This window comes from Plantactinospora mayteni, assembly GCF_016862935.1.
Classification (GTDB): domain Bacteria; phylum Actinomycetota; class Actinomycetes; order Mycobacteriales; family Micromonosporaceae; genus Plantactinospora; species Plantactinospora mayteni.
In genome coordinates this window covers 1-42,156 of sequence record NZ_BONX01000075.1, presented here as the reverse complement: position 1 = coordinate 42,156, position 42,156 = coordinate 1, and the positions used below count along the sequence as shown (strand labels likewise).

The following is a 42,156-nucleotide window of genomic DNA, read 5'->3' as shown; positions in this document are numbered from 1 at the left end:
GACGGCGACCGTGGTGGCTTCCGCAGGCCGGACCGGGACGGCCGGAGCGGCTCCCGCGAGGGCTTCCGGTCGGGCGGCGACCGCGCCGACCGTGGCCGCGCCGACGAGGGCCGGCGGGAATGGAAGCCCCGGCAGGGAACCGGCCAGTCGGGCCGGGACGGTGCCGGGGCGGGAGCGGGCGGCTACACCCGCTCTGAGGGTACGGACCGACGTGACCGGGGTGACCGTTCCGGCAGGCCGAGCGACAACACCCGGGAACCCGCTGGTCCCGCCCTGCCGGAGGAGATCGTCGCCACGGACCTCGACAGTGCGGTCCGGGCCGAACTGCTCTCCCTGGCCAAGCCGGTCGCGGAGACGGTCGCGCGGCATCTCGTCGCGACCGGTGCGCTGATCGACGACGATCCGAACCTGGCTCTGGAGCACGCGCTCGCCGCCCGGCGCCTGGCGGCCCGGATCGCGGCCGTGCGTGAGGCGGTCGGGCTGGCGGCGTACCGGGCGGGTGAGTGGCAGACGGCGATCGCCGAGCTGCGGACGTACCACCGGATGAGCGGGCGGCAGACCCACCTGGCGGTACTCGCCGACTGTGAGCGGGCGCTCGGGCGTCCGGAGCGGGCGATCGACCTCTACCGGGGCGCCGACCGCGAGTCGTTGGACCAGTCCGGGGCGGTGGAGTTGTTGATCGTGGCGGCCGGGGCCCGTGCCGACATGGGTCAGGGCGACGCGGCGGTGGCGATGCTCCAGGTACGCGAACTGACCGCCACCCCGGCCGAGCCGTGGACGGCCCGGCTGCGTTACGCGTACGCGGACGCGCTGCTCGGGGTGGAGCGGCGGGAAGAGGCACGGGAGTGGTTCGCCCGGGCGGCCGAGGTGGACGAGTTCGGTGAGACCGACGCCGCCGAGCGGCTGTTGGAACTCGACGGTGTCGTCCTCGAAGGCGACGAGGACGAAGACGAGGACGACGACGTCACCGACGACGGCGAATCCGACCGGGTGGCCGACGCCGACGCCGACGCCGACGCCGAGGCCGAGGACTCGGACGACGCATCTGCTCGGCGGGATCGCGATCCGGAGGACGACGACGAGGACCGGGACGACGAGGACGAGGACGACGACGAGGACCGGGACGACGAGGACGACGACACGTACGACGGCGACGACGAGGACGACGAGGATGCTCGGCCGGACGACGTGAAGGTTGAGGCGGACGTGGACGCCAAGGCCGGGGCCGTTGAGGTGGCCGGTCCCGAGGACGAGCGGGCTGCGGTGGAGACTGCTGCGGCGGAGTCTCGTACGGCGGAGGCTGCTGTGGGCGAGGCGGACCTGGGTACCCGTCCGGTGCATAGCGCGGAATCGTGAGCGACTCCTCGGCGGGCGGCCGGTTGGTCGACGCGTACGACCTGGTGATCTTCGATCTGGACGGCGTGGTCTATCTCGTCGACCGGCCGATCGAGACGGCGGTCGCGGCGGTCGGCCGGCTGCACGCCGAGGGCAAGCCGTTGGCGTACGCGACGAACAACGCCTCCCGGCGCGCGGACGAGGTTGCCGCGCTGCTCACCGGGATGGGACTCGCCGTGCGGCCGGAGGAGGTACTCACCTCGGCGGCTGCCGCGGCGGAGCTGCTGGCCCACCGGTTTCCGCCGGACTCCCCGGTGCTGGTGGTGGGTGCGGAGGCGCTCCGGACCGAGATTCGTGACGTCGGGCTGCTCCCCGTCTCCCGGCTGGAGGACGCGCCGGTGGCGGTGGTGCAGGGCTACGGACCGGAGGTCGGCTGGGCGGATCTCGCCGAGGCGGCCCTCGCGGTACGGGCCGGTGCCGACTGGTTCGTCACCAACACCGACCGGACGCTGCCGACCGCCCGTGGTCCGGTACCCGGGAACGGCTCGCTCGTCGCGGCGGTGCGTACCGCGCTGGCCCGCGACCCCGACGTGGTGGTCGGCAAGCCGGAGCCGGCCCTGTTCACCGCCGCCGCCCGGCGGTTCGGCGCGGCCCGCCCGCTCGCGGTCGGCGACCGGCTGGACACCGACATCGAGGGCGCGGTCCGGGCGGGAATGGGAAGTCTGCTGGTACTCACCGGGGTCTCGGCGCCGGTCGACCTGCTGCACGCGCCGCCGTCGGCCCGACCGGACTTCGTGGCGAGCGACCTGGGCGGACTCTTCGACCCGGCCCGGGTCGCCCGGTTGACCACCGACCCCGCCGACGCCATCGGCGCCGGCTGGCAGGTGGTCGACGGCGGCCCGACGGTGCTCACCGGGGAGGGGTCGAGCCTGGCCGCGCTGGCCACGCTCTGTGCGGCCAGTTGGTCCGGAGTGCCGGTCGACGGCGTCGAGCCGGGCTCCGAGGCGGCCCGGAAGGCCCTCGGGGAACTCGACCTGCTGCGCTGACCCGCCACCGCCGGCAGGCCACACTGCCGGGCCGGCCGCAGACACCGGGCCGGCGGCACCCACCGGGTCGGTACGGACCGGAGCGGCCGGTACGCCTCGTGGGTGAGGGTGACCGCCCGGCGCGGTCAGAGCGGGTGAGGGTGACCGCCCGGCGCGGTCAGAGCATCTTGCGGAGCTTGAGCAGGTCGAACGGGTTGGCGTTGATCGACATCTGCCGGGAGGCGAGCGCCTTCGGCACGTCCAGTTCGCCCCGGACGAGACTGATCAGGTCGTCACTGGTGGTGCTCAGCGCGATCTTCGCCTTGGGATCGTCCCCGTCGGCCAGCTCGACCAGGCGCCCGCCGGTCAGCCGGCCGTGGAACGCCGTGCCCAGGTCGGTGATCCGGCACGCCAGGGTCCGCTCGAGATCGACCTGCTTGCGTACCTTGTCGGCGTTGGCATCCATCCGGGCCGCCAAATCGTGCAACGCCTGCCGACACTCGTCCACGGTCGCCATCGTCGTGCCCCCTCGCATCACGCCACGCCCGTCCCCCGGGCACCGTACCGCACTGGGCGGGCCGGGACGCCCGGTAGCGTGACAACCTGAACTGTCGGCACCCGCGAAAGGACCGGGGTATGCAGGATGCGTGGCGGGCCTACCTTGAGCTGGCCCTCGGGCTGACGGAGGCGTCGAAGAAGCGCGCCCAGACCGCCGCCAGGAAGCTGGTCGGCTCCAGCGGTGCCACGGCCGCCCAACTGCAAACCATGGCCGAGGAGCTGGTCTCCACCGGGATGGCCAACCGGGAGGCGCTGATCCGGATCATCCGGGTCGAGATCGACCGCACCCTCGCCGCGCTCGGGCTGGCCAGCGCGGACGAGGTCACGGCGCTGGCCGACCGGGTGGCCCGGTTGGAACGGGAGCTGTCCGCGGCCCGGGCGGGTGCGCCGGCTGGCCCCGCCGGTATGGCGACCGCGGCGGCGGCGGGCGGCGGCGTACGACCGCCGGACGCGGGTGTGCCGGCCGGAACCGGCGACCTGGCCAAGAAGGCACTGGCCAAGAAGACGGTCGGGAAGAAGGCGGTGGCGAAGAAGGCTGTGGCCGAGAAGGCGGTCGGGAAGAAGGCGGTGGCGAAGAAGGCCGCCGCGCCCGAGGCGGTCGCCAAGCAGGTGGTGGCGAAGAAGACAGTGGCGAAGAAGGTTGTCGCAAAGAAGGCCGGCGCCGGCAAGGCGGTGGCCAGCAAGAAGTCGGCCCCGGGCAAGGCCGTGGCCAAGCGTGCGGCGGCATCGGGCGGCGGTGCGGCATGATCTCCGCCGGAGACCGGACCCGGCGGGGGACCGGACGGAGCGGAGGGGCGGCATGAGTCAGGTACCCGTACCGGGGCCGTTCCGGCCGGCTCCACCCGGCTCAGCGGCGGCACGGCCGGTTCCCGGTCCGGGGTCGGCCGCTGGGCGGAGCGATCCGGTCGGCAACCCGACCGGCCCGGACGGGGGCGGTTCCGGCCACCCCGCCGTGGACGCGGTGCTACAGGCGATGGCGAACGCCGCGAACCTGCCGCCGGCCGACCAGATCGCCCAGTACGAGGCCGCGCACCAGACCCTGCGGGAAACCCTCGCCACGATCGACCAGGCGTGAGCCCAGTCCCCTCGGAGAACTCTCGATGGCACGTCGTACCCGGCTCGACGCCGAACTCGTCCGCCGTGGGCTGGCCCGGTCCCGGGAACAGGCAGCGGCCCTGGTCGAGGCCGGGCGGGTGCAGGTCCGCGGGGTACGGGCCCACAAGGTGGCCGCGATGGTGGACCCGGCGGACCCGGTCCGGGTACTCGGCGAGGACCCGAGCACCGAGTACGTCTCCCGGGGCGGCCACAAACTGGCCGGCGCGCTGGCGGCGTTCGCCCCCGAGGGGCTGGACGTCACCGGCCGGCGCTGCCTGGACGCGGGGGCCTCGACCGGCGGTTTCACCGACGTGCTGCTCCGGGCCGGTGCCGCCGAGGTGGTGGCGGTGGACGTCGGCTACGGCCAGTTGGCCTGGGCGATCCGGTCCGACGAGCGGGTCCGGGTATTCGAGCGCACGAATGTGCGTACCCTGACGCCCGACACCATCGGCGGCACCGTGACCCTCACCGTCGCGGACCTGTCGTTCATCTCGCTCCGCCTGGTGCTGCCGGCGCTGGCCGGCTGCACCGTCCCGGACGGCGACCTGCTGCTGATGGTCAAGCCGCAGTTCGAGGTCGGGAAGGAACGGGTGGGCAGCGGTGGGGTGGTACGTGATCCGCAATTGCGGGCCGAGGCGGTGCTCGCGGTGACCGACGCGGCTGCCGGGCTCGGGCTCGGCCTAGCCGGTGTGGTGGCGAGTCCGCTGCCGGGGCCGAGCGGCAATGTGGAGTTCTTCGTCTGGCTGCGTGCCGACGCGCCGCCGCCGGACGAGGCGCAGGTCGCAGCGGTGGTGACGGCCGGGCTGGCCGGCCCGGCGGTGGCGCGGGAGGGAGCCCGATGACCCGGACGGCCCTGCTGGTCACGCACACCGGACGGCGGCGGAGCACCGAGCACGCCCGTACGGTCGCGGCGGACCTGATCCAGGCCGGCTTCGAGGTCCGGGTGGTGGCCGAGGAGGCCGACGACCTGGACCTGCCCGGGGTGACCCCGGTGAGTCTGCTCGGCGCGGCCGAGGGCGCCGAGATCGTCTTCGCGCTCGGCGGCGACGGCACCTTCCTGCGCGCCGCCGACCTGGCCCGGCCGGCGAAGGCACCGCTGCTCGGCATCAACCTCGGCAAGGTCGGCTTCCTCGCCGAGGCCGAGATCGACGACCTGGACCAGGCGGTCCGGGACATCGTGGACCGGAACTACACAGTGGACGAGCGGCTCACCCTCGACGTCCGGGCCGAGTTCGAGGGCGGCCCGGTGATCGAGTCGTGGGCGCTGAACGAGGCGAGCGTGGAGAAGGGCGAGCGGGCCCAGATGCTCGAGCTGCTCGTCGACGTCGACGGCCGACCACTGTCCCGGTACGGCTGCGACGGTGTGGTCTGCGCGACGCCGACCGGCTCCACCGCGTACGCCTTCTCGGCCGGTGGACCGGTGGTCTGGCCGGAGGTGGAGGCGCTGCTGCTGGTGCCGATCAGCGCGCACGCGCTGTTCAGCCGGACGATCGTCACCGCGCCGACGGCGACCTTCACCATCACGGTGGACCCGTTCACCACCCTGGCGGTGCTCTGCTGCGACGGCCGCCGGGTCTACGACCTGCCGCCGGGGGCCAGGGTCACCGTGCAGCGGGGTGCGCTGCCGGTGCGGATCGTCCGGCTGCGGGCCCGGCACTTCACCGACCGGCTGGTGGCCAAGTTCGGCCTGCCGGTGCATGGCTGGCGCGGCAACCGCCGCTGACCGCGTCGGGTGGCGGCGCCGCCACACATCGCTCGGGGACGCGTGCCGGATACCGATCGGGACGCGTGCCGGGTGGTCAAGTGTCGGGGACCGCTACTACTGTCGGTGGCTGTGCTGGAAGAGCTGCGCATCACCGGACTGGGCGTCATCGAGGACACCACACTGCCGCTGACCCGCGGTATGAACGTCATCACGGGCGAGACCGGCGCCGGAAAGACAATGGTGGTGACCGGTCTCGGCCTGCTCTTCGGCGGGCGGGCCGACGCCGGCCGGGTGCGCGCCGATCCGGGGCGGGCCGTGGTGGAGGGGCGGCTGCGGCTGGCCGGCAATGCCGCGACGGCGGTGCACGCCCGGGTGGTGGACGCGGGCGGTGAGCCGGACGACGACGGGTCGGTGCTGCTCAGCCGTACGGTCACCGTGGAGGGGCGGTCGCGGGCGCACGTGGCGGGCCGCAGCATGCCGGTGTCGATGCTGTCCGAGGTGGGCGAGCAGGTGTTGGCCGTACACGGCCAGTCGGACCAGCTCCGGCTGCTCCGGCCGGCCGAGCAGCGGGCCTCGCTGGACCGGTTCGGTGGGCCGGAGCACGAGAAGCTGCTGGAGAGCCTGCGCGAGTCGTATGCGCGGTGGCGGCGGGTCTCCGACAACCTGGCCGACCGGCGGCGCAACGCGCGGGAGCGCAACCAGGAGGCGGACCTGCTGCGGTTGGGCCTGGACGAGATCACCCGGGTCGACCCGCAACCGGGCGAGGACGAGGAACTCAAGGCCGAGGCGCAGCGGCTGGAGCACGCCGAGGGGCTGCGTACGGCCGCGCAGACGGCCCAGCACTGCGTGGCGGGTGCCGCCGAGCCGACCGACGAGATGGCCGACGTGACCACCCTGCTCGGGCACGCCCGTCGGACGCTGGAGGCACAGGCCGGGGTGGACCGGACCCTCGGCGACCTCTCGGTACGGATGGAGGAGGTCGCCACGCTGGTCGGGGACATCGCCGCCGAGCTGTCCGGCTACCTCGCCGCGCTGGACGCCGATCCGGCCCGGTTGCAGGTCATCTACGAGCGCCGGGCGGCGCTGCGCGGCCTGACCCGCAAGTACGCCGACGACGTCGACGGGGTGATCGCCTGGGCGGACCGGGCCCGGGCCCGGCTGTCCGAGCTGGACACCTCCGACGAACTCCTCGACGAGCTGGACAAGGAGCGGCAGCGGCTGGCCGGCGAGGTGGCCGAGTTGGCGGGCCGGCTCTCGGCGGCCCGTCGCGAGGCGGCGATCCGGTTCGCCGAGCAGGTGACGGTGGAGCTGGCCGGGCTGGCGATGCCGCACGCCCGGATCGAGGTGGCGGTGCTGCCCCGGCCGGCGGGCAAGGCCGAGCCGACGCTCACCGTGGACGGGGCCGAGGTCGGGGTCGGTCCGGACGGGGCGGACGAGATCGAGCTGCGGCTGATGGCCCATCCGGGCGCCCCGTCGCTGCCGTTGCAGCGGGGTGCCTCCGGCGGTGAGTTGTCCCGGGTGATGCTCGCCATCGAGGTGGTGTTCGCCGGCTCCGGTGGTCCGCCCACGCTGGTCTTCGACGAGGTCGACGCCGGGGTCGGCGGGCAGGCGGCGGTGGAGATCGGCCGCCGGTTGGCCCGGTTGGCCCGCAGCCACCAGGTACTGGTGGTGACGCACCTGCCGCAGGTGGCCGCGTTCGCCGACCGGCATCTGGTGGTGGCCAAGGACACCGGCGGCGCGGTGACGACCAGTGGGGTACGGGTGGTGGAGGACACCGACCGGGCCCGGGAACTGGCCCGGATGCTCGCCGGTTTGCCGGACTCCGATCTGGGTATCGCCCATGCAGAGGAACTTCTGGCCGTGGCCGCCCGGGAACGACACTTCTGAGGCTGCGGCACCGCGCGTGCAGCGGAGTGTGACCCTGGGGAGCACGATCCGTGGTACCGAAATGAATGGTGTGACGCCGACCACACCCGGCCGGGCATGAATGTGGTTCCCTTGGGGTGGCGGCCCTGCTCAGGCATGTCGCGACAGAAAGCTCTGCCTCACATGCCAGGATGGTTGGGATGCGTTTACCCACGTTGCGCCGGGCCCGGAGCGCGGAACCGGGCAAAGTCGTCGGCACCGCGCGCCTTGACCGCCGGACGAAGCGCCTGGTCAGCCGGCTGCGGCCGGGTGACATCGCGGTGATCGACCATGTCGACCTGGACCGGGTGGCGGCCGATTCCCTGGTGGCGGTCGGCGTCGCCGCGGTGCTCAACGCCAAGCCGTCGGTCTCCGGCCGCTATCCGAACCTCGGCCCGGAGGTGCTGATCAAGGCGGGCATCCCCCTCCTCGACGACCTCGGCGAGAGCGTCTTCCAGCACATCCGGGAGGGCGACACCGTCCGGATCGACGGCAACACCGTGCTGGTCGGCGAGGAGCCGGTCGGGCACGGCAGCCGGCAGGACGCCGAGTCGGTGGCCAAGGCGATGTCCGACGCCCGGGAAGGGCTGTCGGTGCAGTTGGAGGCGTTCGCCGCCAACACCATGGAATACCTCAAGCAGGAGCGGGAGCTGCTGCTCGACGGTGTCGGTGTGCCGGACGTCGAGACCCCGATCCGGGGCCGGCACTGCCTGATCGTGGTCCGGGGCTACGACTACAAGGCCGACCTCGACGTGCTGCGCCCGTACATCCGGGAGTTCAAGCCGGTGTTGATCGGCGTGGACGGCGGCGCGGACGCGCTGGTGGAGGCGGGTTACACGCCCGATCTGATCATCGGTGACATGGACTCGGTCACCGACGACGTGTTGCGGTGCGGCGCCGAGGTGATCGTGCACGCCTATCCGGACGGGCGGGCGCCGGGACTGGCCCGGGTGAACGGGCTCGGCGTGACCGCGCAGACCTTCCCGGCCGCGGCCACCAGCGAGGACCTGGCGATGCTGCTCGCCGACGGCAAGGGCGCCTCGCTGATCGTCGCGGTGGGCACCCACGCCACCCTGGTCGAGTTCCTGGACAAGGGTCGCGGTGGGATGGCCTCCACCTTCCTGACCCGGCTCAAGGTCGGCGGCAAGCTGGTCGACGCCAAGGGCGTGAGCCGGCTCTACCGGCAGAGCATCTCCGGGTCGTCGCTGTTGCTGCTGGTGCTCTCGGCGCTGGCCGCGATGGCGTCCGCGGTCGCCGTCTCCACCGTTGGAAAGGCTTACCTCGGGGTCGCCTCCGAGTGGTGGGACAATGTCGTATTCCAGCTTGGACAGCTCTTCTAGCCAGTGCTGGTGTCCTCCCGGCCCCGAATGATGATCAAGAGGCGCTTGTCGTGATCAATTTCCGGTACCACGTGGTCTCGTTGACCGCGGTGTTCCTCGCCCTGGCAATCGGTCTGGTCGTGGGTACCGCGGCGCTGAACGGTCCGGTCGCCGACTCGCTCAAGGACCAGGTCAGCGCGCTGGGCAAGAAGAACGAGCAGCTCCGCGAGTCGGTGAACAACCTGGAGACCGAGGTCCAGCGCGAGGAGGACTTCGTCAGGGAGGCGGCGCCGCACATGCTCAAGGGCACCCTCGCCGGGCGGCGCGTGCTGCTCGTCGTGCTGCCGAGCGGGCAGGACCAGGTCGACGGGGTCGTCGACATGCTTCGGCTGGGCGGCGCCTCGGTCACCGGGCGGATCGACGTACAGGAGAAGTTCCTCGATCCGGACAGCAGCGTCCTGCTGCTGGGTGTCGCGGCCAAGGCGGTCAGACCCACCGTCCCGGACGTCGGGCTGCCCAGCGGCGAGGGTGTGGAGAAGTCCAGCGCCCTGCTGGCCAGCGCGCTGCTGGACCGCCCGGAGGGCGGCTCGCCGGTGACCGACGCCGACCGGCGCTCGGTGCTGGACGACTACAGCGAAGAGGGCTACCTCAACGTGCCCAACAAGATCACCGGTTCCGCCGAGGCGGTGGTGGTGATCAGCGGCCAGCCGTACGTCGACCGGGACGCGACCCGCAAGGACCGGTCCGTGGTCCAGCTCGCCGAGCAGTTCGACAAGGCCGGGGCGATCGTGGTCGCCGGCAACGGCAGCAGCGGCGGCAACCTGGTCGCCGAGGTACGCCGGGATCCGGCGCTGTCCAAGACGATCTCCACCGTCGACAACACCAACACCGTGCAGGGGCAGCTCGTCACCGCGCTGGCGCTGGTCCGGCAGATCACCGAGAAGCGGGCCGGCGCGTACGGCGTCGGCGCGGGTGCCGGATCGCTGCTGCCGGAAATGCCCGAGTGACCGCCCGGCGAAGGGGCGCCCGGGCCCGGGCGCTCGGCGTCGGCATGCTCTTCGCCGGTGCCGCCCTGCGGGGTGTGCTCGCCGGCCCGTGGGCCGGCGGGCTGCGCCGGACCAACTTCCGGGGCCGCACCGTCACCCTGGCCGCCGGCCCCGCGCTCGCCGTCGGCGCGGCCGTCGGTGCCGCCGCGGGCGCGCCGAGCCGGCCGGCCGGCGCCGCCGCCCTGGTCGCCGGCCTCTCCTGCGGAGCCGTCGGGCTCTACGACGACGTGGTCGGGGCCCGGCCGGAGCAGAAGACCGCAAAGGGCTTCGCCGGGCACCTCGCCGCGCTCCGCCAGGGGCGGGTGACCAGCGGCGTCGTCAAGATCGCCGGGGTGGGTGCGGCCGGGCTGGCCGCCGCCGCCCTGCTCGCCGCCGACCCGACGGTCCGGTCCCATCCGGGCCGCCGCCGCGCCGGACGCCCCGCCGGGATGGTCGACCTGCTGCTCGGCGCGGGCGTCGTCGCCGGTACCGCGAACCTGGTCAACCTGCTCGACCTGCGGCCGGGGCGGGCGCTCAAGTCCGGCGTGCTGCTCGGCGCGCCGCTGCTGCCCGGCCCGACCGGTGGGCTCGCCGCCGGCCCGGTCGGCGCCGCCGCCGCGCTGCTCCCGGCCGACCTCGACGAACGCGTCATGCTCGGCGACAGCGGGGCGAACGCCCTCGGCGCACTGCTCGGCGTCGCGCTGGCCGCCCGTACCGGGCCGGTGGGGCGGGCCGGGGCGCTCGCCGTGATCGCCGCGCTCACCGCCGCCAGCGAGAAGGTCAGCTTCACCCAGGTGATCCAGAACACTCCGGGGTTGCGCGAACTGGACGCCCTGGGCCGGCGACACTCCTGAGGTGGGCAGACCGGCACCCCTGGTCGGCGCCGGGCGGCTGGCCGGCGCCGCCGCGCTGATCGCCGTACTCACCGTGGCCAGTCGACTGGCCGGGTTCGGGCGTACCGGGGTCTTCACCTGGCTGATGGGCGACCGCAGCGACCTCGGCGGCATGTACGTGGTGGCGAACAGCGTCCCGAACATCGTCTTCGAGATCGTCGCCGGTGGGGCGCTGGCGAGTCTGGTCGTACCGCTGCTGGCCGGCGCGGTGGCGGCCGGTGACCGGGCGGCGGTGGCGGCCACCACCGGAGCGCTGCTGACCTGGACGGTGAGCCTGCTCGTGCCGCTCGCGGTCGCGGTGGCGCTGCTCGCCGAACCGATCGTCGGACTGATCTCGGAGCACCGGAGCACCGCCGAGATCGAGGCCGGCGCGCGGATGCTCCGGGTCTTCGCCCCGCAACTGCCGCTGTACGGGATCGGCATCGTGCTGACCGGGGTGCTCCAGTCGTACCGGCGGTTCGCCTGGCCGGTGATCGCACCGCTGCTGTCCAGCGTGACCGTGATCGGGGTCTACCTGGCGTTCGCGGCCGTCGAGGGGGTGCACCCGACCATTGCCGAGGTCGGGCGGGGCGGCGAGCTGATCCTTTCCGCCGGTACCACCCTCGGGGTGGTGGTGCTCTCGCTGTCGCTGCTCGCCCCGGTCCGCCGGCTGCACCTGCGACCCCGACTCGGGTACGGCTTCGCCGCCGACGCCCGGGGCAAGATCGGCGGGCTCGCGCTGGCCGGCGCGGTGACGGTACTCGGCCAGCAGGTCGCCCTGGTGGTCAGCCTGCGCCAGCTCAGCGGTGGACCGACCGGTGCGGAGATCGTGTTCAACCTCGCCCAGACGGTGTACCTGCTGCCCTGGGCGGTACTCGCCGTCCCGCTCGCGGTCGCGGCGTATCCGCAGCTCGCCGCCGCGCACGCCACCGGGGACGAGCCGGGATACCGCAGCACGCTGGCTCCGACCGCCCGCCGGGTACTGCTGTTCAGTTGCCTCGGCACGGCGGCGCTGATCGGCACCGCCGAACCGGTGGCCCGGTTCTTCTGGCCGGACAGCGGGCCGACCCAGGTGGCCGCCGTCGCCGGGTTCGCACCGGGGCTGCTCGGCTACGGGCTCTTCGCGGTACTCACCCGGGCCCTGTACGCGCGCGGCGCCACCCGGCCGGCAGCCGGCGCCACCCTGGCCGGCTGGCTCGTCGTACCGGTCGCCGCGGTGGGGCTCTCCGCCGCCTTCCCGGCTGACTATCGGGTGTTCGCGGTCGGAGCGGCGAACTCGGTCGGCATGCTGGTGTTGGGAGTACTACTGGTCGTCGCCGTCCGGCGCAGCGCCGGGCCGGCCGCGTTGACCGGATTTACCAGGTCAGCGCTGATCGGGCTGCTCGCCGGAGCGGTCGCGGCGGTAGTCGGTGCGGCGTGCGCGCACTGGTTGCCCGGCTTCGGGGGTGGTACCCCGGCGCGAGTCGACGCACTCGTGCAGGGCATGCTGTCCGGAGTCGCCGTAGGCGCGGCTTTCGTCGCGGTCGCCTATCCGCTGGACCGGCACGACGTCCGGCCACTGCTGGCGATGCTGCGCGGACGGCTGCGCGGCGTGCTGGCGCTGGCCCACCGGGGCGGGCCCGCGGCGCGGCGGCGGGACGGGGCGGAGACGGATCGCGGGGACCGGCCGGACGCGGCCGACCCGGGCGAGGACGACGGGAAGGAGCGGGTGTCGCGGTGAGCGAGCTTGAGCCGGCTCGACCGGAGGACCGCGCCGAACCGGACGTGCCGGCACCGACGGCCACCGTCGGGCAGGCCGGCTCGGTCGTCCTGGTGCTCGCCTCCAGTACCGGCGGCGTCGGTCAACACGTCACCTCACTCGCCCGGGGGCTGGTCGGCACCGGAATGACGGTCACCGTCTGCGGTCCGGCCGCGACCCAGGAGCAGTTCGACTTCACCGCCGCCGGGGCCCGGTTCGTACCGGTGGAGATCCCGGCCAGCCCCACCCCGGCCGACGCGCGGGCGGTCACGGCGCTGCGCCGGGCCCTGGCCGAACCGGTCGGCGTGGTGCACGCGCACGGCCTGCGGGCCGGCCTGGTGGCGGTGCTCGCCCGGCCGGCCGCCCCGGTCGTGGTGACCTGGCACAACGCGGTGCTCGCCAGCGGGCTGCGCGGGCGGCTCTCCCGGCTGGCCGAGCGGATCGTCGCCCGGCGGGCCCGGGTCAGTCTCGGCGCCTCCGCCGACCTCGTCGAGCGGGCCGCCGCGCTCGGTGCCCGGGACGCCCGGCTCGCCCCGGTCGCCGCACCCACCCTGCCGGCGCCCCGGCGCAGCCGCTCGGCGGTCCGGGCCGAGTTCGGCGTCGCCCCGGCCCAGCCGCTGATCCTCTCCGTCGGCCGGCTGCACCCGCAGAAGCGGTACGACCTGCTGGTCGACGCCGCCGCCCGGTGGCGCGAACTGGATCCGCCGCCGGTGGTGGTGATCGCCGGCAGCGGCCCGAGCTATCTGCCGCTGGCCGCCCGGATCTCGGCAGCCCGGGCCCCGGTGACGCTGCTCGGGCACCGTACCGACGTGGCCGACCTGCTGGCCGGAGCCGACCTGGCCGTGGTGACCAGCGACTGGGAGGCGCGGCAGCTCTTCGCGCAGGAGGCGTTGCGGGCCGGCGTACCGCTGGTGGCTACCGCCGTCGGCGGGGTGCCGGAGCTGGTGGGCGAGGCGGCGGTACTGATCCCGCCCGACGACGTGGACGCGGTGGACGAGGCGGTCCGGGTACTGCTCGACGATCCCGCCCGCCGGGACGCCCTGGCCGAGCTGGCGACCGTACGGGCCGCGCAGTGGCCGACCGAGGCGGAGACCGTCGCCGCCGCCGCCGCGCTCTACGCCGAACTCGGCGCGGTCCGGCCCACCCCGCCGGCACGACCGGAGGATTCGACCGCGGATCCCGCCGATCCGGCGCCGGCCGGTTTCGGTGCGGCACCGCCGGAGGAGTCCGAGCGGACCGGTGGCGGCCGGCCGCCCTCCGCCGGGTGGGAGACCGGTTCGTCGGCGGGGCGCGGCTGATGCTGCGCCGGCTGGTCCCCGTGCTGTTGACCGCGGCGGTGGTGGCGCTCGGCGTCGCCGCGCTCGTCGTCCGGCCGGCCACCCGGTCGCCGGAGCAGACCGCCGACTACGTGCTGCTGGTCGGGGTACCGGGGCTGCGCTGGGACGACGTCGATCCGCAGAACACCCCGACGCTGTGGCAGATGGCCGAACGCGGTGCGATCGGCTCGCTGTCGGTGCGGTCGGCCCGGCAGCCGACCTGCCCGGTCGACGGCTGGCAGACCCTCGGCGCGGGCAACTTCGCCGCCTGGGACGGGACGGTCGTCACCGAGCAGTGCCCGGAACTGGACCTCACCGTCGAGCAGCCGGACGGGATCAGCGCCAACCTGCCCGACCAGCGGGCGACGGTCACCCACAACCAGGACAAGCTGCGCTGGGGCACCATGCCCGGTGCGCTGGCCGAATCGGTGCGGTGCACCGTCGCGGTCGGCCCGGGCGCCGCGGTCGCCGCCGCGAGGCCGTTCGGCCGGGTCGACCGGTACGCGGCGGAACTGCCGCCCGATCCGGCCGGGCTGCTCGACGACTGCGTACTCAGCATCATCGACCTCGGCACCGTCAGCGGCGACGACCCCGCCGTCCGGGCCGCCGCCGCCCGTCGGGCCGACGCCGTGCTGGCCCGGGTACTGGCGGCCCGGCCCGAACGGTCCCTGGTGATGGTGGCCGGCGTCGCCGACACCGACCAGTCGTCCCGGCTGCACGTCGCGGTGGCCGACGGCCCGGGCTGGGGACGCGGCTGGCTGACCTCGCGCAGCACCGGCCGGGACGGCTACCTGCAACTCGTCGACCTGGCACCCACGGCGCTGGCCGCGCTGGGCCGGCCGGCGCCCGAGCGACTCTTCATCGGCCGGCCGGCGGCGGTGGTCGAGGGCCGGCCGGCCGACCTGCCCACGGCGATCGCGGCACCGGCCGACGCCGACCGCGAGGCCCGGGCCCAGCAGCAGGTGGCCGAGTGGTTCTTCCTGCTGCTGGCCGGGCTCCAGTGCCTGCTCGCGGTGGCCGTACTGCCACTGCTGCGCCGGGCGCGGCGCGACGCCGGCCCCTTCGGACCCGCCCCGGTGCCCCGGCGGGTGGTCGCGACGGTCGAGGTACTGCTGATCGCCGCCGCCCTGGCGATCCCGGCCGCGCTCGTCGCGGACGTCGTCCCGTGGTGGCGGGGCGAGCACGCCGGGTTCTACTTCGGGCTGGTCACGGCGGTGGTGCTCGGCCTGGCCACCGCAGCGGTACGACTCGCCCGGGCGTACCAGCGCACCCTCTGGCCGCTGGGCAGCGTGGCCGCGCTGGCCGCGCTGGTCGTCGGCGCGGACGTGGTCACCGGGGCGCGTCTGCAACTCAACGGCGTCACCGGATACTCGGCCCTGGAGGGCGGCCGGTACGCCGGCGTCGGCATCGTCGGCCTCGGGGTCTTCATCGCCGGCAGCCTGCTCTCGGCGGCCTGGCTGGCCCAGCGGGTACGCCGCAGCTGGCGGCCGGCCGTGGTGGTGCTGGTCGGGGTGCTCGGGGTGATCGTGGTGGGCAGCCCCTACCTGGGCGCCGACGCGGTGGGCGCGGTCGCGCTGACCGCCGGGGTGAGCATCGCCGCCGCGATCAGCACCGGCGGCTGGCTCAGCCTCGGCCGGCTCGCCTGGGCCGCCATCGCCGGTCTGGCGGTGACCATCGGGTTCGTGGTGATGGACCTGCGGCAGCCGTTGGACCAGCGGGGCAGCCTCGGCCGGTTCCTCACCGCCGTCGGCGACGGCACCAGCGGGCTGACCGTGCACCGCTCCGGCGCGGCGAACCTGGCCGCCCTGGCCGGGAGCCCGCTGACCGTCCTCGCGCTGGTCGGTGCGGTGCTGGTGTGGTTCGCCCTGCTCCGTCCCTGGGGTGGGCTCAAGCGGCTGTTCGGGATCTATCCCGCCATGCGGGGCGGAATGGCCGGTATTCCGGTGGCCGCGGTGATCGCCGGCCTGCTCGGCGGGTCGGCCCTGAACGTCGCGGGTGCGGCGGCGGCGCTGACCGTGCCGATGGCCGCCCTGGCCGCGTTGCGGGTGCTCGACCACGCCACCGACCGGACCATGCCGGCCACCGGACCCTGCCTGGACGAGACGCCCGGCTCGGCCGCGCCGACCGCCGGCCCGGATCCGGTACCCGACCGCCCGGTCAGTCCGGATCCGGTACCCGACCGCCCGGTAAGTGAGGTGGAATCCGGGCCGGCGCAGCCGTCGGCCGAGGTACCGGCAGGCTGACCAGCAGCGCGTCGGTGGCGGAAACGGGTGCCCCCGGCAGGCCGGGTGGGGTTGGTGTTACCGTGGAATCCCGTGGATCACGTGGATCACCTGGCTGATCCGACACCGGTTCGCACGACCGCGACAGACGACCACGGGAGCAGGCCTTGGCCCCTTCAGTACGGACGACCAGGCACATATTCGTCACCGGTGGGGTTGCCTCCTCACTCGGCAAGGGCCTGACCGCCTCCAGCCTCGGAAACCTCCTCACGGCGCGGGGCCTTCGGGTCGTGATGCAGAAGCTCGACCCCTACCTGAACGTCGACCCCGGCACCATGAACCCGTTCCAGCACGGTGAGGTCTTCGTCACCGACGACGGCGCCGAGACCGACCTCGACGTCGGGCACTACGAGCGGTTCCTCGACCGCGCGCTCTCCGGCAAGGCGAACGTCACCACCGGCCAGATCTACTCGGAGGTGATCGCGAAGGAGCGCCGGGGCGAGTACCTCGGGGACACCGTGCAGGTGATCCCGCACATCACCAACGAGATCAAGGCCCGGATCCTGGCCATGGCCGACCCGGACGAGGACGGCCGTACCCCGGACGTGGTGATCACCGAGGTCGGTGGCACGGTCGGCGACATCGAGTCGCTGCCGTTCCTGGAGGCGATCCGGCAGGTCCGGCACGACCTCGGCCGGGACAACTGCTTCTACCTGCACGTGTCGCTGGTGCCGTACCTGGCGCCGTCGGGGGAGCTGAAGACGAAGCCGACCCAGCACTCGGTGGCCCAACTGCGCAACATCGGTATCCAGCCGGACGCCATCGTCTGCCGCTCCGACCGGGAGATCCCGGACAAGCTCAAGCACAAGCTGTCGCTCTACTGCGACGTCGACCGGGAGGCCGTGATCGCCGCCCCGGACGCGCCGAGCATCTACGACATCCCGAAGGTGCTGCACCGGGAGGGCCTGGACGCGTACGTGGTGCGCCGGCTCGGGCTGTCGTTCCGGGACGTCGCCTGGCAGAGCTGGGACGACCTGCTGGAGCGGGTGCACCACCCGCACCACACCGTCCGGGTCGCGCTGGTCGGCAAGTACGTCGACCTGCCCGACGCGTACCTGTCGGTGAGCGAGGCGATCCGGGCCGCCGGGTTCGGCCACCGGGCCCGGGTGGAGCTGCACTGGGTACCGAGCGACGAGTGTGTCACCGCCTCCGGTGCGGCAGCCGCGCTGGCCGGGGTCGACGGCATCGTCATCCCCGGCGGTTTCGGGGTACGCGGCATCGAGGGCAAGATCGGCGCCGCCCGGTACGCCCGGGAGAACGGCATCCCGATCCTCGGCCTCTGCCTCGGCCTCCAGTGCATGACCATCGAGGTGGCCCGGCACCTGGCCGGGCTGGACGGCGCCAACTCGCTGGAGTTCGACGAGAAGGCCGGGCACCCGGTGATCGCCACCATGGCCGACCAGGAGGACATCGTCGCCGGCCGGGGTGACCTGGGCGGCACCATGCGGCTGGGCGCCTACCCGGCGCGGCTGACCGAGGGCTCGCTGGTCGCGCAGGCGTACGGGAACACCGAGGTCAGCGAGCGGCACCGGCACCGGTACGAGGTGAACAACGCCTACCGGGACGCGCTGACCAAGGCGGGTCTGCACATCTCCGGTACCTCCCCGGACGGCCGGCTGGTCGAGTTCGTCGAACTGGACCGGTCGTTGCACCCGTTCTTCGTGGCGACCCAGGCACATCCGGAGTTGAAGAGCCGGCCGACCCGGCCGCACCCGCTCTTCGCCGCGTTCGTCGGCGCCGTGGTCAGGTACTCGGCCGCGGACCAGCTCCCGGTGGAGTTGGCGCCGGCGGCTCCGGCCGCGTCGGCCGTCACCGGTGTCTCCGGGCCGGGGGCCGCCGCTGCCACCCTGGCCGCCGAGCGGTCCGAGCTTGCGGACCTCGCCGAGGCGGAGGACGCCGCCGGACGCAACGGGCAGGCCCGGTCCCGCTCGGCGAAGGCACGCTCGTCGTCGTGACCGGCGGCCCGGTCGGGTCGGGTCCGGTCGGGTCGGGTCGCGTCCCGGTCGGGTCGGGTCCAGAGCGGTGCAGAGGGTGGCGGTGCGGGGGAGTGAGCGGTGGAGAGGGTGGCGGTGCGTGAAGCGTGGCGGTGGCGGGTGTGAACGGTGCAGAGGGTGGCGTGTGAGGGGTCGAGGGGCGGCGGTGCGGGCGTGAACGGTCGGGCCGACGGGCACGGCTACGAGGTACGCGAGCGGCGGGAACGGTTCCGGGGCAAGGTCTTCTCGGTGGTCACCGACCAGGTCGCGATGCCGGGCGGCCGGGTGGTGCCCCGGGACTACGTACGACACGTCGGGGCGGTCGGGGTGCTCGCCCTGGACGAGCGGGGGCGGGCGGTGCTGATCCGGCAGTACCGCCACCCGCTGGGCCGGGTGATCTGGGAGCTGCCCGCCGGGTTGACCGACGTCGCGGGGGAGGCGCTGCCGGCGGGCGCGCTGCGGGAACTGGCCGAGGAGGCGGATCTCGTCGCCGGCCGGCTCGACCTGCTGGTGGACGTGCACACCTCCCCGGGGTACTCGGACGAACTGGTCCGGATCTTCCTGGCCCGGGACCTCTCCGAGGTACCGCCGGAGCAGCGGCACGAGCGGCGTGACGAGGAGGCCGGGCTGGAGGTGATCCGGGTCGACCTGGACGAGGCGGTGTCGATGGTGCTGGCCGGCGAGATCACCAACGTGGCCTGTGTCGCCGGGGTGCTCGCGGCGGCCCGCTCCCGGGACCGGGGCTGGGCGGAACTCCGCCCCGCCGACTCGCCCCTGCCCTGACCACCGCCACCACCACCACCACCACCACCCGCAGGCCGATCCCGACGGGGTTCGCCGGTTCGCCGGAAACGCCGTGCCTGACATACCGTCAAGGTTGCCGGTTACCCGCTGTCACAATGCTGGCTGCCGGCGCCCCGCCCCGGTCCTAGACTTCCGCGGGCGGGACGGTGGACCGCGGTGGCAACGGAGCCGCCGCGCGTCGCGCGGCCGGGGCCGGTAGCCCCCGGAGAGAGGTGTCGGAATCGTGAAGGTCGGAATTCCGCGCGAGGTCAAGAACCGCGAGTACCGGGTGGCCATCACCCCGGCCGGGGTGCACGAGTTCACCCGTGCCGGCCACGAGGTGTACGTGGAGACCGGCGCCGGAGCCGGGTCGTCCATCACCGACGCCGAGTTCGAGGCCGCCGGGGCCACCATCCTGGGCGACGCCGACGAGGTGTGGGGCGTCGCCGAGCTGGTCCTGAAGGTCAAGGAGCCGGTCGTCGAGGAGTACCACCGGATGCGCGAGGGGCAGGTGCTCTTCACCTACCTGCACCTGGCCGCCTCGAAGGCGTGCACCGACGCGCTGCTCGACCGGAAGGTGACCGGGATCGCGTACGAGACCGTCGAGCTGCCCGACCGGTCGCTGCCGCTGCTCGCCCCGATGTCCGAGGTCGCCGGCCGGCTCGCCCCGCAGGTGGGCGCGTACCACCTGATGCGCTCCGGCGGTGGGCGCGGCGTGCTGATGGGCGGCGTCTCCGGGGTGTACGCCGCCAAGACCGTGGTGATCGGGGCCGGGGTCTCCGGCCGGAACGCCGCCGCGATCGCGCTCGGGCTCCAGGCCGAGGTGCTGCTGCTGGACCGGGCGGTCGGCCAGTTGCGCCAGGCCGACGCGATCTACCGGGGCCACCTCCAGACGGTGGCGTCGAACACCTACGAGATCGAGCGGGCCGTCCTCGACGCCGACTTGGTGATCGGTGCCGTGCTGGTGCCGGGTGCCAAGGCGCCGACGCTGATCAGCAACGAACTGGTCTCCCGGATGAAGGCCGGCAGCGTACTGGTGGACATCTCGATCGACCAGGGCGGCTGCTTCGAGGACTCCCGGCCGACCACACACGACGACCCGGTCTACCCGGTGCACAACTCGCTGTTCTACTGCGTGGCGAACATGCCCGGTGCGGTGCCGCACACCAGCACGTACGCGCTGACCAACGTCACCCTGCCGTACGCCCTCGAACTGGCCAACCACGGCTGGCGGGAGGCGCTGCGCCGCGACCCGGCCCTCGCGCTCGGGCTGAACACCCACGCCGGGCAGGTCACCTACGGCCCGGTCGCCGAGGCGCACGGGATGGGCACCCTGCCGCTGGCGGACATCCTCGGATGAGCCGCCCCGAACCGGCGCCGAGCGTCGCTGCGACCGCGACCGCGACCGCAACCGCGCCCGGCGACCGGGGGCCGGGGCCGAGGGTCGGTGGAGCCGTGCGGGATTGCCGAGGGCCGGCCTGACCGCGCCGCCGCAGCCGGCCGGTGACGGGCCCGAACCGTCGCCGGCGCTGCGACGTGCCGTGCGCGGCTACCTCGACCACCTCACCGTCGAGCGCGGGCTGTCGACGAACACGCTCACGTCGTACCGCCGGGATCTGGAACGGTATCTGGCGACGCTGGCCGCCGGCGGCGTCGAGGACCTGGCCGCGGTCGGGCCGGCCGAGATCGCCGCGCACGTCGCCCGGCTGCGGGCCGGCGCGGACGGTCACCCGCCGCTCGCGGCGGCGTCGGCGGCCCGGGCCGCCAGCGCGGTCCGCGGCCTGCACCGTTTCGCGGTCCGGGAGGGCCTGGTCGGCCAGGACGCGAGCCGGGACGTACGCCCGCCGGTCCCGCCCCGGCGGCTGCCCCGGGCGCTGGACGTCACCGAGGTGGTCCGGCTGCTGGAGACCGCCGGAGCGGTCGACGCGACCGGGCCCCGGGCCGCGCTGTCGCTGCGGGACCGAGCCCTGCTGGAATTCCTGTACGGCACCGGCGCGCGGATCTCCGAGGCGGTCGGCGCGGCCGTCGACGACCTCGACCTGACCGACGGCTCCGTGCTGCTGCACGGCAAGGGTGGCCGGAGCCGGCTGGTGCCGGTCGGCGGGTACGCGGCCGAGGCGGTCCGGGCCTACCTGGTCCGGGCCCGGCCGGCGCTGGCCGCCGCCGGCCGGGGTGGGCCGACGGTCTTCCTCAACGCCCGGGGCGGACCGCTGTCGAGGCAGAGCGCCTGGACCATCCTGCGCCGCGCCGCCGCCCGGGCCGGACTACCGGTCGACGGGGCACGCGCGGTCTCCCCGCACACGCTGCGGCACTCGTACGCCACCCATCTGCTCGACGGCGGCGCCGACGTACGGGTGGTGCAGGAACTGCTCGGGCACGCCTCGGTGACCACCACCCAGGTGTACACGTTGGTCACCGTGGACCGGCTCCGCGAGGTGTACGCCACCGCGCACCCCCGGGCACGCGGCTGACCCGGGCGATCCCGGTCGCGCCACCGGCGGGGTACTGTCGGGCGGCGGGCCGATCCCGGTCGGCTCGTGGGGGTCGGCTCGTGGCGGTCGGCGGCAGGTTCGACACGCCGAGACGGTGCCCACTACGGTGCTGCGACGTGGCGTAGAGTCGAGATCTGGCGCGGCCTCGTGAGGCGGTAATCGAGGTTCGCGGCGGCGCCGCAGAGGACACCGTTCGGCTCCGACGCCGGGCAGTCGTCGGGAGGGGGCGTACGAGGACATGGCTGGAAACGGCGACCGTGCCGAGGCGTGGACCTCGACTTTGCGCGAGCAGCAGTCCGCCCTGGACCTCGGCGCCGAGCTGGGTCCGGCCGACCCGGCCGCGTACACGATGCGCAAGCCGATCCCGGAACCGATGCCCACCGACCGGCACGGGCCGGCCAGGATCATCGCGATGGCCAACCAGAAGGGCGGGGTGGGTAAGACCACCACGACCATCAACCTTGGCGCCGCACTGGCGGAATACGGCCGCCGGGTGCTGCTGGTCGACTTCGACCCGCAGGGGGCGCTCTCGGTCGGCCTGGGCGTCAACCCGCACAACCTCGATCTGTCGGTCTACAACCTGCTGATGCAGGACGACGTCAGCGCCGAGGACGTGCTGATCAAGACGGACGTGGCCGGGTTGCACCTGCTGCCGGCCAACATCGACCTCTCGGCCGCCGAGATCCAGCTCGTCAACGAGGTCGCCCGGGAGATGGCACTGGCCCGGGTGCTGAAGTCGATCCGCAAGGAATACGACTACGTACTGATCGACTGCCAGCCGTCGCTGGGCCTGCTCGCCATCAACGCCCTCACCGTGGCGGACGGCGTGCTCATCCCGCTGGAGTGCGAGTTCTTCAGCCTCCGTGGTGTTGCCCTGCTGCTGGACACGATCGACAAGGTCCGCGAGCGGCTCAACTTCGACCTGGAGTTGGAAGGCATCCTCGCCACCATGTACGACAGCCGCACCACGCACTGCCGGCAGGTGCTCCAGCGGGTGGTGGAGGCGTTCGGCGACAAGGTCTACCAGACGGTGATCACCAAGACGGTCAAGTTCCCCGAGTCCACGGTCGCGGGCGCGCCGATCACCACGCTGGATCCGGCCTCCTCCGGAGCCCGCAACTACCGCCAGCTCGCCCGAGAGGTGATCGCCGCGCAGGCCGAGCGGTAACCAGGTGGGCGGTTCCGGCCGAGGTCGGCCGGCGGTCTCGCGTTTCGTCCGTCCGGGCCCGGATCGGTGCCCGCCATGTCGAGGATCATCGGGTGAGTGACGGTACCGGGGCGACGCTGACGGCTGACGGTCCGGAACCGGTGGACTACGGTCGTCGGGTGAGTTCCCCGCCCACCTCCCCGGCCACGCCGGACCCCCGGTCGCCCGCGTCGGACCCGCCGCCGGCCGTGGCAGCCGACGTCGACGAGCCGCCGGTCGCCGCCGACCCGGACGCGGTGTCGCCCGCCGCCAGCCTGGACGCGGTTCCGGCCGAGCCGGTACTCGGCGACGCCGAGGCGGCGGGCGGCTTCACCGTACGGCTGGCGAACTTCACCGGCCCGTTCGACCTGCTGCTACAGCTCATCGGCAAGCACAAGCTCGACGTGACCGAGGTCGCCCTGCACCGGGTCACCGACGAGTTCATCGCGTACATCCGGGCGATGGGGGACGACTGGGACCTGGACGAGGCGAGCGAGTTCCTCGTCGTCGCCGCGACCCTGCTCGACCTCAAGGCCGCCCGGCTGCTGCCGGCCGCCCAGGTCGAGGACGAGGAGGACCTGGCCCTGCTGGAGGCCCGGGACCTGCTCTTCGCCCGACTGTTGCAGTACAAGGCGTTCAAGGAGGCCGCCGGGCACATCGCCGAGATGGAGGCGATCGGCTCCCGCCGCTACCCCCGGGCCGTCACCCTGGAGCCACGGTACGCCGAGGCGCTGCCGGACTTGGTGCTCGGCATCGGGGTGGACCGGCTCGCCGCGCTGGCGGTCAAGGCGATGACTCCGAAGAAGACGCCGGTGGTCTCCATCGACCACGTGCACATGGTCCGGGTGAGTGTCCGGGAACACGCCGCCCTGCTGCGTGACCGGCTCCGTCGGGCCGGTATCGCCACCTTCCGGATCCTCTGCGCCGATTGCGAATCCACCCTCGAGGTGGTCGCCCGGTTCCTGGCCCTGCTCGAGCTGTACCGGGAGGGTCTGGTCGGGTTCGCCCAGGTGGAGGCGCTCGGCGAGCTGACCGTACGGTGGACCGGTCCCGAGGACGGCGGCGCCGAACTCGACATCGACGAGTACGCGGGCGCGCCGGTACCAGCGGAGCGTCCCGCCAGGGAGGACGAACCGGCGGTACCGGCGGAGGGTGACGGGACCGGACCGGACGGGGTGTCGACGGGACTGGACGGGGTGTCGACGGGACTGGACGGGGTGTCGACGGGACTGGACGGGGTGTCGACGGCACCGGACGGGGTGTCGACGGGACTGGGCGGAACGGAGCCGAACGCGACGGCACCCGGGGACGAGACGCAGGAGGAAACGCGGTGACCAGCGAAAAGCGGCCCGACTCGCTGGCCGAGCAGGCGGCGGCCTGGGTGCCACCGTGGGAGCGGCCGGCCGAGTCCCGATCGGCGCAGACCTCCGCCGAGACCTCCGACTCTCCGACCGAGGCCCAGGACTCCTCCGACGAGGCCCAGCATCCTGCCGTGCCGCACCCGGCCGGCGAGTCGACCGTCGTGGCGGGAGGTGGTTCCGGGACGCCATCGGCGGCACCGGTGGGCGAGTCGACCATCGTGGTGGCACCGGTCGGGGAGTCGACCGCTGGGACGGCACCGGCGAGTGCGGCGGCTGTGGAGGTGTTGCCGGTCGAGGGGCGCGATGCGGTTGCGCGCCTGGCCGACGAGTTGGAGGTCGTGGAGTCGTCGGTCGGGGCGCCAGACATTCCGACACAGCCGGCTGCGCCGGTTGTCCCGACGCAGCCGGACGGGGAGCGGCCTGCCGCTGAGCTGTCGGCCAAGGACATGCCGGTCGTGGAGGCGTCGGGCACGGATGTGTCGGTCGGGGACGTGCCGGTCGAGGGCGCGTCGGTGGACGACGTGCCGGTCGAGGATGCGTCGGTCGGGGACGTGAATGTCGGGGACGTGCCGGTGGAGGACGTGCCGGTCGAGGGTGCGTCGGTCGGGGACGTGAATGTCGGGGACGTGCCGGCCACGGATGTGCCGGGCGTGCGGCAGGTGGAGCGGGAGCCCGGTGCCGAGGAACGTGGTGCGGAGCCGGTCGAGGCGGTGGGCGTACCCGAGGATGCCGGTCCGGACGTGGCCGGTGAGTCGGCGGCGGCGTCGGCGCCCGGCGGGGGCGGCCGACGGGCCACGGCGCTGGCACTGATCGACGACGACGAGCTGCGCGGGGCCCTGGAGGCCATCCTGCTGGTGGTGGACGAGCCGGTCACCGAGATCGTGCTGGCGCAGGTACTGGAGCAGCCGACCGAGCGGATCGCGGCCATGCTGGACCGATTGTCCGCCGGTTACACGACGGCCGGGCACGGCTTCGAACTGCGCCGGGCGGCGGGTGGCTGGCGGCTCTACACCCGGCCGGAATACGCGGCCTACGTCGAGCGGTTCGTGTTGGACGGGCAGTCCGTCCGGTTGACGCAGGCGGCGCTGGAAACACTGGCAGTGGTCGCCTACAAGCAACCGGTGACCCGGTCGCGGATCTCGGCCATCCGGGGTGTCAACTGCGACGGGGTGATCCGTACCCTGGTCACTCGCGGTCTGGTGCAGGAGTGCGGCACCGAGCCGGAGAGCGGCGCGTTCCTGTACCGGACGACGACGCTGTTCCTGGAGAAACTCGGGCTGGACACCGTCGGCCAGTTGCCGCCGCTGGCCCCGTTCCTGCCCGACGACGTGGAAGAGATAGCCGATGCCCCGCGATGACATTTCCGATGCCCCTGGTGTGGAGCGCCTACAGAAGGTGCTCGCCGCGGCCGGCGTCGGCTCCCGGCGTGCCTGTGAGGACCTGATCTTCCGGCGCCGGGTCACCGTCGACGGGCGGGTCGCGCAGCTCGGCGACAAGGTCGACCCGGCTACCGCCGTCATCTTCGTCGACGGTGAGCGGCTCGTCACCGACACCCGGCTGGTCTACCTGGCCATGAACAAGCCGCGTGGCGTGGTGTCGACGATGGCGGACGAGAAGGGTCGCACCGCGCTGGCGGACTTCCTCGGCCGGGTGGAGGAACGGGTCTACCACGTCGGTCGACTCGACGCCGACAGTGAGGGTCTGCTGCTGCTGACCAACGACGGCACGCTGGCGCACCGGCTGATGCACCCGTCGTACGGGGTGCCGAAGACCTATCTGTGCGAGGTGGCGGGGCCACTGGCGCGGAGCGCCGGCCGGCGGTTGAAGGCCGGTGTCGAGCTGTCGGACGGTGTGGCCCGGGTGGACGAGTTCCGCCTGGTGGACACGCTGGGACGTACGGCCCAGGTGGAGCTGACCCTGCACGAAGGGCGCAACCACATCGTCCGGCGGCTGCTGGAGGAGGTGGGGCACCCGGTGTCCCGGCTCATCCGTACCGCCATCGGTCCGATCCGGCTCGGCGATCTGCGGCCCGGGCGTACCCGCCGGTTGACCAACGCCGAGATCGCCGCGCTCTTCAAGGCGGTCGGTGACTGACCTCGGCCGAGCCTGACCTCGGCCGGCCCTGACCTCGGTCGGGCATGATCCTGGTCGGGCTTGACGTCGGTTGGGCATGATCCTGGTCGGGCTTTTGGCGTCGGTCGGGCTTGACGTCGGCCGGGGCCTGACCTCGGGCGGTCGGGGGCGCCCGGCCGCCGGCGACGGCGGCGGTCCGTCGGCTGCCGACCGGGCCCGCCGGAGGGGACCGTGTGCTGCGTCGCCGCCTCCGGTGTCGGGCGCGGGCCGATCCGGCGGACGGGGCATGATGGACAGCGACACGCGGCGGCGCCGCCACGGCCGGCTGCCCGCGAAACTCGGCAGTGCCGGGCGTATCGCCCAGGGGATCGGTGGAGGAGGAACGGTGGCGGAAAAGGTACGGACCGGGCGATGTGTGGTTGCCGTGGACGGCCCGTCCGGTTCGGGGAAGTCCACCGTCTCCCGCCGACTGGCGAGCGCGCTCGGCGCCCGCTACCTCGACACCGGGGCGATGTACCGGGCCGTCACCTGGGCGGTGTTGCGCTCCGGCGTCGACCCGCAGGACGCCGAGGGGGTGGCCAAGGTGGCGGGGGAGACCGACCTGAAGATCGGGGTGGATCCGGAGGCGCCGAGCGTGACCGCGGACGGCATCGCCGTCGACCGGGAGATCCGGGGCCCGGAGGTGACGGCCGCGGTCTCCGCGGTGTCGGCTGTGCCCGCCGTACGGGAACTGCTCGTCGCGCAGCAGCGCGAGATGATCGACGCGGCCGGCCGGATCGTGGTCGAGGGCCGGGACATCGGCTTCGTGGTGGCGCCCGACGCCGATCTCAAGGTCTACCTGACCGCCTCGGCCGAGGCGCGGGCACAGCGGCGCAGCGTGGAGAACGCCGCCGATCTCACCGCCACCGCAGCCGACCTGGCCCGGCGGGACCGGCTCGACTCCACCCGGGCCGCGGACCCGTTGCGGCGGGCTCCGGACGCGGTGGTGCTGGACACCACCGCGCTCGGCATCGACGAGGTCGTCGTGCGGCTGCGAGACCTGCTCACCGAGCGGCGGCCGGGCCGGTGACCCGGTGGATCGGCGGAATCGGTGCGCTAGTGGAGGACCGGGGTAGCACCCGGCGGGACGATGCCGTCAGGGTTTCCCTCGGCGGTGCGGTTGAGGAGGCGGCGTGAACGCGGGGGACGGTTGGGTCGAGCTGCGGGAGCCGGACGTCGACGAGGTCGAGTCGACCGGACCGGTGCCGGTGGTGGCCGTGGTGGGGCGGCCCAACGTCGGCAAGTCGACGCTGGTGAACCGGATCATCGGCCGCCGGCAGGCGGTGGTGGAGGACACGCCCGGGGTGACCCGGGACCGGGTCCCGTACGACGCGCAGTGGTCGGGGCGGCAGTTCACGGTGGTCGACACCGGCGGCTGGGAGCCGGACGCGAAGGACCGGGCCGCCGCCATCGCCGCCCAGGCGGAGAACGCCGTCGCCACGGCCGACGTGGTGCTGTTCGTGGTGGACGCCACGGTCGGGGCCACCGACGTGGACGAGGCCGCCGTACGCATGCTCCGGCGCAGCGCCAAGCCGGTGCTGCTGGTCGCCAACAAGGCCGACAACACGGCCGTGGAGATCGAGGCGACCTCGCTGTGGTCGCTCGGGCTGGGCGAGCCGCGGCCGGTCTCCGCACTACACGGCCGGGGCTCCGGCGACCTGCTCGACGCGATCCTCGAGGCGCTGCCGGACGCGCCGCCGATCACCGAAGCCGGCCCGCGCGGGCCGCGCCGGGTGGCCCTGGTCGGCCGCCCCAACGTCGGCAAGTCCAGCCTGCTCAACCGGCTCGCCAAGGAGGAGCGGGCGGTCGTCGACTCGGTCGCCGGCACCACCGTCGACCCGGTCGACAGCCTGGTCGAGATCGGCGGCGAGGTCTGGCAGTTGGTGGACACCGCCGGGCTGCGCAAGCGGGTCGGCAAGGCCAGCGGCACGGAGTACTACGCGAGCCTGCGTACCGCCGCCGCGATCGAGGCGGCCGAGGTGGCGGTGGTGCTGCTCGACGCCAGCGAGCCGATCAGCGAGCAGGACCAGCGGATCCTCACCACGGTCACCGAGACCGGCCGGGCCCTGGTGATCGCCTTCAACAAGTGGGACCTGGTTGACGCGGACCGCCGCTACTACCTGGACAAGGAGATCGAGCGGGAGCTGCGGCGGATTCCGTGGGCGATCCGGATCAACGTATCGGCCAAGACAGGCCGGGCGGTGGACAAGCTCGCCCCGGCGTTGCGTACCGCGCTGGCCAGCTGGGAGACCCGGATCCCGACCGGGCAGCTCAACCAGTGGCTCACCGCGCTGGTACAGGCGACGCCGCACCCGGTGCGGGGCGGACGGGCGCCCCGGGTGCTCTTCGCCACCCAGGCGGGTACCTGCCCACCTCGGTTCGTGCTCTTCACCACCGGTCCACTGGACGCCGGCTACCAGCGCTTCGTCGAACGCAAGCTCCGCGAGGAGTTCGGCTTCGCGGGCAGCCCGGTGGAGGTTTCGGTACGCCCCCGCAAGAAGGTCGGTGCCGGCGGCCGGGGCAAGCCGCACGGCTGAGCCCGTAGTCGGGCTGTGATCGTCGTGCCCGGTTCACCAGAACTGGGCACGACGCCCCCACGGCCCGACCCAATGACCTATCTTCCTAGGACGGGGTGGGGGTTGTGTTGGGGGTCGTAACGGGACGGGTTCGGGCGACGGTAGGCAGTAGGCCGCTGCGCGTACGAAACCGTCCTGCGCTACGCTGTACCGGCTGTCGCGCGGTACGCCGGGCGGGAGCGGGACGTGGCGCAGTTTGGTAGCGCACTTGACTGGGGGTCAAGGGGTCGTCGGTTCGAATCCGGCCGTCCCGACAGCGAGAGGGTTTCCGCAGGTCAGAGACTTGCGGGAGCCCTCTTTTCATAGCTCGGCATGAATGTCCGGTCTAGCACGCCGCTGTTGGACTCCTTGACTCGGGCAGGTTGCCATGCCACACCTCGATCTCTCCAAACTCACCACCGGCCTCTCGAACGGCTGGGCCGGGTTCCTGCGAGACTGGGACCGGTCACTGCGCGCCGGGAACTACCCGCAGACCACCCGCTACAACTACCTCCTTGCCGCCGCCCAGCTTGGCCGCTACCTAGGGGAGCACTCCCCAGATCCGGACGCCGAGGAGGCCGCCGCCGATCCGTGCGGGGTGACCCGGGCGCACGTGGAGGCGTTCCAGGGCTGGATGATCGAAACCAGGTCCGCCTCGACCGCGTTGAACAAGCACAAGGGACTGCAGCAGTTCTTCAAGTGGCTGCTGGTCGACGAGCAGGTCATCGACCGCTCACCGATGGAACGGGTCCGGCAGCCGAAGACACCACGCAAGCTGATCCCGGTCATGCGCGACGAGGACACCGGCAAGCTCCTCGACGCGTGCAAGGGCAAGGGGTTCGCCAACCTGCGCGACGAGGCGCTGATCCGGCTGTACTGCAACACCGGAGCCCGCCTCTCCGAGGTCGGCAACCTCCTTGTGGCCGACCTGGACCTGAACACCGAATCGGTGCACTTCCACGGCAAGGGCGCCAAGGACCGGCGGGTCCGCTTCGGTCCCAAGACCGCCCGGGCGCTGAGCCGCTACCTGCGGGCCCGGGACAAGCACAAGGGCGCCGCACTGCCGAACCTGTGGCTGGCCGCCCGCGGCGTGGCCCCCTTGACTCCCAACGGCATCAAGATCCTTCTCAAGCGGCTCGGAAAGGCGGCCGGAGTACCCAACGTGCACGCCCACCGGTGGCGGCACAGCTTCGCCCACGAGTGGAAGCGGGCCGGTGGCGACACGGGCGACCTGATGTTGCTGCTCGGCTGGTCCTCCGACGACATGCCCCGCCACTACGGCGCCAGCGCCGCCGCCGAACGGGCACAGGAAACCCAAGCCCGACTGGGTATCGGCGAACGGGTGTAGTCACCGGACCGCCACTACCCCGACCCCGACGGTCCGACCACAGGAGTCACGGGTGTAGCGGTTCCCGCATCGTCTCGTTACAGAGAACGCCGACGGGATCGCGGGCCGTCATCAGGTGACTGGGGGCCAGCCAGCCGTGGCGCTATAGGCGCCGGCCAAGCCCCACAGTGCGAGAACGGCGGCAACCCAGGCCGACTGCCCGGAGGCACGGTTCGATCGCGAACGTGAGCCCGCCACGCACTCTGTGTGGCCGAGTACCTTGGCAGTTCGCCAGTCAACTATCTGCCGATAGCCGGGTGGCCAGGTGGCGGCCGCCTGCCATACGCGCTCAGGCGGTGGCGAGGCGGGCCTGGTGGGAGCCGTTCGACGATGATCATGGCGGGCGCTCGTTAAGGGTGCGGTTCGGGCCGCGTAGGGACGCCGGTCCTCGGCGCTGGGCGGATTCCCGGAGATCCCGGGACGCCGGATCGGTCAGGGGGAGGGCTCGTCCTCTCGGCTTGTCCGATGGTCTCGGCGGTCGTGCTCCGCCGCGTTGCGGTTCGGGTTGCAGACGATCGGAACTATCACGATGACGCAGAGCCACAGGATGGCGATGACTGTCAGCAGCAGGTAGAACCACCTGGGACCGCGGGAGGTCCATTCCCGGGGGACCTTGTCGATGTCGCGGGCTGGCGTGTCGCCCGGGCAGGTGGGAATACCGGGAGTGTTGTCCTGCGGTACCGCGAAGTCCGCCGTCGGCAGCCCGCCGCCGCGCAGCCGTGCCGCGATCTCGCCGAACTGCTCCGCCAGCATCCGGTCTTCGGGTCCGCCGTCCGTCAGCGGGCGTCCTGGTCGGTCTTGGACGGGATGGTCGCGGCGATGCCGCGTCGGCGTAGGTAGGAACGGTTGGCCTTGGACGTGTACGCCTTGTCGGCCAGGACCCGGTCCGGACGGGTCCTCGGGCGGCCGGTGGCCAGGCGGGGAACGCGGATAGCGGCCAGGACCGGGACGAACTGGGGGCTGTCGCCGCGCTGTCCGGCGGTCAACACGATGGCGAGGGGTTTCTGTCCCTGCTCACAAGCCAGGTGCAGCTTCGTGGTCAACCCACCGCGAGAACGACCCAGGGCATGATCGTCCGGCTCGACGCTGACCCCGCCGGGTGGTTCGGCCTGCAGAGCCCCCTTTTCCTCGCACCGGCGGCGTGCTGGTGAGCTCGGACGCTGGTCGAGTCCACCGACACGTCCCAAGTAATCCTGCCGGCGGCGTCAGCACGGGCCTGCAACGCGGTGAGGACCTGCTGCCAGGTCCCGTTGCGCTGCCAGCGCCGGAACAGGGCGTACACCGCCGACCACGACCCGTACTGGGGTGGCACGTCCCGCCACGGGGCACCGACCCGGATCCGCCACCGGATCCCGTCGATCAACTGCCGTCTGCTCCACAACGACGGTCGACCTGGCCGCTTCGGCGCTGGCAGCAGCGGCTCCAGCACCGCCCACTGGGCGTCGGTCAGGTCGAACCGCCGCGTCACCGCTAGGGTGTCCACGAGGTCTCCGGTTTCAGGTTCTGCTTGGTCGCTGAACCATCTACCGGAGACCTCGCTACATCACGACCACCGACACGCGGAGAGCCTCAACCCAGTTCAAGACTTGGCACCGACTTCGACACACGGCCTAGTAGTGCTTTGTTAGGTCGGCGTGTCGGTGGCTCGTCGGAGTGGCTTGGGGTAGTTCGATGTTGCGGTGACTCCTGACCAGCTTTCGGTTGTGCGGCAACGACTTGACGTGTTCGCTGCGGACTTGTTCACCCCGATGGTGCGGTCGGATCAGCGGGTCAAGGGTGAGACGTATCTGCGGGGGCTGCTGCTGGACGGGAGGCGCAAGTCGATGCAGCCGATGGCGGATCGGCTTGGGGTGGATCATCAGGGGTTGCAGCAGTTCGTGACGACCTCGACGTGGGATACCACGGCGGTGCGGATGCGGCTGGCCCGGCGGGCGGTTGAGGTGGTCGAGCCGGTGGCGTGGGTGGTCGACGACACCGGCTTTCCGAAGGACGGCAAGAGTTCGCCGGGTGTGGCCAGGCAGTACTCCGGTACGTTGGGCAAGGTGGCGAACTGCCAGATCGGGGTGAGTGTCCACGCCGTCACCGACACCGCATCGTGCCCTCTGGACTGGCGGCTGTTTCTCCCGACGTCGTGGGATGACCAAGCCGTTGACGAGGCCGACCATCCCGAGGTGGCCGCTCGCCGGGGCCGCTGCGGGATCCCTGCCGACGAGCGTCATCGGCCGAAGTGGTCGCTGGCCATAGAGATGCTCGACGAACTGGCCGACCGCGGCCTGCGCCCACCGCTGCTGGCCGCGGACGCCGGCTACGGCGACAACAGCCAGTTCCGCACTGCCCTGGACCAGCGCGGAATTGGCTACATCATGCAAGTCAAAGGCGACGCCCTCGCCTACAAACCAGACGAGCGCCCCGTGCCGCGGGTGTGGTCCGGGCGTGGTCGCCCACCAACCAGGACCGAGCCGCGCTACCCCAAAACCGCGATCAACCTGATCGAACACGTCCGCGCCGCTGGACGCGAGGCCGCGGAAACGGTCACCTGGCGAGCAGGCTCGAAGGGCACGATGAGTTCCCAGTTCATCTTCCTGCGGGTACGCCCGGCAGGCCACCGCGTCGCCCGCGACGCCGACGGCACCCTGCCCGAACGGTGGCTGATCGCCCAGTGGCCCGACGACCAGACCGAGCCGGTCAAGTACTGGCTGTCCAGCCTGCCCGCCACCACCGACCACACCGACCTGGTCCGCTACGGCAAGATCCGCTGGCGCATCGAACACGACTACCGCGAACTCAAGACCGGCCTCGGCCTGGACCACTTCGAAGGCCGATCCTGGACCGGCTGGCACCGCCACGTCACCCTCGTCACCGCCGCACACCTGTTCATCACCGAACTGCGCCTGGACCCAAAAGCGGCTGCGCCGGCCTGACCCTCTACACCGTCATCCGCGAGCTACAACGACTCCTCGCGACCTGGACCGGCGCCTGCACCACCTGCCACCAACCCCTGAAACCACTACACCGCAACAAACGCTACCGAACCTAACAAAGCACTACTAGACGGCGGTGCCGGGCCAGCAGCGTGGTCGGGGCGACGATCCGGTGCGCACACAGTGCGCGGGGCAGCAACCGCGTCAGCACGGACAGCACGGCGCGATCCGGCCAGGACGGCCTCGCCCACCGACCTGGCGCCGTCAACACGGTGACCTCATGCCATAGCACCAGCAACTCCGCCGAGTTGACGGCGTCGCTCCGCGCGAGGGAGCGCGAGCCAGCCGAACATCCGAACCATGATCAGATACGGCAATGGGCCATCACGAACCGATCGTGCCGCAGCCAGGCGAAACCCCAGCTCATAGCCCATGCGTCTAATTTCGGCAGTGACACGACCTCCGCGCGATCAAGGGTCCTGCGCTCGGGCTCGGCGGCGGCGTGCCGCCGCCGAGCGTTCAGCCAGTTGCAGCATGTACGCCGTGCGTGCGTGTTTGGCCATGGCGGCGCGGACTTCGTCGGGCAGCGCACCGTCGGGGTCGACCTGGCGCTCGAACCGCTCGAGGAACGCCTTGGTGCCGGAGGAGGTGCGGGCCGTACGGTCGCTGGTGTTGGCCCAGGAGGCATGTGCGGCGATGCGGGCGCGGCGGCGGCGCTGCTGCGGGGTGATGCCCGTCCCTCCTCCACGCCCGCCTGTCTGCGGCTCCTTCTCGCGGTCAGACACGTTCACCGATTCCCATCCGGGCTTGCACCTCCTGGGCCCGCTCGGCGGCAGCGCTGGCGCCGTAGTGACGCGGCATGTCCTCGGACGTCCAGCCGAGCACCAGCATCAAATCGCCGGTGTCTCCTCCGGCCAGCTTCCATTCGTGTGCGTAGGTGTGCCGCCAGCGGTGGGCGTGCACGCCATCGACCCCGGCGCGCAGACCCCGCCGTTTGAGCATGAGCTTGATGCCGTTGGCGGTCAGCGGCCGCGCGCCACGTACCGCCAGCCACAGGTCGGGCAGCCCGAAGCCCTTGTGACCGCGGCGGGCGCGCAGGTAGCGGCTGACCGCCCGGGCGGTCTTTGGCCCGAGCCGAACCCGTCGGTCCTTGGCGCCCTTGCCGTGGTAGCGCACTGTATCGAGCGACAGGTCGACATCGTCGGTGTCCACCTTCGCCACCTCGGACAGCCGCGCTCCGGTGTTGGACAGCAGCCGGATGATCGCCTCGTCGCGGACGTGTACGAAGTCCTTGCCTTTGCACGTGTCGAGCAGCTTCTTGGTGTCCTCATCCCGGATGATCGGGATGAGGCGCTTCGGTGTCTTGGGTTGCCGCACCCGCAGCATGGGTGACTGGTCCATTTCCTCCTCGTCGACCGTGAGCCACTTGAAGAACTGCTGCAAGGCCTTGTGCTTGTTCAGCGCGGTGGCCGGCGACCGGGTCGTGATCATCCACGCTTGGAAGTCCTCGACGTGCCGCCGAGTCACGGCCGTCGGCGTGCCTGCTGCCTCCCCCGCGTCCCGTTGGCTGTCGTCGGCGAGGTACCGGCCCAACTGCGCAACGGCGAGGAGGTAGTTGTAGCGCGTCGTCGACGGGTAGTTCCCCGACCGCAGCGTCCGATCCCAGTCGGTGAGGAACGTCGCCCACGCTAGCGGCAGACCCGTCGCCAGCGTGGTGGGATCCCGGTTCATGGCCACGTACCCTGTGGCGTCGGCACCGGGCGCCGATCCTGGTACGTGGAGCGGGGCGGAGCTATCGGAGCAAACTGCCCACTACGCGAGTTGATCGGGGGATCATGACGGCCTTGGTCGTCGCCGATATCACCGGCGATGCTCACCGACCGTCTGGCCAGTGTGATCAATGCCGCCGCGCTTTGCAGCGCGATCAGCTTGCGGTACGGCGTGGTGCGTGTGCGCCGGTCTGGCACTACCGAGTTCGTCTTCACGCCCACAAAAAGGCTCGCGGACCAGCGTCGATGCCACGGTCAGAAGGAGTTGGGTACCCAACAACCGCCCAACAGCCAGGCGGATTACACAGTCGGTTGCCCAACAACTTCGCAGGGTCTACCCAACTCATCCCGCAGGGCTACCCAACGCGGCCACGACTGTGACCGCCACGGCAGAGGTTTGCTGCCCGAACGAAAGGTCTCCGCGCCTGCATACCTTGTCGCCCCGCAGGCGCCACCCTGGTCACCATTGACGGCAACCTGCCCACCGGCCAGGCCACGACACTACCCGTCGGACACCACGGATGGCCTCAGGGAAAACCCGACAGGGCGGTGCCGGCTAATGACTCCGGGCCCTCCCCATTCTGTGGGAGAGGCCCGGATTGCGCTGTTGGGTACTCGGGATTGCGCCACGTCAGCCCGTGATCAGCGTCGGATCGCCGGAAGGTTCCTCCACCAGGCCGAGGTAGCCGGCCGGTAGCAGGCGTCGTCGCGCCGGGGGCAGACCGCAGTCCTGAGGAGGTAGCGCGGACAGACCCGCCTTTAAGTAGTAGGCAGCAGCGGTTGCGGTGAGCTGGTCCGGTCCAGCCAGGAGGAGCTGACGTAGGTTTGTGCCGGTCAGCCCGTCGGGAGGATCTCCTATTCTGCGGCGATTGTTAATCTCCCAGGGATTTCGCCACAGCGTCGGGTCATCGATCCGACGGACGAAGGTCTCGACCAACTGCGGCCACCCAGTCGACAGCCACCAGCGCCAGTTCAAGGCCGCGCCACGGCAGGCGAGAAGCAGGAGGATCTTACCTAAACCTCTGACGGCTGCGCTGTCGGCCCACGCCGAACAGCACAGCTCGACGTGCGTCCGGAGTCTGGTGAGTTCCACTGCGTCCGGTGCAAGATCGATCAGCCGTCGCCCGTCCGGAAGCATTCGGTCCGGATCCGCCAGCGTCTGGAAGACCCTCCTGAACGGATCGCTGCCTGCGTACAGGTACGACTGCTGATCGCGGAGGACGCTGCGGACCAGCCGAGTGGCAGCCGCGTTGGCGCGCATCATCTCCCATCGCTGATGCGTCGAAACCGGACCGAATGCCAATCCTCGACCGGGCCATCTCGCCATGCCATCCGAGCCACCGCCACCGCCGCAAGATCGCTGACCCGTTCGCCGTCATCCGGGTGGAAGCCGAGCTGCGTGCAGACGCTTCGCAGCACACCAGGATCTACATCCAGGGAGTTGCGCGGCCGGGCCGCGGCCGGCTTGACCGAGTTAAACCGGACCGTTTCGGTGATGACCAGCGAATCGCCCGCCTTGTCGCAGGTTCGAATCCTGCCGGGGCACCAGCATGAGGCCCTGACCAGCAGAAAGCCAGTCAGGGCCTCGACGTTTATCTATGCGATTTTGATTCGCCCCCCCGAAAACCCCCCAACAATACCCTGGGGCGATCGGATTATGACCTTCCCGCCGGCGTTGCCGGCTGCCGTCCCCGCGCGCCTATCCGGTCTGGCGTGGGTCGTGGTCGCGGCGGGTGGGCTCAGTTGTCGGCAGGCCACCGCCGAGCTGTTCGAGGATGCCGGAGCTGTCCGGGGCGAGTGCGGGCTTAACGATGTAGTGCTTGTTTGTGACCTGCTCGGTAGCGTGCCCGAGCTGGGCTGCGGCGCTCTTGGCGTCAGCCTCCTTGTCGATGAGGGTGGCGACGGTCTTGCGGAAGGTGTGCGGGGTGACCCATTCGAGGCCGGCGTCGGCGCGTGCTTGCCGCCACTGGCGGCGCACGTTCTGCGGTGACAGCCAGGTGCCACGCGGTCGCGGACTTTGACCTTGAGCGCCCGAACGGCAGCGGGAGCGGTGGTGTCGGTGGCCTCGACGTCGCGGGTTCTGCCGTCGTGGTCGCGATATCGGGCTCGGGCGCAATGCCGATTGGGGCCGAGCTTCTCGGTGCGGATAGTGCCCAATGTGCCGATGGGCAGTGGAGGTCGGGCCATGGTTCATCGCTCCGGGTCGGTGTGGTTGTCGAGCCAGAGTTCGACCTCGCTGCGCCGGTAGCGCAGGGTGTTCCCGACCCGGATGGCGCGTGGTCCTTTACCTCGGCTGTGCCAGGCGTAGAGGGTGTTCTTCGGCTTGCCCAGCCAGGTGGCGACATCGTCGATGGTGAGCAGGGGGTCGGGCCGCCATTCGGGGGCGGTCGGCGCGTTCATCGCCGGCCTGCGGTGTCGGAGGGACCAGGCTGTGGGAGCGACTCGCTGTGGAGCGTGGGTAGGGCGGGCATGGATTGGGCGTCCTTTCAGCGCGTACCTCGGATTGGGATTCGTTACGGTCGTTTCGGCTGGTAGGGCTTGTTGGTGCGGCGGCACCGTAGCTTGACTCACCGTCGTCGGTCGATCGTGTGGCGACATCGATTTCCGCGATTCGGGTCACGTCGCGGGAATTGTCGTGGCGTTGTCTCGTGAGTCGCTGTGGGTCGCGATCGGCCGGAGTTGGGTTGGATTCAGCCGTCGCGACTCCCGGGGCGGTAAAGACCATCAGGTCGACGTGGAAGCTCTGGTCGCGGTGACCGGTCGGTCGATCCTGTCGTGCTGCCTCGGCTTCGGCGCGGGTGGCGTAGTACACGAACTGGTCGCCGTTGCCTGGTCCGGTGACCGCGACGATTTGCAGGACGTGTGTGAGGCCCGCGGCGCGGGCAGCTGGCAGGAGTTCGTTCAGGTGCTCGGCGTATGTGGTTCCGGGTTGGTCGGGTGCTGCGGAGCTGATGGCCGCGATTGCGCAGGTGTCGGCCGTCATGATTAGTCGGCATGCGCCGAACAGGTCGGCGATGCTGGCCCGCGTTCGGTCGGTGTGCTGCGGGGGCCACCGTAGGACGACGAGGCTGACGGGTTCAGCGAGCGAGTTCAGGTCCGCGACGTCGCCGGGTTCGGTGATGGGCAGGTAGGAGCGGAACGTGTTGGCGCTGGCGGTTTGCAGATGTGTGTCGCTGTCGAAGTCGATGACCGCGTCGCCGCGCCGGGTGTACACGAGGATGAGTCGCTGGGCCAGCCGCGACGCGAGGCGGGCGTTGGGGTCGGTGGTGGATGCGTCGTCGTCGCGGTCGTCGAGTCGCCAGACGGCGATGGGTACGTCGCCGCCGACGAGGATCGCGTCGCCGTGGATGTTCGGTGCAGCGATGAATGGGTTCGGGCGGGGCATGTCGGCGGGGACGGAGTTCGGCAGAGCAGTCATGTGCGGGTGGCTCCCGCGCTGGTTGACCGTGTTCGCATCTACGAATGGCCCCGGGATGCCGGCTCACAGCGCGGTCTCTCGCGTGCCGGTACCTAACAGCACCCAACAGCGTGCGCCGTCTGTTGGGTGGCCTTATCCAACAGTTGATCATCGTCAACCCAACGGCTTTGCGTGTCTGGCTGTTGGGTAGCCAACAGCCAGTGCACGTGGTGGGCGCTCACGCCGCCCTCGTCGAGACGGCCACTTGTTGGTGGGCCTGGTTGACGAGGCGGGGCGTCGAGGGCGCGGTTCTTGACCTCGCCAACGGCTTCGGCGCCGGCGCGTCCAGTTCTCGCGTTGCTGCGGGCAGTTGCCCTCAGTTGGCGACCAGACCAGGTCGAGCACGGATACCGGCACGAGGACGTCCGTGAGCCGGGCCGCCGGCAGGAGTCCTGTGGGCGGGGCCGGCGGAATGATGATCGCGACGATGCCAGCTGCCGGCGCGGTCGTGACCAGGCCGGATGCGCCCCCACATGACCATGTGCCTGAGCCTGGTGCAGAGCTGGCCGGGGTGGCGGCAGGTGGGGCTATGCGCCTAATTCAGTGCTTGCTGGGCGCTTCCTGCGCGGGTACCTCGTGGTCGCGCGGGTTGCCGCGGTACGAATACCAGCCTCGTGCTGATCTCCTGAGGCAACGGTACCCAACAGGCCGGTGAGCTGTGGTGTTGGCCTTCGCCTGGGTCGTTGACGACATCTGCGGCCCGCTGTTGGTTGTTGGGCGGGCATGGCTATTGAGCAGGCCCAACAGCTCCCGGCGCAGGTTCGCACGTTCATGGACCGTTGGGTCGACGTGTGCGGATAGGGGTCTAGCGCCGTTGTGAGGTGCGGTGCCGATCGCCTCGTGAGGTTGACATGTCTGCTCGATCCTGGCCGTCCTCGCCGCTGGCCGCGGCCGAACGTGCCTTCATGCTCCTGGTTCAGCCGCCCACGCACGTCGGGTTCGATGGCCGCGGCTTCGAGGGTCTGCCGGATGACATCCTGCCGTTGGAGCGGCTACGAGCACTTTTGTTGTCGCCGCAGACCGGTGTTGAGGTGCGGGATGCCGTGTGGCGTGAGTTGGTCATCCGCGCTCGCCGGGACGGCCCGGCGTGGGTTGTTGCCGCGGTGGGCATCGCGATGCCGGGTCTGCGTCACGTTGCCGGTGCGCTCGCTGCGGGATGGCGGGGCGACACCAGCGATCTGGACGCCGAACTGCTGGTCGGGTTTGTGGCGCGTCTCAAGACCATCGACTTGGAGCCGGCTCGGATCTGTGGCCGGCTGATCGATGCCGGCTTGCGTGCCGCGCGTAAGGCCCGGGACGCCGATTCCGACACGCAGCTGATCCACACCGACGCGCCCGACCCGATCGCGCCGATCCACCCGTGGGACCACCCTGACCTGGTGCTGGCCCGTGCCGTCGCGGTCGGTGTGCTGGACGCCGACGAGGCGAACCTGATCGCCGCCACCCGCCTCGACAACAGCACCCTCGCGCAGGCCGCAGCCGGTCTCGGCATCACCTCCAGCCTGGCCTCGTCATGGCGTCTGAAGGCCGAACGTCGGCTTCGGGAAGCCATCCGCGAGGGCGACCTCACGTTCGTGTCGTTGCGGCCCCGCAAACGCCGCAGCGGTGACGCGACCCACCAGCGAGTCGCCGCGACTCGGCAACGCGTCGCCGCGATCCAACAGCGGTGACTGCGGGCCAACAGCACATGGCGGCTGCGCGAGAGCACGTCGCTTCTGCCGACGGCGCGACTCAACATCTGGTCGCGGCGACCCAACAACGGATGGCGCCGGCCCAACAGCGACGTGGTGTTGGGTCGCTGTTGGGTTCGGGTGTGGCGGCGGACGTCGTGTTGGCCACCCAACAGTGGGCCTTCGTGGGCAAGACATCGGACCGAGAAGCGGCCGGTGTCGGCGCCCCGGGGATCGGGGCGCGGCCGGCCTGAGTGGCCGTGTTCGCACCCGATCACCTCATGGCTGGAAGGAGCGACGCTCCCACGGCCCCTGCCCCGATTCCTGGTGGCGCACCTCAACCCCAATCGAGCCCCGCACGCGGGGCGGGAGGTCCCCGCCATGTTCCGCCGCAACGTCTACCGCATCCTCACCATCACGGTCACGGTCCTCGCGGCCGTGGCCGGCTCGGCCCCGGCGTACGCGGCCGAGCCGCAGATCCTGGCTGCGTACCCGCTGCCCCGGATCATCGAAAACATCACGGCCTGGATTGTCGGGCTGCTGGTCGGGGTCGCGACTTTGTTCCTGACCATCGGTGGCCTGCGTCGTCTGGCCGCTGGCGGCGACCCGACCGAGATCGAGAAGTCCAACTCGGCCTTCAAGAACGCGCTGCTCGGGTACGCCCTGGCAGTTCTCGCGCCGATCCTGCTCGCGGTCGTACAGGGCTGGATCGGGGCGGAGTAGTGGGTGACCGGTTCGCCGATCAGATCATCGGCCCCATCCTTCAGTGGTTCGCCGAAACGGTGATCGGTGTGTTGAACGCTCTGTGGGAACTGTTGTCGGTCACCGCGTTCGTCAGCCCGGACGTGACTACTCTGCCGCAGGTCACCGCGTTCGCCAGCACTTCGCTTCACATCGTGAACGTCTGCTACGTGTTGGCGTTCCTGTGGGCGGCCGTCCTGGTGATGGGACGCGACACCATCCAGTCACAGGTCGGGCCAGGCGAGTTGATCCCTCGCCTGGTCATCGGCCTGATCGCCGCCAACTTCGCCATCCCGATCTGTTCCACCGTCATCGGGCTGGCCAACGCGTTGACCGCCGCGTTGACCAGCCAGGACATCACCGCGCCCGGCTCGATGCAGCATCTGCGGAACACCACGGTCAGCGCGTTGGGCGGCCAGACCGGTGCGACCGCGATCGGCTTCCTGCTATTGCTCATCGGCCTGCTGATCGCGGTACTCACCGGCGCCCTCCTGGTGCAGTGGATCATCCGGCTCGGGTTCCTCGTCATCGCCGTCGGCATCTCACCGATCGCCCTGGCGTTGCACGGAACCCCGCAGACCGAGGGTGCCGCCAAGCTGTGGTGGCGGGCGATCCTCGGCACGCTCGGCACGGTGGCCCTGCAGGCGGTTGCGCTGCACACCACGCTGAGGGTCTTCCTCGCTCCCGACAGCAATCTGCTGGTGCTCGGCCTGCCGGTACCCGGCGGTGAGCCGGCCGCGGTCATGAATCTGTTGATCGTGGTGTGCCTGCTGTGGGGCGTCGTGAAGATCCCCGGGCTGATGAGCCGTTACATCACCCGCACCCCGCCGAACCCGATGGGGATGATCCTGCGCGTCGTGTTGGTACAGCAGTTGACCAGAGGGATCTCCCGCGCGTTCAGCGGCGGCCGAAACGCCGCGCGGGCCGCCGGCCGTGCTGGCGCGGCCGGTGCCGGCGGAGTGAACCGGCCGTGGCCGGTGCATTCGGGTGGCGGAGGCGGTGGCCAACCTCGCCCTGGCGGTTTCACGCCCCGACCACTGCCGCCGCCGTCGGGTGCGGGTCCCGGCCGCGCCGGCATTGGCTACCCGACCGGCCGCACCGTCCGCCCCTACACCCGCGACGAACTCGCCGCCGGCGTCGACCCCTACACGAGCACCGTGCCGAAACGCGCCGCACCAACCACTCCCCGCTCGACACGGCCGCCGATCCGGGCCGCCGGCGTCGTCCCGGATCCGCCGCGGTCAGTACCCCCACGACCGGTCCCGCCCGGCGTCACCCCGGCGACCGTGATGCCGCGTACCCGGCCGGTACGTCCACCGGTCAGAGGCACCTGGAACCGGCCCAACCACACGCGCTGACGAGCGCCCATCAACGCGACACCCAGAAAGCCCCTCGTCTACGGCGGGACACCCTCACGCGCGCCGTGGACCGGCCGTACCTACCGCCCCAACTCGAAAGGGAAACCAGATGACAGCGCCACAGAACACCACTGACGAAGCGATGACCGAGCCGTCACCTCGCACCTTCACGACCAGCAGCGCCGACATCGTCGCGATCGCCTGGCCGACGCGGGG

At 71.8% G+C, this 42,156-nt stretch carries 33 protein-coding genes, 1 tRNA gene and 4 pseudogenes; 29 read left to right on the top strand and 9 right to left on the bottom strand.

Going from position 1 to position 42,156, the window contains the following annotated elements:
• The first annotated feature begins 324 nt into the window (after positions 1–324).
• Complete coding sequence (locus tag Pma05_RS40480; RefSeq protein ID WP_239314145.1) at positions 325–1,356, top strand: tetratricopeptide repeat protein; 1,032 nt, start codon at positions 325–327, stop codon at positions 1,354–1,356.
• Complete coding sequence (locus Pma05_RS40475; RefSeq protein ID WP_203862842.1) at positions 1,353–2,381, top strand: HAD-IIA family hydrolase; 1,029 nt, start codon at positions 1,353–1,355, stop codon at positions 2,379–2,381. The genes Pma05_RS40480 and Pma05_RS40475 overlap by 4 nt, the downstream gene beginning before the upstream one ends.
• A gap of 157 nt (positions 2,382–2,538) precedes the next feature.
• Here the strand turns inward: Pma05_RS40475 and Pma05_RS40470 are convergent, their stop codons facing one another.
• Complete coding sequence (locus Pma05_RS40470; protein WP_203862841.1) at positions 2,539–2,877, bottom strand: SCP2 sterol-binding domain-containing protein; 339 nt, start codon at positions 2,875–2,877, stop codon at positions 2,539–2,541.
• Positions 2,878–2,996: 119 nt separating this feature from the next.
• Here Pma05_RS40470 and Pma05_RS40465 point away from each other — a divergent pair, with 119 nt between their 5' ends.
• From Pma05_RS40465 to Pma05_RS40355, 23 genes and pseudogenes are all read left to right on the top strand, one after another.
• On the top strand, positions 2,997–3,665 hold the full coding sequence (locus Pma05_RS40465) for a phasin family protein (RefSeq protein ID WP_203862840.1): 669 nt from the start codon (positions 2,997–2,999) through the stop codon (positions 3,663–3,665).
• Between the two features lie 52 nt (positions 3,666–3,717).
• A complete protein-coding gene (locus Pma05_RS40460) occupies positions 3,718–3,993 on the top strand; it encodes a hypothetical protein (protein ID WP_203862839.1) in 276 nt (91 codons plus the stop codon).
• Positions 3,994–4,018: 25 nt separating this feature from the next.
• Positions 4,019–4,855 carry a TlyA family RNA methyltransferase gene (locus tag Pma05_RS40455; protein WP_203862838.1) on the top strand — a complete coding sequence of 279 codons (837 nt, stop codon included), beginning with the start codon at positions 4,019–4,021 and terminating at the stop codon, positions 4,853–4,855.
• A complete protein-coding gene (locus Pma05_RS40450; RefSeq protein WP_203862837.1) occupies positions 4,852–5,736 on the top strand; it encodes an NAD kinase in 885 nt (294 codons plus the stop codon). Before Pma05_RS40455 ends, Pma05_RS40450 begins: the two co-directional genes overlap by 4 nt.
• Positions 5,737–5,847: 111 nt before the next feature.
• Complete coding sequence (gene recN / locus Pma05_RS40445; protein ID WP_203862849.1) at positions 5,848–7,605, top strand: DNA repair protein RecN; 1,758 nt, start codon at positions 5,848–5,850, stop codon at positions 7,603–7,605.
• Between the two features lie 179 nt (positions 7,606–7,784).
• Positions 7,785–8,963, top strand: coding sequence for a putative cytokinetic ring protein SteA (gene steA, locus Pma05_RS40440; protein WP_203862836.1), 1,179 nt, complete (start codon positions 7,785–7,787; stop codon positions 8,961–8,963).
• A gap of 50 nt (positions 8,964–9,013) precedes the next feature.
• On the top strand, positions 9,014–9,949 hold the full coding sequence (locus Pma05_RS40435; RefSeq protein ID WP_203862835.1) for a copper transporter: 936 nt from the start codon (positions 9,014–9,016) through the stop codon (positions 9,947–9,949).
• A gap of 44 nt (positions 9,950–9,993) precedes the next feature.
• Positions 9,994–10,821 carry a hypothetical protein gene (locus Pma05_RS40430; protein WP_203862848.1) on the top strand — a complete coding sequence of 276 codons (828 nt, stop codon included), beginning with the start codon at positions 9,994–9,996 and terminating at the stop codon, positions 10,819–10,821.
• A 1-nt stretch (position 10,822) separates the two neighbouring features.
• On the top strand, positions 10,823–12,559 hold the full coding sequence (gene murJ, locus Pma05_RS40425; RefSeq protein WP_203862834.1) for a murein biosynthesis integral membrane protein MurJ: 1,737 nt from the start codon (positions 10,823–10,825) through the stop codon (positions 12,557–12,559).
• A gap of 44 nt (positions 12,560–12,603) precedes the next feature.
• A pseudogene (locus tag Pma05_RS40420) lies at positions 12,604–13,749 on the top strand (glycosyltransferase family 4 protein); the annotation flags it as partial.
• Between the two features lie 125 nt (positions 13,750–13,874).
• Positions 13,875–16,136 (top strand): hypothetical protein, encoded by a 2,262-nt coding sequence (locus Pma05_RS40415; protein ID WP_203862846.1) that lies wholly within the window; start codon positions 13,875–13,877, stop codon positions 16,134–16,136.
• A 146-nt stretch (positions 16,137–16,282) separates the two neighbouring features.
• Positions 16,283–18,019, top strand: a pseudogene (pyrG, locus tag Pma05_RS40410) (CTP synthase); the annotation flags it as partial.
• A gap of 303 nt (positions 18,020–18,322) precedes the next feature.
• Positions 18,323–18,931, top strand: a complete 609-nt coding sequence (locus Pma05_RS40405; RefSeq protein ID WP_239314138.1) for an NUDIX domain-containing protein — start codon at positions 18,323–18,325, stop codon at positions 18,929–18,931.
• Between the two features lie 244 nt (positions 18,932–19,175).
• A complete protein-coding gene (gene ald / locus Pma05_RS40400) occupies positions 19,176–20,291 on the top strand; it encodes an alanine dehydrogenase (protein WP_203862833.1) in 1,116 nt (371 codons plus the stop codon).
• A 103-nt stretch (positions 20,292–20,394) separates the two neighbouring features.
• Positions 20,395–21,402, top strand: coding sequence for a site-specific tyrosine recombinase XerD (locus Pma05_RS40395; RefSeq protein WP_239314137.1), 1,008 nt, complete (start codon positions 20,395–20,397; stop codon positions 21,400–21,402).
• Between the two features lie 259 nt (positions 21,403–21,661).
• Positions 21,662–22,591 carry a ParA family protein gene (locus Pma05_RS40390; RefSeq protein WP_203862832.1) on the top strand — a complete coding sequence of 310 codons (930 nt, stop codon included), beginning with the start codon at positions 21,662–21,664 and terminating at the stop codon, positions 22,589–22,591.
• A 158-nt stretch (positions 22,592–22,749) separates the two neighbouring features.
• Positions 22,750–23,943, top strand: a complete 1,194-nt coding sequence (locus Pma05_RS40385; RefSeq protein WP_372441639.1) for a segregation/condensation protein A — start codon at positions 22,750–22,752, stop codon at positions 23,941–23,943.
• 473 nt (positions 23,944–24,416) lie between these two features.
• Positions 24,417–25,328: an SMC-Scp complex subunit ScpB gene (scpB, locus tag Pma05_RS40380; protein WP_239314140.1), complete on the top strand. Its 912-nt coding sequence runs from the start codon at positions 24,417–24,419 to the stop codon at positions 25,326–25,328.
• A complete protein-coding gene (locus Pma05_RS40375) occupies positions 25,315–26,064 on the top strand; it encodes a pseudouridine synthase (RefSeq protein WP_203862830.1) in 750 nt (249 codons plus the stop codon). Before scpB ends, Pma05_RS40375 begins: the two co-directional genes overlap by 14 nt.
• Before the next feature lie 364 nt (positions 26,065–26,428).
• Positions 26,429–27,112 (top strand): (d)CMP kinase, encoded by a 684-nt coding sequence (gene cmk, locus Pma05_RS40370; protein WP_203862829.1) that lies wholly within the window; start codon positions 26,429–26,431, stop codon positions 27,110–27,112.
• Positions 27,113–27,215: 103 nt separating this feature from the next.
• A complete protein-coding gene (gene der / locus Pma05_RS40365) occupies positions 27,216–28,619 on the top strand; it encodes a ribosome biogenesis GTPase Der (RefSeq protein WP_203862828.1) in 1,404 nt (467 codons plus the stop codon).
• A gap of 219 nt (positions 28,620–28,838) precedes the next feature.
• A tRNA-Pro gene (locus Pma05_RS40360) sits at positions 28,839–28,912 on the top strand.
• 113 nt (positions 28,913–29,025) lie between these two features.
• Entirely contained in the window at positions 29,026–29,985 is a 960-nt protein-coding gene (locus tag Pma05_RS40355; protein ID WP_203862827.1) for a tyrosine-type recombinase/integrase, read from the top strand.
• A 471-nt stretch (positions 29,986–30,456) separates the two neighbouring features.
• On the opposite strand, the gene Pma05_RS40350 is transcribed toward Pma05_RS40355, so the two are convergent.
• A complete protein-coding gene (locus tag Pma05_RS40350) occupies positions 30,457–30,777 on the bottom strand; it encodes a hypothetical protein (protein ID WP_203862826.1) in 321 nt (106 codons plus the stop codon).
• Positions 30,778–30,806: 29 nt separating this feature from the next.
• A pseudogene (locus Pma05_RS40345) lies at positions 30,807–31,507 on the bottom strand (IS5 family transposase); the annotation flags it as partial.
• 196 nt (positions 31,508–31,703) lie between these two features.
• On the opposite strand from Pma05_RS40345, the gene Pma05_RS40340 reads away from it, so the two are divergent.
• Complete coding sequence (locus Pma05_RS40340; protein WP_203862825.1) at positions 31,704–32,945, top strand: IS701 family transposase; 1,242 nt, start codon at positions 31,704–31,706, stop codon at positions 32,943–32,945.
• Between the two features lie 470 nt (positions 32,946–33,415).
• Here Pma05_RS40340 and Pma05_RS40335 read toward each other — a convergent pair whose 3' ends face one another.
• The 6 genes and pseudogenes from Pma05_RS40335 to Pma05_RS43220 all read right to left on the bottom strand — a co-directional run bounded on the left by Pma05_RS40335 (position 33,416) and on the right by Pma05_RS43220 (position 38,132).
• Positions 33,416–33,736: a hypothetical protein gene (locus tag Pma05_RS40335; RefSeq protein ID WP_203862824.1), complete on the bottom strand. Its 321-nt coding sequence runs from the start codon at positions 33,734–33,736 to the stop codon at positions 33,416–33,418.
• Entirely contained in the window at positions 33,723–34,676 is a 954-nt protein-coding gene (locus Pma05_RS40330) for a tyrosine-type recombinase/integrase (RefSeq protein WP_203862823.1), read from the bottom strand. Before Pma05_RS40330 ends, Pma05_RS40335 begins: the two co-directional genes overlap by 14 nt.
• Positions 34,677–35,345: 669 nt before the next feature.
• Positions 35,346–35,978, bottom strand: a complete 633-nt coding sequence (locus Pma05_RS40325) for a hypothetical protein (RefSeq protein WP_203862822.1) — start codon at positions 35,976–35,978, stop codon at positions 35,346–35,348.
• Between the two features lie 435 nt (positions 35,979–36,413).
• Positions 36,414–36,719: pseudogene (locus Pma05_RS44230) on the bottom strand (tyrosine-type recombinase/integrase); the annotation flags it as partial.
• Between the two features lie 185 nt (positions 36,720–36,904).
• Complete coding sequence (locus Pma05_RS40315; RefSeq protein ID WP_239314139.1) at positions 36,905–37,066, bottom strand: helix-turn-helix transcriptional regulator; 162 nt, start codon at positions 37,064–37,066, stop codon at positions 36,905–36,907.
• On the bottom strand, positions 36,999–38,132 hold the full coding sequence (locus Pma05_RS43220; RefSeq protein ID WP_239314146.1) for a hypothetical protein: 1,134 nt from the start codon (positions 38,130–38,132) through the stop codon (positions 36,999–37,001). The genes Pma05_RS40315 and Pma05_RS43220 overlap by 68 nt, the downstream gene beginning before the upstream one ends.
• 944 nt (positions 38,133–39,076) lie before the next feature.
• Here Pma05_RS43220 and Pma05_RS40305 point away from each other — a divergent pair.
• From Pma05_RS40305 to Pma05_RS40295, 3 genes are all read left to right on the top strand, one after another.
• Positions 39,077–39,841 carry a hypothetical protein gene (locus tag Pma05_RS40305; RefSeq protein WP_203862819.1) on the top strand — a complete coding sequence of 255 codons (765 nt, stop codon included), beginning with the start codon at positions 39,077–39,079 and terminating at the stop codon, positions 39,839–39,841.
• A gap of 381 nt (positions 39,842–40,222) precedes the next feature.
• Positions 40,223–40,564 (top strand): pilin, encoded by a 342-nt coding sequence (locus Pma05_RS40300; protein WP_203862818.1) that lies wholly within the window; start codon positions 40,223–40,225, stop codon positions 40,562–40,564.
• Between the two features lie 68 nt (positions 40,565–40,632).
• Positions 40,633–41,940, top strand: coding sequence for a hypothetical protein (locus tag Pma05_RS40295; protein ID WP_203862817.1), 1,308 nt, complete (start codon positions 40,633–40,635; stop codon positions 41,938–41,940).
• Positions 41,941–42,156: the final 216 nt, after the last annotated feature.

What these genes read in the sequence shown, in the direction of transcription:
- Pma05_RS40390 (WP_203862832.1), top strand. Translation starts at nt 21,662, where the DNA reads ATGGCTGGAAACGGCGACCGTGCCGAGGCGTGGACCTCGACTTTGCGC.
- Pma05_RS40470 (WP_203862841.1), bottom strand. Translation starts at nt 2,877, where the DNA reads ATGGCGACCGTGGACGAGTGTCGGCAGGCGTTGCACGATTTGGCGGCC.
- Pma05_RS40305 (WP_203862819.1), top strand. Translation starts at nt 39,077, where the DNA reads ATGCTCCTGGTTCAGCCGCCCACGCACGTCGGGTTCGATGGCCGCGGC.
- Pma05_RS40460 (WP_203862839.1), top strand. Translation starts at nt 3,718, where the DNA reads ATGAGTCAGGTACCCGTACCGGGGCCGTTCCGGCCGGCTCCACCCGGC.
- Pma05_RS40300 (WP_203862818.1), top strand. Translation starts at nt 40,223, where the DNA reads ATGTTCCGCCGCAACGTCTACCGCATCCTCACCATCACGGTCACGGTC.
- Pma05_RS40375 (WP_203862830.1), top strand. Translation starts at nt 25,315, where the DNA reads ATGCCCCGCGATGACATTTCCGATGCCCCTGGTGTGGAGCGCCTACAG.
- Pma05_RS43220 (WP_239314146.1), bottom strand. Translation starts at nt 38,132, where the DNA reads ATGACTGCTCTGCCGAACTCCGTCCCCGCCGACATGCCCCGCCCGAAC.
- Pma05_RS40465 (WP_203862840.1), top strand. Translation starts at nt 2,997, where the DNA reads ATGCAGGATGCGTGGCGGGCCTACCTTGAGCTGGCCCTCGGGCTGACG.
- Pma05_RS40355 (WP_203862827.1), top strand. Translation starts at nt 29,026, where the DNA reads ATGCCACACCTCGATCTCTCCAAACTCACCACCGGCCTCTCGAACGGC.
- Pma05_RS40455 (WP_203862838.1), top strand. Translation starts at nt 4,019, where the DNA reads ATGGCACGTCGTACCCGGCTCGACGCCGAACTCGTCCGCCGTGGGCTG.
- Pma05_RS40325 (WP_203862822.1), bottom strand. Translation starts at nt 35,978, where the DNA reads ATGATGCGCGCCAACGCGGCTGCCACTCGGCTGGTCCGCAGCGTCCTC.
- Pma05_RS40415 (WP_203862846.1), top strand. Translation starts at nt 13,875, where the DNA reads ATGCTGCGCCGGCTGGTCCCCGTGCTGTTGACCGCGGCGGTGGTGGCG.
- Pma05_RS40330 (WP_203862823.1), bottom strand. Translation starts at nt 34,676, where the DNA reads ATGAACCGGGATCCCACCACGCTGGCGACGGGTCTGCCGCTAGCGTGG.
- scpB (WP_239314140.1), top strand. Translation starts at nt 24,417, where the DNA reads ATGCCGGTCGTGGAGGCGTCGGGCACGGATGTGTCGGTCGGGGACGTG.
- Pma05_RS40430 (WP_203862848.1), top strand. Translation starts at nt 9,994, where the DNA reads ATGCTCTTCGCCGGTGCCGCCCTGCGGGGTGTGCTCGCCGGCCCGTGG.
- Pma05_RS40450 (WP_203862837.1), top strand. Translation starts at nt 4,852, where the DNA reads ATGACCCGGACGGCCCTGCTGGTCACGCACACCGGACGGCGGCGGAGC.
- steA (WP_203862836.1), top strand. Translation starts at nt 7,785, where the DNA reads ATGCGTTTACCCACGTTGCGCCGGGCCCGGAGCGCGGAACCGGGCAAA.
- Pma05_RS40350 (WP_203862826.1), bottom strand. Translation starts at nt 30,777, where the DNA reads ATGCTGGCGGAGCAGTTCGGCGAGATCGCGGCACGGCTGCGCGGCGGC.